Annotated in this window: 66 protein-coding genes and 3 tRNA genes (1 of these 69 only partly in view); 32 read left to right on the forward strand and 37 right to left on the reverse strand. The window is 62.4% G+C overall.

What is annotated here, in order from left to right:
- Positions 1-123 precede the first annotated feature (123 nt).
- The 4 genes from Mgrana_RS02515 to Mgrana_RS02530 are packed head-to-tail and all read left to right on the forward strand — an operon-like array spanning position 124 to position 3,501.
- A complete protein-coding gene (locus Mgrana_RS02515) occupies positions 124-810 on the forward strand; it encodes a hypothetical protein (protein ID WP_119356039.1) in 687 nt (228 codons plus the stop codon).
- A 28-nt stretch (positions 811-838) separates the two neighbouring features.
- Positions 839-1,591 carry a LamB/YcsF family protein gene (locus Mgrana_RS02520; RefSeq protein ID WP_119356040.1) on the forward strand — a complete coding sequence of 251 codons (753 nt, stop codon included), beginning with the start codon at positions 839-841 and terminating at the stop codon, positions 1,589-1,591.
- Positions 1,591-3,096, forward strand: a complete 1,506-nt coding sequence (locus tag Mgrana_RS02525; protein ID WP_119356041.1) for a 5-oxoprolinase subunit B/C family protein — start codon at positions 1,591-1,593, stop codon at positions 3,094-3,096. Before Mgrana_RS02520 ends, Mgrana_RS02525 begins: the two co-directional genes overlap by 1 nt.
- Before the next feature lie 27 nt (positions 3,097-3,123).
- Positions 3,124-3,501 carry a DUF4870 domain-containing protein gene (locus Mgrana_RS02530; protein ID WP_119356042.1) on the forward strand — a complete coding sequence of 126 codons (378 nt, stop codon included), beginning with the start codon at positions 3,124-3,126 and terminating at the stop codon, positions 3,499-3,501.
- Between the two features lie 143 nt (positions 3,502-3,644).
- On the opposite strand, the gene Mgrana_RS02535 is transcribed toward Mgrana_RS02530, so the two are convergent.
- From Mgrana_RS02535 to Mgrana_RS02545, 3 genes are all read right to left on the reverse strand, one after another.
- Positions 3,645-3,722 (reverse strand) — tRNA-Pro (locus Mgrana_RS02535).
- Positions 3,723-3,847: 125 nt separating this feature from the next.
- A tRNA-Ser gene (locus Mgrana_RS02540) sits at positions 3,848-3,937 on the reverse strand.
- A 119-nt stretch (positions 3,938-4,056) separates the two neighbouring features.
- Positions 4,057-5,271 carry an MFS transporter gene (locus Mgrana_RS02545; protein ID WP_119356043.1) on the reverse strand — a complete coding sequence of 405 codons (1,215 nt, stop codon included), beginning with the start codon at positions 5,269-5,271 and terminating at the stop codon, positions 4,057-4,059.
- Between the two features lie 106 nt (positions 5,272-5,377).
- Between Mgrana_RS02545 and Mgrana_RS02550 the strand changes: the two genes are divergently transcribed.
- Positions 5,378-5,454 (forward strand) — tRNA-Arg (locus Mgrana_RS02550).
- 149 nt (positions 5,455-5,603) lie between these two features.
- On the opposite strand, the gene Mgrana_RS02555 is transcribed toward Mgrana_RS02550, so the two are convergent.
- Positions 5,604-6,881, reverse strand: a complete 1,278-nt coding sequence (locus Mgrana_RS02555) for a tyrosine-type recombinase/integrase (protein WP_119356044.1) — start codon at positions 6,879-6,881, stop codon at positions 5,604-5,606.
- Positions 6,882-6,891: 10 nt separating this feature from the next.
- The gene (locus Mgrana_RS02560) at positions 6,892-7,479 is read right to left on the reverse strand and encodes a helix-turn-helix domain-containing protein (protein WP_119356045.1); all 588 of its coding nucleotides are present in this window, start codon (positions 7,477-7,479) and stop codon (positions 6,892-6,894) included.
- Positions 7,480-7,593: 114 nt separating this feature from the next.
- Between Mgrana_RS02560 and Mgrana_RS02565 the strand changes: the two genes are divergently transcribed.
- The 12 genes from Mgrana_RS02565 (at position 7,594) to Mgrana_RS02615 (ending at position 16,137) form a co-directional block, all read left to right on the forward strand.
- The gene (locus Mgrana_RS02565; RefSeq protein ID WP_119356046.1) at positions 7,594-7,827 is read left to right on the forward strand and encodes a helix-turn-helix domain-containing protein; all 234 of its coding nucleotides are present in this window, start codon (positions 7,594-7,596) and stop codon (positions 7,825-7,827) included.
- Between the two features lie 206 nt (positions 7,828-8,033).
- A complete protein-coding gene (locus tag Mgrana_RS02570) occupies positions 8,034-8,408 on the forward strand; it encodes a reverse transcriptase-like protein (RefSeq protein WP_119356047.1) in 375 nt (124 codons plus the stop codon).
- Positions 8,409-9,108: 700 nt separating this feature from the next.
- Positions 9,109-9,537, forward strand: coding sequence for a TlpA family protein disulfide reductase (locus tag Mgrana_RS17280; protein ID WP_308629381.1), 429 nt, complete (start codon positions 9,109-9,111; stop codon positions 9,535-9,537).
- A 95-nt stretch (positions 9,538-9,632) separates the two neighbouring features.
- Positions 9,633-9,812: a TlpA family protein disulfide reductase gene (locus Mgrana_RS17285; protein WP_308629382.1), complete on the forward strand. Its 180-nt coding sequence runs from the start codon at positions 9,633-9,635 to the stop codon at positions 9,810-9,812.
- Positions 9,813-10,554: 742 nt separating this feature from the next.
- Positions 10,555-11,223 carry a response regulator transcription factor gene (locus Mgrana_RS02580; protein ID WP_119356048.1) on the forward strand — a complete coding sequence of 223 codons (669 nt, stop codon included), beginning with the start codon at positions 10,555-10,557 and terminating at the stop codon, positions 11,221-11,223.
- Positions 11,220-12,311, forward strand: coding sequence for a sensor histidine kinase (locus Mgrana_RS02585; protein WP_119356049.1), 1,092 nt, complete (start codon positions 11,220-11,222; stop codon positions 12,309-12,311). The genes Mgrana_RS02580 and Mgrana_RS02585 overlap by 4 nt, the downstream gene beginning before the upstream one ends.
- Positions 12,312-12,337: 26 nt before the next feature.
- Positions 12,338-13,081: a WD40/YVTN/BNR-like repeat-containing protein gene (locus Mgrana_RS02590; RefSeq protein WP_119356050.1), complete on the forward strand. Its 744-nt coding sequence runs from the start codon at positions 12,338-12,340 to the stop codon at positions 13,079-13,081.
- 11 nt (positions 13,082-13,092) lie between these two features.
- Positions 13,093-13,719 (forward strand): DUF3105 domain-containing protein, encoded by a 627-nt coding sequence (locus tag Mgrana_RS02595; RefSeq protein WP_119356051.1) that lies wholly within the window; start codon positions 13,093-13,095, stop codon positions 13,717-13,719.
- Complete coding sequence (locus Mgrana_RS02600) at positions 13,716-14,540, forward strand: urease accessory protein UreH domain-containing protein (protein WP_119356052.1); 825 nt, start codon at positions 13,716-13,718, stop codon at positions 14,538-14,540. Before Mgrana_RS02595 ends, Mgrana_RS02600 begins: the two co-directional genes overlap by 4 nt.
- 6 nt (positions 14,541-14,546) lie before the next feature.
- Entirely contained in the window at positions 14,547-15,080 is a 534-nt protein-coding gene (locus Mgrana_RS02605) for a TlpA family protein disulfide reductase (protein ID WP_119356053.1), read from the forward strand.
- Positions 15,080-15,553 (forward strand): LysM peptidoglycan-binding domain-containing protein, encoded by a 474-nt coding sequence (locus tag Mgrana_RS02610; RefSeq protein ID WP_119356054.1) that lies wholly within the window; start codon positions 15,080-15,082, stop codon positions 15,551-15,553. The genes Mgrana_RS02605 and Mgrana_RS02610 overlap by 1 nt, the downstream gene beginning before the upstream one ends.
- Positions 15,554-15,555: 2 nt before the next feature.
- Positions 15,556-16,137, forward strand: coding sequence for a M23 family metallopeptidase (locus Mgrana_RS02615; protein ID WP_170146378.1), 582 nt, complete (start codon positions 15,556-15,558; stop codon positions 16,135-16,137).
- Between the two features lie 65 nt (positions 16,138-16,202).
- On the opposite strand, the gene Mgrana_RS17020 is transcribed toward Mgrana_RS02615, so the two are convergent.
- The 3 genes from Mgrana_RS17020 to Mgrana_RS02625 are packed head-to-tail and all read right to left on the reverse strand — an operon-like array spanning position 16,203 to position 17,937.
- Complete coding sequence (locus Mgrana_RS17020; protein WP_240631219.1) at positions 16,203-16,397, reverse strand: hypothetical protein; 195 nt, start codon at positions 16,395-16,397, stop codon at positions 16,203-16,205.
- A complete protein-coding gene (locus tag Mgrana_RS02620) occupies positions 16,373-17,251 on the reverse strand; it encodes a C39 family peptidase (RefSeq protein ID WP_240631220.1) in 879 nt (292 codons plus the stop codon). Before Mgrana_RS02620 ends, Mgrana_RS17020 begins: the two co-directional genes overlap by 25 nt.
- A gap of 8 nt (positions 17,252-17,259) precedes the next feature.
- The gene (locus tag Mgrana_RS02625; protein WP_119356134.1) at positions 17,260-17,937 is read right to left on the reverse strand and encodes a cytochrome c biogenesis CcdA family protein; all 678 of its coding nucleotides are present in this window, start codon (positions 17,935-17,937) and stop codon (positions 17,260-17,262) included.
- A 106-nt stretch (positions 17,938-18,043) separates the two neighbouring features.
- Here Mgrana_RS02625 and Mgrana_RS02630 point away from each other — a divergent pair, with 106 nt between their 5' ends.
- Positions 18,044-19,300: a type II restriction endonuclease gene (locus tag Mgrana_RS02630; protein WP_119356056.1), complete on the forward strand. Its 1,257-nt coding sequence runs from the start codon at positions 18,044-18,046 to the stop codon at positions 19,298-19,300.
- 306 nt (positions 19,301-19,606) lie between these two features.
- Here Mgrana_RS02630 and Mgrana_RS17025 read toward each other — a convergent pair whose 3' ends face one another.
- From Mgrana_RS17025 to Mgrana_RS17315, 4 genes are all read right to left on the reverse strand, one after another.
- Entirely contained in the window at positions 19,607-20,473 is an 867-nt protein-coding gene (locus Mgrana_RS17025) for an FAD-dependent oxidoreductase (protein ID WP_308629401.1), read from the reverse strand.
- A complete protein-coding gene (locus tag Mgrana_RS17030; RefSeq protein ID WP_240631221.1) occupies positions 20,356-20,670 on the reverse strand; it encodes a hypothetical protein in 315 nt (104 codons plus the stop codon). The genes Mgrana_RS17025 and Mgrana_RS17030 overlap by 118 nt, the downstream gene beginning before the upstream one ends.
- A 367-nt stretch (positions 20,671-21,037) precedes the next feature.
- Complete coding sequence (locus Mgrana_RS17310; RefSeq protein ID WP_119356057.1) at positions 21,038-21,268, reverse strand: heavy-metal-associated domain-containing protein; 231 nt, start codon at positions 21,266-21,268, stop codon at positions 21,038-21,040.
- Between the two features lie 42 nt (positions 21,269-21,310).
- Positions 21,311-21,775 (reverse strand): MerR family DNA-binding protein, encoded by a 465-nt coding sequence (locus tag Mgrana_RS17315; RefSeq protein WP_371862054.1) that lies wholly within the window; start codon positions 21,773-21,775, stop codon positions 21,311-21,313.
- Positions 21,776-21,797: 22 nt separating this feature from the next.
- On the opposite strand from Mgrana_RS17315, the gene Mgrana_RS17320 reads away from it, so the two are divergent.
- Positions 21,798-22,187 (forward strand): transposase, encoded by a 390-nt coding sequence (locus tag Mgrana_RS17320; RefSeq protein ID WP_371862055.1) that lies wholly within the window; start codon positions 21,798-21,800, stop codon positions 22,185-22,187.
- A gap of 236 nt (positions 22,188-22,423) precedes the next feature.
- Positions 22,424-22,801 carry an ArsR/SmtB family transcription factor gene (locus Mgrana_RS02655; RefSeq protein ID WP_119356059.1) on the forward strand — a complete coding sequence of 126 codons (378 nt, stop codon included), beginning with the start codon at positions 22,424-22,426 and terminating at the stop codon, positions 22,799-22,801.
- Between the two features lie 4 nt (positions 22,802-22,805).
- Here the strand turns inward: Mgrana_RS02655 and Mgrana_RS02660 are convergent, their stop codons facing one another.
- Both Mgrana_RS02660 and Mgrana_RS02665 read right to left on the reverse strand, forming a co-directional pair.
- Positions 22,806-24,398 carry an ABC transporter permease subunit gene (locus Mgrana_RS02660; protein WP_240631222.1) on the reverse strand — a complete coding sequence of 531 codons (1,593 nt, stop codon included), beginning with the start codon at positions 24,396-24,398 and terminating at the stop codon, positions 22,806-22,808.
- Positions 24,399-24,695: 297 nt separating this feature from the next.
- Entirely contained in the window at positions 24,696-26,051 is a 1,356-nt protein-coding gene (locus Mgrana_RS02665) for an HAD-IC family P-type ATPase (protein ID WP_170146379.1), read from the reverse strand.
- Between Mgrana_RS02665 and Mgrana_RS02670 the strand changes: the two genes are divergently transcribed.
- The 3 genes from Mgrana_RS02670 to Mgrana_RS02680 are packed head-to-tail and all read left to right on the forward strand — an operon-like array spanning position 26,032 to position 28,428.
- On the forward strand, positions 26,032-26,601 hold the full coding sequence (locus tag Mgrana_RS02670) for a ZIP family metal transporter (protein WP_147021100.1): 570 nt from the start codon (positions 26,032-26,034) through the stop codon (positions 26,599-26,601). The two genes, Mgrana_RS02665 and Mgrana_RS02670, sit on opposite strands and share 20 nt — an antisense overlap.
- A gap of 21 nt (positions 26,602-26,622) precedes the next feature.
- Complete coding sequence (locus Mgrana_RS02675) at positions 26,623-27,522, forward strand: cation diffusion facilitator family transporter (RefSeq protein ID WP_119356063.1); 900 nt, start codon at positions 26,623-26,625, stop codon at positions 27,520-27,522.
- 9 nt (positions 27,523-27,531) lie between these two features.
- On the forward strand, positions 27,532-28,428 hold the full coding sequence (locus Mgrana_RS02680) for a DUF1385 domain-containing protein (RefSeq protein ID WP_119356064.1): 897 nt from the start codon (positions 27,532-27,534) through the stop codon (positions 28,426-28,428).
- A 116-nt stretch (positions 28,429-28,544) separates the two neighbouring features.
- Here the strand turns inward: Mgrana_RS02680 and Mgrana_RS02685 are convergent, their stop codons facing one another.
- Both Mgrana_RS02685 and Mgrana_RS02690 read right to left on the reverse strand, forming a co-directional pair.
- Positions 28,545-28,769 (reverse strand): hypothetical protein, encoded by a 225-nt coding sequence (locus tag Mgrana_RS02685; RefSeq protein ID WP_119356065.1) that lies wholly within the window; start codon positions 28,767-28,769, stop codon positions 28,545-28,547.
- A complete protein-coding gene (locus Mgrana_RS02690; RefSeq protein WP_119356066.1) occupies positions 28,766-29,260 on the reverse strand; it encodes a hypothetical protein in 495 nt (164 codons plus the stop codon). The genes Mgrana_RS02685 and Mgrana_RS02690 overlap by 4 nt, the downstream gene beginning before the upstream one ends.
- A gap of 134 nt (positions 29,261-29,394) precedes the next feature.
- On the opposite strand from Mgrana_RS02690, the gene Mgrana_RS02695 reads away from it, so the two are divergent.
- From Mgrana_RS02695 to Mgrana_RS02715, 5 genes are read left to right on the forward strand one after another with little or no spacing between them, the layout of a single operon-like run.
- Positions 29,395-29,730: a hypothetical protein gene (locus Mgrana_RS02695; RefSeq protein ID WP_126218936.1), complete on the forward strand. Its 336-nt coding sequence runs from the start codon at positions 29,395-29,397 to the stop codon at positions 29,728-29,730.
- A 39-nt stretch (positions 29,731-29,769) separates the two neighbouring features.
- Positions 29,770-30,168 (forward strand): hypothetical protein, encoded by a 399-nt coding sequence (locus tag Mgrana_RS02700; protein WP_119356068.1) that lies wholly within the window; start codon positions 29,770-29,772, stop codon positions 30,166-30,168.
- A gap of 43 nt (positions 30,169-30,211) precedes the next feature.
- Positions 30,212-30,643, forward strand: coding sequence for a copper resistance CopC family protein (locus tag Mgrana_RS02705; RefSeq protein WP_119356069.1), 432 nt, complete (start codon positions 30,212-30,214; stop codon positions 30,641-30,643).
- Positions 30,644-30,657: 14 nt separating this feature from the next.
- Positions 30,658-31,092 (forward strand): copper chaperone PCu(A)C, encoded by a 435-nt coding sequence (locus Mgrana_RS02710; protein ID WP_119356070.1) that lies wholly within the window; start codon positions 30,658-30,660, stop codon positions 31,090-31,092.
- A 10-nt stretch (positions 31,093-31,102) separates the two neighbouring features.
- Positions 31,103-31,771 carry an SCO family protein gene (locus Mgrana_RS02715; protein ID WP_240631223.1) on the forward strand — a complete coding sequence of 223 codons (669 nt, stop codon included), beginning with the start codon at positions 31,103-31,105 and terminating at the stop codon, positions 31,769-31,771.
- Positions 31,772-31,802: 31 nt separating this feature from the next.
- On the opposite strand, the gene Mgrana_RS02720 is transcribed toward Mgrana_RS02715, so the two are convergent.
- A complete protein-coding gene (locus Mgrana_RS02720) occupies positions 31,803-32,222 on the reverse strand; it encodes a transposase (protein WP_170146380.1) in 420 nt (139 codons plus the stop codon).
- A gap of 2 nt (positions 32,223-32,224) precedes the next feature.
- Positions 32,225-32,602, reverse strand: coding sequence for a transposase (locus tag Mgrana_RS02725; RefSeq protein ID WP_119356072.1), 378 nt, complete (start codon positions 32,600-32,602; stop codon positions 32,225-32,227).
- A 226-nt stretch (positions 32,603-32,828) separates the two neighbouring features.
- Here Mgrana_RS02725 and Mgrana_RS02730 point away from each other — a divergent pair, with 226 nt between their 5' ends.
- Both Mgrana_RS02730 and Mgrana_RS02735 read left to right on the forward strand, forming a co-directional pair.
- Positions 32,829-33,197 (forward strand): ArsR/SmtB family transcription factor, encoded by a 369-nt coding sequence (locus tag Mgrana_RS02730; RefSeq protein WP_119356073.1) that lies wholly within the window; start codon positions 32,829-32,831, stop codon positions 33,195-33,197.
- Positions 33,197-34,417 carry an MFS transporter gene (locus Mgrana_RS02735; RefSeq protein WP_119356074.1) on the forward strand — a complete coding sequence of 407 codons (1,221 nt, stop codon included), beginning with the start codon at positions 33,197-33,199 and terminating at the stop codon, positions 34,415-34,417. The genes Mgrana_RS02730 and Mgrana_RS02735 overlap by 1 nt, the downstream gene beginning before the upstream one ends.
- Before the next feature lie 179 nt (positions 34,418-34,596).
- On the opposite strand, the gene opgC is transcribed toward Mgrana_RS02735, so the two are convergent.
- From opgC to Mgrana_RS02770, 7 genes are all read right to left on the reverse strand, one after another.
- Positions 34,597-35,691, reverse strand: a complete 1,095-nt coding sequence (gene opgC / locus Mgrana_RS02740; RefSeq protein WP_119356075.1) for an OpgC domain-containing protein — start codon at positions 35,689-35,691, stop codon at positions 34,597-34,599.
- Complete coding sequence (locus tag Mgrana_RS02745; protein WP_119356076.1) at positions 35,688-38,141, reverse strand: heavy metal translocating P-type ATPase; 2,454 nt, start codon at positions 38,139-38,141, stop codon at positions 35,688-35,690. The genes opgC and Mgrana_RS02745 overlap by 4 nt, the downstream gene beginning before the upstream one ends.
- Positions 38,142-38,219: 78 nt before the next feature.
- Entirely contained in the window at positions 38,220-38,711 is a 492-nt protein-coding gene (locus Mgrana_RS02750; RefSeq protein ID WP_119356077.1) for a DUF7318 family protein, read from the reverse strand.
- Positions 38,712-38,824: 113 nt separating this feature from the next.
- Positions 38,825-39,571 (reverse strand): amino acid ABC transporter ATP-binding protein, encoded by a 747-nt coding sequence (locus Mgrana_RS02755; protein ID WP_119356137.1) that lies wholly within the window; start codon positions 39,569-39,571, stop codon positions 38,825-38,827.
- 59 nt (positions 39,572-39,630) lie between these two features.
- A complete protein-coding gene (locus Mgrana_RS02760) occupies positions 39,631-40,281 on the reverse strand; it encodes an amino acid ABC transporter permease (RefSeq protein WP_119356078.1) in 651 nt (216 codons plus the stop codon).
- Positions 40,282-40,299: 18 nt separating this feature from the next.
- A complete protein-coding gene (locus tag Mgrana_RS02765; protein ID WP_119356079.1) occupies positions 40,300-41,127 on the reverse strand; it encodes a transporter substrate-binding domain-containing protein in 828 nt (275 codons plus the stop codon).
- A gap of 11 nt (positions 41,128-41,138) precedes the next feature.
- Complete coding sequence (locus tag Mgrana_RS02770; RefSeq protein ID WP_119356080.1) at positions 41,139-42,329, reverse strand: aminotransferase class V-fold PLP-dependent enzyme; 1,191 nt, start codon at positions 42,327-42,329, stop codon at positions 41,139-41,141.
- A 139-nt stretch (positions 42,330-42,468) separates the two neighbouring features.
- Between Mgrana_RS02770 and Mgrana_RS02775 the strand changes: the two genes are divergently transcribed.
- Positions 42,469-43,152: a GntR family transcriptional regulator gene (locus tag Mgrana_RS02775; RefSeq protein ID WP_119356081.1), complete on the forward strand. Its 684-nt coding sequence runs from the start codon at positions 42,469-42,471 to the stop codon at positions 43,150-43,152.
- Here the strand turns inward: Mgrana_RS02775 and Mgrana_RS02780 are convergent.
- Both Mgrana_RS02780 and Mgrana_RS16930 read right to left on the reverse strand, forming a co-directional pair.
- On the reverse strand, positions 43,149-44,174 hold the full coding sequence (locus Mgrana_RS02780) for a hypothetical protein (RefSeq protein ID WP_147021101.1): 1,026 nt from the start codon (positions 44,172-44,174) through the stop codon (positions 43,149-43,151). The genes Mgrana_RS02775 and Mgrana_RS02780 overlap by 4 nt on opposite strands.
- A 143-nt stretch (positions 44,175-44,317) precedes the next feature.
- Positions 44,318-44,467, reverse strand: a complete 150-nt coding sequence (locus tag Mgrana_RS16930) for an AraC family transcriptional regulator (RefSeq protein WP_240631228.1) — start codon at positions 44,465-44,467, stop codon at positions 44,318-44,320.
- 337 nt (positions 44,468-44,804) lie between these two features.
- Between Mgrana_RS16930 and Mgrana_RS16775 the strand changes: the two genes are divergently transcribed.
- Positions 44,805-44,984 carry a hypothetical protein gene (locus Mgrana_RS16775; RefSeq protein WP_170146377.1) on the forward strand — a complete coding sequence of 60 codons (180 nt, stop codon included), beginning with the start codon at positions 44,805-44,807 and terminating at the stop codon, positions 44,982-44,984.
- A 50-nt stretch (positions 44,985-45,034) separates the two neighbouring features.
- Here the strand turns inward: Mgrana_RS16775 and Mgrana_RS02790 are convergent, their stop codons facing one another.
- From Mgrana_RS02790 to Mgrana_RS02835, 10 genes are all read right to left on the reverse strand, one after another.
- Entirely contained in the window at positions 45,035-45,292 is a 258-nt protein-coding gene (locus Mgrana_RS02790) for a glutaredoxin family protein (RefSeq protein ID WP_119356083.1), read from the reverse strand.
- Positions 45,293-45,296: 4 nt separating this feature from the next.
- Positions 45,297-45,719: a hypothetical protein gene (locus Mgrana_RS02795; protein ID WP_170146382.1), complete on the reverse strand. Its 423-nt coding sequence runs from the start codon at positions 45,717-45,719 to the stop codon at positions 45,297-45,299.
- Entirely contained in the window at positions 45,710-45,907 is a 198-nt protein-coding gene (locus tag Mgrana_RS17210; protein WP_119356084.1) for a GDCCVxC domain-containing (seleno)protein, read from the reverse strand. The genes Mgrana_RS02795 and Mgrana_RS17210 overlap by 10 nt, the downstream gene beginning before the upstream one ends.
- A gap of 12 nt (positions 45,908-45,919) precedes the next feature.
- The gene (locus tag Mgrana_RS02805) at positions 45,920-48,436 is read right to left on the reverse strand and encodes a heavy metal translocating P-type ATPase (RefSeq protein ID WP_119356085.1); all 2,517 of its coding nucleotides are present in this window, start codon (positions 48,434-48,436) and stop codon (positions 45,920-45,922) included.
- A gap of 76 nt (positions 48,437-48,512) precedes the next feature.
- Positions 48,513-48,803, reverse strand: coding sequence for a metal-sensitive transcriptional regulator (locus Mgrana_RS02810; RefSeq protein ID WP_119356086.1), 291 nt, complete (start codon positions 48,801-48,803; stop codon positions 48,513-48,515).
- A 10-nt stretch (positions 48,804-48,813) separates the two neighbouring features.
- Positions 48,814-49,020, reverse strand: a complete 207-nt coding sequence (locus Mgrana_RS02815; RefSeq protein WP_119356087.1) for a CopZ family metallochaperone — start codon at positions 49,018-49,020, stop codon at positions 48,814-48,816.
- A gap of 100 nt (positions 49,021-49,120) precedes the next feature.
- Positions 49,121-49,609, reverse strand: a complete 489-nt coding sequence (locus tag Mgrana_RS02820) for a YbhB/YbcL family Raf kinase inhibitor-like protein (RefSeq protein ID WP_170146383.1) — start codon at positions 49,607-49,609, stop codon at positions 49,121-49,123.
- Positions 49,610-49,908: 299 nt separating this feature from the next.
- Entirely contained in the window at positions 49,909-51,555 is a 1,647-nt protein-coding gene (locus Mgrana_RS02825) for an FAD-dependent oxidoreductase (RefSeq protein WP_119356089.1), read from the reverse strand.
- Positions 51,552-52,742: a multicopper oxidase family protein gene (locus Mgrana_RS02830; protein ID WP_119356090.1), complete on the reverse strand. Its 1,191-nt coding sequence runs from the start codon at positions 52,740-52,742 to the stop codon at positions 51,552-51,554. The genes Mgrana_RS02825 and Mgrana_RS02830 overlap by 4 nt, the downstream gene beginning before the upstream one ends.
- Positions 52,742-53,043: the 3' end of a DUF4396 domain-containing protein gene (locus Mgrana_RS02835; RefSeq protein WP_119356091.1), read on the reverse strand. The gene runs 469 nt beyond the window's last position; only the last 302 of its 771 coding nucleotides appear in the window; its start codon lies off the right edge, out of view; its stop codon occupies positions 52,742-52,744. The genes Mgrana_RS02830 and Mgrana_RS02835 overlap by 1 nt, the downstream gene beginning before the upstream one ends.

Consider the following 53,043-nt stretch of genomic DNA (forward strand, 5'->3'; position numbering starts at 1 on the left):
CCCCCGGCCAATGCCCCCCATTCCAGCTTCAACGACTGGGCGGTGGTCAGCCCTGCGGATGCCGAGCGCATCCGGGGGGTTGGGCTGTCGTGCCAGATGATTTTCCTGACCGCGAGATAGCCTATGCTGCCCTCCCTTCTGCGCTGGACGGCCCTGCTTCTCTGGCTCACCCCGGCCCTGGCCTGGTCTCCGGCCCCCGATCTGGACCTGGCCCAACGGGTTGTGGACGGGGTGTATCGCCGGGGCCACCCGGTACCCACCTTCACCCAGCAAAGCCTGGCGGTTTCTGCGGGGGCCTTCCCTCCTGGAACCGAGGTGGGCCTGCGCTCCGGCCCACCCAGCTGCCTGAGCCACTGGCTGCAATCCCCCAACGACTATGCCCGGTTTGGAAGCCGCCCTACCCAGCTGATGCTGGCCGGGCAGGCCTATCAGATTGTCCTAGCCGCCCAAACCGCCCGCAACGCCTTCAAGCTCCTCTCCGCTCAGGACGCCCTGGCCACCGCTCAAGCCCGCTTGCCCAGCGGGCACCTACAGGTGTACCTCGAGATCCAAGGTCTGGCCCAGGAGGCCGGGCGTGAGGCCTACCGCTTGGAAATTCAGACCGAGAATGCGCTGCTGCCCCCCTACCAAAGGGCCTACCTCGAGGACTGGGAGCAGACCCCGGACGGACGCTGGAAGGGCACCCTGATCTACAGCTTTGACCTCACCAAAACCAACCTGAACCCTCCCGACAAGCTCACCCTGGTCCTACAAACCGAGGTGACGGGCTGCGTGTATACCCTGGGGGTCAGCCTCTCCGGGTTTTACTGAGGCCCCCTGCCCGGCGTAAGCTAAGTCCGTGACGGTAGACCTCAATGCCGACGCGGGGGAGTCCTTTGGGCCCTGGAAGCTAGGGCACGACGAGGAGCTGTTCGGGCTGCTGACCTCGGTAAACCTGGCCTGCGGGTTTCATGCGGGGGACCCCCTGACCCTGCGCCAGGCCATCCGCCTGGCCCAGTACCGGGGGGTGGCGGTTGGGGCCCACCCAGGCTATCCCGACCGAGTGGGGTTTGGAAGGCGTCATCTGGAGGCATCCCCCGAGGAGGTGTATGCCGATACCCTGTACCAGATCGGGGCTTTGGCGGCTTTCCTGCGGGTCGAGGGGCTGCCGCTGCACCACCTCAAGCCCCACGGTGCGCTGTACAACCGGGCCGCCAGGGACGCCGAGATCGCCCGAGCCATTGCCCAAGCGGTGCGCGACTACGACCCTACCACCCCCCTGGTGGGGATGGGGGGCAGCGCCCTCGAGACCGAGGGGCGGGCGCTGGGGTTACGGGTGGTCCTCGAGGCCTTCCCCGAGCGGGGATATACCGCCCAGGGCCTTCTGGCCCCGCGAGGAATGCCGGGGGCGGTCATCCAGGACCCCGCAGAGGCAGCCCGCCGGGCGGTGCAGATGGTGCTGGAGGGGTGGATAGAGACCGTGGACGGGCATGAAGTTGCCCTCCGGGCCGAGACCCTGTGCATTCACGGGGACCACCCCAACGCCCCGCAGATCGCGCGGCACATCCGGGCTGCGCTCGAGGCCGAGGGCATCACCTGCCAAACCTTCTAATGCTCCGGGGCTTCTACCTTCCCTTCGGGCAGCGGCTAGACCCCGCGGTCAGCGCCCGCATTCACGCGCTGCTGGAGTGCTTGCTGCAGCAGATCCTGCCCGGGGTGACCGACCTGGTTCCCGGCTACGCCAACCTCTATGTGGAGTTTGACCCCCTCCGGGTCTCTGGAGCCAAGGTCCGGCGCTGGGTCGCACAACACCTCAAGGCCCTCGAGGTCAGCCCACTGGAGCATCGGCCCATTCAGGAAATCCCCGTACGCTACGACGGCGAAGACCTCCCCTTGGCGGTGCAGCAAACCGGGCTGAGCCTCGAGGAGGTCATCCGCCGGCACTCCGGGCCGCTTTACCGGGTGTTTGCCCTGGGGTTTACCCCCGGCTTTGCCTACCTGGGCCCTGTGGATCCCGCCCTCCGTTTGCCCCGGCGGGCCGAGCCCCGCCGCCGGGTTGCGGCGCACACCGTGGCCATGGCAGGGGAGCAAACCGGGATCTATCCCCTGCCCTCACCGGGTGGCTGGAATCTGCTGGGTACGGCCCTCGAGGCGGTCTACGACCCTCACCGCCCCCAGCCCTTCCGGCTTCAGGCTGGGGACCGGGTGCGCTTCGTGCCGGCCAAGGGGCCTACCCCCCCGGAGCCAGAGCCCCTGGAGCTGCTGCCCGGCGGGCTCACCCAACCGGTGCTGCGCCTCGAGGAGCCGGGCTTGCTAGACCTCCTGGTGGATCAGGGCCGCTTCCGGGTGGGGCGCTATGGCCTGGCCCGTTCAGGGACCTTAGATGCGCTCTCAGCCCAGGCCGCCAATCGGCTTTTGGGAAACCCGGCGGAGGCTCCGGTGCTCGAGCTGGCGCTGCGCGGCCCCGTTCTCACCGCCCTTGCCCCGGTGGTTCTGGCTTTCGCTGGGTTCGGGTTGCGCCCGGTGGTCGGGGGCGGGCCCCTCGAGCCCTGGCAGAGCTTCCTCCTGCACCCAGGCCAAACCCTGCGCTTTCAGCCGGAGGGCCCTGGAGCCCGAGGCTATCTGGCGGTGGCTGGGGGGTTTGCCTCGAAGCGGTTTATGGGGAGCGCCTCCACCGACCTGCGGGGCCTGATCGGTCGGGCCTTGAGGGTGGGGGATGTGCTCGCGGCTAACCCCCGGGGGGCTCGAGCCGGGTTCCAAACCAATCCCTGGAGGCTCAACCCGGACTGGCCAATTCGGTTGCTCCCAGGGCCTCAAGCCGATCCCGAAGCCCTGCAGGCCCTGACCGGGGCGGCATTTAGGGTCAGCTCCGCCGACCGCATGGGGATCCGCCTGGAGGGCCCGCCCGTTCCTGGGGGGGAGATCCTGAGCGAGGCCACCCCGCTGGGGGCCGTCCAGGTTCCCCCTGGGGGCGCACCAATCCTCTTACTCAACGACCGAGGGACCCTGGGCGGCTACCGTAAACCCGCCCTGGTACACCCGCTGGACTGGCCTCGGGTGGCCCAGCTGCGCCCAGGAAGCTGGGTGCGGTTCAGGTGGTCTCCGGCCAACCCCTAACCCCCTCCTTTGCGCTACCATGAGGGCATGGAGTCCTTGCCCGCCCCCCTCGAGCACCCCCCGAAGGAAGACCGCAACTGGGCCGTCGCAGCCCACCTGGCCCCCATCGCCGGTTACCTTGTCGCCATCGGGCAAATTCTGGTTCCCCTATCCATCCTCCTCTTCGGCCCAGACCGCCCGTTTGTCAAGGAGCAAGCCAAGGAAGCCCTTAACGCCCAAATCAGCTTCACCCTCTACTGGATCGTGGTGGTCTTTCTTTACATCAGCATCATCGGTATCCCGCTGGCCGTTTTGCTGACCCTCTTCCTGGGCGTTTTCGTGCTCTGGACCATGATCGCGGCTGCGGTGGCGGTCTCGGATGGCCGGCCCTACCGCTACCCCCTGATCGTGCGATTGATTCGCTGAGCCAGAGCGCTCCTTACCTATAAAGCTTTGTTCTGGGCAGAACCGGGGACTGCCGATGCCCCATCCCCCATTCCAAGGTTTGGCCAATCCCAAAAAGCAAAAAACCGCTCAGGGAGCTTTTGAGTCCTGAGCGGCTTTCTGTTTGGTCGGGGCGAGAGGATTTGAACCTCCGACCACACCCACCCCAAGGGTGTGCGCTATCCAAGCTGCGCTACGCCCCGAACTGCACGCGAGTGGCCTTGGCCAACCACGCACAGACAAGTCTAGCGACGAACCGCAGTCCCGTCAACTTTTTGCCTGAGCGCGAGGGCGATCGCTGGAGCAGCCGGCCCCCCAAGTGGGGATTTGGCGGAGGGAGAGGGATTCGAACCCCCGGTGGACTCACGCCCACAACGGTTTTCAAGACCGCCGCCTTAAACCGCTCGGCCATCCCTCCCCGCCAAGCGATTTACCACTATGGGGCGAGAATTCGCCCTTGTCAAGGGAACATAGGGCATAAGTCCCAACGACGTCTCCTCCGGTAATTTTGGGTCTAGATCAAGGCTTCCCTACCGCTTACCTTGCCCCTCGCACCTGCCGGATCAAGATCGCCCCTAAGGCGAAACACACCGCGGTGACAAGGAAGATCAGGGTATAGCCCGAACCCCCACTCTGAGCCCCCACACTGCCCAGCCAGGCCCCCAAGCTGCCGGCGAGGAGCTGCGGGAGGATGCTCGAGATCTGCCAGACCCCCATATCGGTGGCGTGGGCCTGGGGATTCGGAAGCACATCGGAGATCAAGGCCCAATCTACCGATAAGTAGGCCCCAAACAAGGCTCCAAAGAGCAGCGCGCAAAACAGCAGCCAGGTGAAGTTGGGGATGAGGAACAACAGCATGAGCAGCGCTAAACCACCCCCCGCGACGTAGATCACCGGTTTACGGCCACGGTGGTCCGAGAGCCGCCCAGCAGGGAGCGCGGCCAGCACAGTTCCCAGGGCAATCAGCAGGCCCATCAGTCCGGTGGCTTGGGCCGGCTCGCTGGCATACAAGCTGCCTGCAACCGAAAACTTTTGCACCACATCGGCCAGATAGTACAGCAGGTATGTCAGCACCACATACTGGCCCAGCATCACCAAAAAGCGGGTCAGCCAGACCCAGCGAAAATCGTTGCTGTACCAAGGGGCCAGCAAACTGGACCCCAATCCCTCTGGGCGCCCCTTGAGCCCAGGAACCTCCCGCACGAAGGCCACCACCAAAAAAGCTCCCAGCAGATTAATCAGGGCAATGAGTAAGAATTGCCCCTCGAGACCAAGGGGGAGCAGAACCACGAGCCCAGCCACCACCGAGCCCACCACCTGAAGGATGCCCAGCCAGCCCGAAGCCACCCCCCGCCTCCGGCGGGCCACTAAATCTGGAACCAGCGAGGCATAGGGCCCGGTTATCGCGTCATCGGAGAGCTGTAGCAGGATATAGGCCACGGCCAGCTGGGCGTAGCTGGAAGCGAAGGCCATCCATACCAGTGACAGCGCAGTGATTACCGCCCCAAAAGCGATAAAGGGCATTCGCCGGCCCACTCGATCAGACCAGTAACCAAAAACCGGCGGGCCTAAAATCGCCAGAACCGCGCTCACGATGAATAAAAACCCCAGCCGCCCCGCCCGCTCGGGTTCCGGGCTAAGCTCGGCAATTCGGGTTGGGAGGAGCACCCAAAGCACCAAAAACCACTTGAAGCTGCTGGAAAACCAATAGGAAGAAAGTACGGCATACCAGGGGTTGCTCTGGGCGCGCATTTGGCTTCCAGTATACGAGGCGGCAGGGTTAAAGACGCATTGACAGCCTTTAGGCCCTGTGCTACCCTACAGAGCGCCTGCGGATCAAGCGCAGCCACAGCTTAAAGGGCGCGTAGCTCAGTTGGATAGAGCGACTGACTACGGATCAGTAGGTCGTGGGTTCGAATCCTGCCGCGCCCGCCAGATAAAACGAGTACAGCACGGTGAAACCCCCAATCACAACGATTAGGGGTTTCCTGGTTTTTGGTCGAAATGTAGCAACCGTGTAGCAACCCAGGTGGTGGCCTATGGGCAGCTATGGTACACGGTGTCATCTCAGCCTTGTCTCCACCCTAGGCCGCGTCGCGGTCGGGCAGACCGTGGGGCAGCAGGTCGGGGGACTCAGGCGCGGCAGGCGCTGCCGTGGCGCTGACCTCGAAGACGTTCTCGAACAGCTCGCCCTCGAGCAGATGCCGATACACATTGAGGGTAACGGTGGGGTTGGCGTGGCCCATCCGCTTGGACACCACCTCGAGCTTGACCCCATTGGCCAACAGCACAGAGCCGTAGGTGTGGCGCAGGTCGTGGGGGCGGATGTGCCGGAGCCCCTCCCGCTCGCAGATGCGGGTGAGGGCGTGGTTGGGGGCGTTGGGCTCGAAGGGGGTGTTGTGCAGGGGGGAGCCGAACAGGTAGAGGCCCTGAACGTCCTGGCCGAAGCTGGCCCGCACGTGCTCGCGGAGGGCGCGGAGCCTGGCGGCGGTGCCCGGCGGGATTGGCACCACCCGCTTGGAGGTTCTGCTCTTGGGCTTGGTCATGATCCCGCCCCTGACCCCCTTGAGGTTCGACCAGCTCTTGCCGACCGAGAGCCGGGGCGGGTGGGCCTCGAGGTCGAGGTCGGCCCAGGTCAGGGCCAGAGCCTCACCCTTACGCAGCCCGGTGTCGAGCATCAACCGGAACAGCATTCCCATCGGGTGGACATCCTTCTTGTCCAGCAGAGCATCGCAGGCTTTGAGCAGGGCTACCATCTCGGTGGTGTCCAACACCCGGCCCACGGGTTCGGAAGGTTCGACGCTGACCTTGACGGCCTCGCAAGGGTTGCGGTGGATCAGCTCGAGCCGCACCGCGTCCTGGAACACGCTGCGCATGCGCTGCAAGACCATTTTCTGGGTGCGGAGGGTGTAGGGCCTCGGCTCGGGCTGCACCCCCTCGCGCTCCTGGGCCTTGGTGGGCTTGGGTGTCCAGCCCTCCTCGGTCATGCTGTCCAGCATCCGCCGGATGTGCACCGGTTGAACGGACTGCACCCGCAGTTTGCCCAGGTGGCGCAGGGCGTGGGACAGCTCCCACTCGTAGGCCGAGCGGGTCTTCTGGGCCTTGCTCACCAGCTCGCGCTTCTTCCACGCCTCGGTGAACTCCTCCACCGTGACGGTGGCGGGGGTGGCCAGCAGGCCCTTGTTGAACTTGTCCAGGAGGTCGGCCAGCTTCTTGGCGGCCTCAGCCCGGGTAGCTCCGTAGACCGCCTTCCGCTTGGGGTTACCCTGGGCGTTGTGCCCGAGCGTGACCGCCCCGACCCACTTGCCGTCGGACTCCCGCTTGTACACCGTCCCCTCGTGATTGCCGCGCTTCTTGGGCATCCCTCCCCCTCTAGACGATGATCCGCAGCAGCGCCCGCCCGACCAGCCTGGCCCCCTGCTCCAGGGGCGCGATGGCCTCGTCCAGATCCTCCAGCAGGGGCCTGCCCTGCCTGGTGTACCCGGTCAGGCGGTACAGGTTCATCTGGCCCTTGGCCGACTCGACCCCCACCCACTCCCCAGGCACCGGCTCGTCCACCCTGGACACCGTGACCAGGATGCCCCTGTCCCAGAAGGTCAGCAGGTCGCGCGGCTTGTAGGTGGACAGTTCGGGCAGGCCCAGCACGACGCGCTCCTTGCTCCGGTGAACCTCGAGGTGCAGGCTGCGAACGTCGGGTTCATCCCCCTCGGCCTCGATGCCGGGGAACTCCAGCCCCGTAGCCCGCACGAACTCCTCAGGTGTCCAGCGTAAGGTAGAAAGCAGGGTGCGCAGCAGCAGGGCCGACAATTCTCTGGGGTCAATCTGGCCGCGCTCGAGCTTGCTCACCCAGGCCTGGGAGCGCTCGAGGCGCAGCCCCAGGTCGGCCTGCGAGAGTCCTAAACTCTCTCTGCGGTCCTTGAGGGCTTCGCCCACCTTTGCCATGTCCACCGTAGTCGCCATTCGGGCCTCCCGTTTGCCGTTGCAACAGTCAAATATTACTATGGTAATAGAAAAGTGTCAAGTTCATCACGGTGATATTGACAAGGGGGATAAACTCGTTCTACAGTAGATTTCGTGAAGGGAGTTGCCACCAACCTGCGCCGCTGCCGCCTAGCCCTAGGGATCACCCAGGAGGAGTTGGAAGCCCGCTCCGGGGTGGCCCAGGCCAACATCTCGCTGTACGAGAACGGGCGCATCAACCCCAACCTGCGCAACCTGCGGCGGCTGGCGCGGGCGCTCGAGGTTCCGGTGGACGCGCTGCTGACCGAGAGCAAGAAAGACCCAGACGAAATGCCCTACCCACGGTAGGTGTTGACCCCACCGGACGAGTACCCCTAGCGGGGCCGACCCAAGTACAGAGGAAGCCATGAGCCAAGCCAGCCGATAACCACTCGACCCCTACAGCGCATCTGCCTGGAGTGATTGGGGTCAGGCCGGGCCGACGTTGACTCGGCTCGAGGGTTCGTGCATTCACAGGTGTCCCAAAACGGGGGCGGCCTCTGCGGGAGGTGAGGATGGGAGCGGTTGCCATTTATGTGGAAGGGTTGGTAAAAGAAGGGCGAACGGGGTGGGCCTTTTTAGCTCCGGAGGTGGGGCACAGCGATCACGGTTGGATTGAGGGCGGGTGGGACTTGCTGGGGCAGTATCGGGGGGTACTCGAGGGACTGCGTTGGGCGGAGAAGGTAGGTTATACCAATGTTCTAATTCACAGCAGCGACCCCGTGTTCGTCGTGCAGATGCTGGACGGCCTGGGCGCGGAGCAGACTGAGCTTCAAGCACCCTGGTGGCAGGTGAAGGAGGTCGAGGCGTACTTCCAACGGGTGGTCTACTTCACCGTGCGGGCGGAGGAGAATCTTGCGGCGGGGGCGCTCGGGCGGCTGCTCAATTGAAGACAGTAGGGATGACTCTTGGAGCGCCAGCCTGGTTAAGCACAATCAAAATCGGCTTTAAGCGGACAGCAGGCCAACGAAAACATTCCGTTTTAGCGGGATGCAAAACATATTTCAGCGCGGCTCGAGTAGTGGCGAGGTACTCGCTGCGGTTATTTAGAAACCAGTTCCGACAACTGGACACACCAAAAGTCAATTGTTTATAAGGGCCGTTATAGACGGTCGAAAGTCCGTCAAGCGCCCCGCAGGACCGGTCGAGATTAGCGTCCGAGACTCCGGCGAGGGCCCCCCGCCGGAGGCGCTGCCCAGACCATTGCCCGTTTCTAGCGTATGCCTCGAGGTCGCGGAACACCCGGGAAAGTGGCCTGGGGCTGGCTATCGTCAAGGTGCTGGTCGAGCTGTACGACGCCGGGGTGGTGTTCGAGCTGACGGTGCCTACGATGGCTTGAATCAAAGCGGCTTATTTCGGCATACTTTGGGCTCGAGCGAATCGGTAAGCTTACAACCAGGGTCTTCGACTTCGAGGACAAACCGGGAGTGGGGCGCAAGGACGGACCGGCATCGCCTTACGGCGCTGGCGGGGGAAGCCAGGTGGGGAAGCTGCGGCCGGCCGGGATCGCGCCGCGGTGGGCCAGCTTGGCCGCCGCCCCCGTGGTGTCCACGACGCTCGGTGCGGCCGCGGGCGGGACTTGGGTGATGCTTGGGTTCGCAGGTACGCCCCGTCGTCGCCCTCAAGGCGGGCGACGGGGGTTTCCAGCTTGCACCGCTCGAGCGCCCTTCGCGGGGTCTCCGACGTCAGCCCAAGCACCTCGGGGTCGGCCGGGAAGCCGGGGAGCAGCAGGTCGGTGTACGGCAGCACCTCCGCCAACGCAGCTCGAGCCGCCTCGAGTCCACCGCGCTCGGCCCGCAGCCGGGGCCGGTAGTTGGGGTCGTAGGCGACCTGGACGCGGTGCGCTCGGGCGATCCTGACCACCACGAGCACCGCTGCCTGGGCCGTCGCCGAGATGGCCTGGCTGATGCCGCTGGGAAAAGCTATACCCTCGCCAGCTTCAAGGGCAAACCACTGGTCATCACCTTCTGGGCCAGTTGGTGCCCCATCTGCAAGGCCGAGTTTCCCAAGCTGCACTAACTCGCCAAGGAGTACCAACTGCCCTTCGTGGTGATCAGCTGTGAGCCCAAGGATAGCCCCCAGGTGGTCTTTGCCCAAAAGCCTACCCGGCCTTCTTGCCCCTGGTGGCCCTGAGCGGAGGCGATCCCCCGGTCACCACCGCCAACTGCTTCAGGGTGCTGGGACAACCCTGGACCTTTGTGCTGGATGGGGAGGGCAAGATCGTCAACCTCTATGCCGGCAGGGTCGAGGTAGAATCCCTAAAGGATGACCTGGCGGGCCATGATGGGCCTTGAGCCCCGTGGGTACCGGTATCCAGACTTCACCCTCAAGACGGCTTGGTCGGTCAACTCTGAACGATAGGGCCTGCCAGCCTTCACGCCTGGATTGGGCTGCCCCTAAGGATTTGGAGCCCAAATTAAGGATCCCAACATCCTCCCCAGCTAAATAGATGCCATAGCCAGCGACTCCCACCACTGGAAGCCAGCTCCACTCCAGCGCGTACACCTGGTTCACGTTGGCCTAGTGTTGCAGTTGGGCGAAGGGCCGGGTTTGGGATTGGCCTGGTTGTCTTTTCCCTTAATGGTTTCGGGGTTTCCTTCTTGGATTCACTGACCAGGTTGATTAGCTTGACGTAACCTAACCCATGCTGCCGTATAGAACCCAGGACGGCCGAAGCGGCCAGACGGTGCCGAGATCTCAGCAAGTAAGAACGAACTCCGGTAATTTTCGATCCAGCCTAAACACCACAGGACTGGTTCCCTTGGTCTCGGTTCAGCCTTTTCTCTGCCTTTACAGGAGCTTAACCTGGGGGGGTTAGGGTCATGGCGAGGTGGTGGGATGGGGAATGGCGGCTATGGGCTCGATGCACTGATTAGCTTGTTTTGGGCCGGACTGGCTTTGTTGGCGGTGGGGGGTTTGGTAATCTCGTTAAAGCCTGAACCCCGGTGGCAGGTGGAGGCTGACCGCAAACCTCACTCGCCGGGCTCGGGGGCCGATGGGTCAAGGGCCAGACCAGACCCCGGATGGGAATGAGCTATGGCAAAGGTGCTATTGGTGGATGATGACCCAGCGATCCGGGAGGTGCTGGGGGCCTACTTGCAACAGGCCGGACACTGGGTGCTCGAAGCCCAAGACGGCGAAGAGGGTTTGGGCCTGGCCCCCGGTGCCGACCTGGTCGTTCTGGACTTGATGCTTCCTAACTTGAGCGGCTGGGAGGTAGCCAAGGAACTGCGCAAGACCCACCCCGAACTCCCCGTGCTGATGCTCACGGCCCGGGGGGAGGAGGAGGAGCGGGTTCGGGGATTTGAACTGGGGGCCGACGATTACGTGACTAAACCTTTCAGCCCTCGGGAGGTGGTCGCCCGGGTGCAGGCCCTGTTGCGGCGCAGCGGCCTTAAGGAGGAACTGATCTTCGCCGATCTGTCCATTCGCCCCCGCGATCGGCTGGCCCTGTTGGGGGGAGAGGCCCTGCCCCTTTCTAAGTTGGAGTTTGACCTGCTCCTCACCCTAGCTCAGTACCCGGGTCTGGTCTGGAGCCGAGAGCGGCTGCTGGAGCGGGTGTGGGGCTCGGATTACCCTGGGGTGGACCGGGTGGTGGATGTGCACATGGTGTCGCTGCGCAAGAAACTGGGGGAGGATGCCGAGCGTCCCCGCTTCATCGAGACCGTTCGGGGGGTAGGGTACCGCTTTAGGGAAGAACTATGAATGTGTTTACCCGTCTGTTTGTCTCCCACATGGTTGCCATCGCGGTGGCGGTGTTCGCCTTGGTGCTGTTGGCCGAGTTCTTTGCTCCTCAGTTTTACCGCGAGCACATCAACCGGATGGTGGCTGCCATCGGTCCCGCCGGACAAGAACTGCACGGGGACCTCGAGCAGGGGCTTCGCTCGACCCTGACCACCGCCATGATCTCGGCACTGCCGCTGGCCCTCTTGTTCTCAGCCGGCACGGCCTATCTCACCGCCAAGCGAATTGGGCATACGGTCAGCCTGATGGCCGAGGGGAGCCGGGAAATTACCCAGGGGAACTACAGCAAACGCCTGAGCAGCACCAGCAAGGACGAGTTGGGAGCCATGGCTCAGTATTTCAACCAAATGGCCCAGGCCCTGGAGGGGGTGGAGCGAAGCCGAATCGAGCTGATTGGCACTGTGGCCCACGAGTTGCGAACGCCCCTGGCGGCCCTGCAAGGCTATGCTGAGGGGCTGATGGATGGGGTTCTGCCTGGCGAAAAGGCCGCCAGGGGTATCAACCGAGAGGTGCGGGCCATGAGCCGCCTGGTCGAAGACCTTTCGCTGGTCTCCAGGGTGGAGGCCGGGGCACTGGAGGTTCACCCGCAAGCGCTGGAGGTTCCCAGCGTGCTGGCCGAGCTACAGGAGCGCTTTGCCCTGGCCTTCGCGGAAAAAGGCGTAGGCCTAGAGGTCGCGGCCTCGGCTGGTTTGCCCCCCATCTGGGCCGACCCCGAGCGGCTGCAACAGGTGCTTTCCAACCTCTTGGTCAACGCACTACGGCATACCCCGGTCGGCAAACAGGTGACGGTTGGGGTCACAGCTGAGCAAAAAGCGATACGTTTTGCCGTGCGAGACCAGGGTCCTGGGATTGCGCTGGAGTACCGCCAGCGCATCTTCGAGCGGTTCTACCGGGTCGACCCTGCCCGAAGCCGCAAGGACGGCGGCACCGGGGTCGGCCTCACGGTGGCGAAGGGGCTGGTCGAAGCCATGAGGGGACAAATGGGGGTGGAGAGTGAGCTGGGGCAGGGCAGTACCTTCTGGTTCACCCTGCCCTTTACACAGACTTAACATCCCCTCAATACACTGCCTGGCGTATGCGATGGTTTTTAGCCCTGGCGGATCTAGGAGTGGCCCTGGCTCAGAGCCCGGTGGGCCAGGTTGCAACCCGGGATGTTCACAGCTTGCTCTGGTTGAGCGATGGACGCATCTTACTGGGGCACCATGACGGCCTTCAGGTTTCTAAAGACGGGGGGCGTACTTGGCAAGCCTTGCTGAGCCGCCAAGGTTGGGATGCGATGAACCTGGCCTGGGACGGCCAGCGCTTGATCGTGGCCGGTCACGACATCTACGCCGAGAGCACCGACCTCAAGGTCTTTAGGGATCTCAAACCCAAGGGGCTTTCGGGGAGCGACCTGCATGGATACTTGGTCTCGCCGGTCAACCCTGCCCTGCACTTTGCCCATGAAGCCTCGGGGGGTCTCTTTATGAGCCGCGACGGCGGACGGACGTGGAGCAAAACCCCGCGTTCGGCCTCACCCATCATGACCATGGATCACAGCGGCGTGTTCTACAGCGCAGTACCCGGTTTGGGGTTGTTGCAAAGCCGCGATAACGCCGCCAGCTTTGCAGCCGTACCGGGGCCGGAGACCACGCTGCTGACCCTGGCCGTTGCCTCCGACGGCGGCTTGTATGCCGCTGGTAAAAACGGTCTCTGGCTGCGCACCTCCACCGAATGGCGGCAAATTGCCAGTGGGATGGTGGTGGCCCTGGCAGTAAACCCTCGAAGGCCCGCCGAGGTGATCTGGGTGGACGGCACCGGTCGAATCTGGCGGCGTTAGGAGTACACCCTATGGCAAAGAATCCCACCAATCGGCAGGCCAGCCTCCAGACCCCCAGCAAAAAGACTTCCCGGTATGGCTCCAAACCCAGGGTGTTTCCATGGACGGCCCTGATCATAGTCGGTGTGGTCGTACTAGGGCTGGGCTGGGGGGGATGGTCATGGTGGCAAGGCCGGCAGGCCGGCAGCCAGTTTGATACCCTCAGTGGATTGGGCAAGGCGGCCCTGAAGCGGGTGGAGACCCAGACTGACTATGGCCGAGGCCACACCGAGGGCCAAGCCCTGAGCTATTCGAGCGATCCGCCCACCTCAGGGACTCACAGCGGAAGCTGGGTCAATCCCGGTTTTTATAGCCAGGCTCAGCCTAAAGAGCAGTTGGTTCACGCCCTCGAGCATGGCAATGTGGTGGTGTACTATGACCCCTCGGCTCAGGCTGCCCAGGATCAGCTGCGGGCCTGGGCGCAGCAGTTTAGCGGATCCTGGGACGGACTGGTGGTGGTGCCCAAACTGGGGCTCGGTCAGAGCGTCGAACTTACCGCCTGGAACAAGCTGTTGCGGCTGGAGTCCTGGGATGCGCCGGCCGCCGCCGCCTTTATCGATGCCTTCCGGGGCCGAGGCCCCGAGAACCCGGTGCGATGAGGGCTTACTTGGGCTGGGGGTTGTTAGTGGGGTTGGGGCTTTTCCTCCTGGCGTTTGGTACCCAACTGGCAGGACTGGCTCCCGGCCTCTATGCCCTCGCCAATAAGCCCTACACCTGGCTGGCCGAACCCATCAACACCTTACGGCTGGGATTGGGAATTCCCTTGCTGGGGGCGTTCCTGCTTGGCTTGCTGGGGGCCTTGGCGCCCTGCCAGCTCTCCACCAATGCCGCTGCCCTTTCCTGGTTTGCCCAGGATACACCTCAGAATTCAATCTGGAGGCGGGTGACTTGGTTTTTGCTGGGTAAGACCCTGGTTTACCTTGCCCTGGCGGGCATCGCGGTTTGGATCTTTGGGGGCAACTTCACCGCACCAGGGGCCTTCTTCACCGGGGTTCGCCGGGCGCTGGGGCCGTTGATGGTAGGGATGGGATTCTTGCTGCTGGGGCTCATCCGTGTGCCGGGGCTAACCGTTGGAACCGGTAGGCTCGGCGAGTGGGCTCAAGCCAGGGGCGGAAACCTGGGCGCTTTCGCTCTAGGCACCGCGTTTGGTTTGGCGTTCTGCCCCACCATGTTTCTGCTGTTCTTTGGTCTGATGCTACCTATGGCGGTAGCCTCAGGCGCGGGGCTCATATTCCCCGCGCTCTTTGCCTTAGGTACCGCCATGCCGGTCTTGCTGATCTTGGCCTTGCTCAACCGAGGCCAGTCCAAAGGCGGGGTACTCTCGGGGATACGCCGCAGCGGGCGCTGGCTCAATCTGGCGGGCGGGGTAGTCTTGCTGCTGGCCGGGCTCTACGACATCCTGGTGTACTGGTTCTTGTAGGTGAGTATGCGGCTCATGGTGGGTGTACTCTTGATCGCTCTGTTGGGGGGGCTATTCTGGTGGGGGATGCGCCGGGACGCCAGCGCACTGCCTTCACAGTTGGCGCAAGCGCAAGAACCAGCCCCCGACTTCGCCTTGCCCACCCTTAAACCCTACCAAGCCGAGTGGGGTGAAACCTTGACCCTCTCCGAACTCGTCGGCCCCAAGCCCATCGTGCTCAACTTCTGGGCCAGTTGGTGCCCCCCCTGCCGCCGCGAGTCGCCCATGCTTGAGGCTGCCTGGCGACGCTACCGGAACCGGGTACTGTTCCTGGGGATCAACTTTCAAGACGGGGATGAGGCGGCCCGGGCCTTCATCCGGGAGTTCGGCCTGACCTTCCCCAGTGGAGCCGACCCACGGGGGCGGGTGGGGGTGGACTACGGGGTCTACGGGCTGCCGGAGACCTTTTTTATCAACTCAGAGGGCCGGGTTCTGGCCCGGCATGTGGGCGAGCTTAGTGCATCGCAACTCGAGGGCTATCTGAGGCAGTTGCTGCGCTGATGCTGGCCTGGCTGGTGTACAAGGTGCGAAAAGGCGACACCCTGGCCTCGCTCGCCGCACGCTACGGGGTACCGCCCGCGGCCATCCGGGGCCGGAATGGGCGCGAGGCCAGGCGGCTCGCCCCAGGTCAGGAGCTTCGCATCGCCATTAAGGCCGACCATCCTGGCTCCGGACGCCTCCCCCCTGGAATCGAGGCCTACGCCATACGCTCCGGTGATACCCTGGGCGGCCGAGGCCGCCGATTTGGGGTCACCCTGCAGGAACTGGTTTTGGCCAACCCCAGGCTGCAAAGCCTGGATGGCCTGGGGTTGGGCAGCATCCTGTACATCCCCACGAGGGTCAAGGGGTTGCTGGTGGAACTGGGCCAGGGCCAGACCCTGCTGGACTTGAGCCAGCGCTTTGGCCTGCCGGTCAGCCAGCTGGCTCGGGCCAACCAGTACCAGAGCCCCTGCAGCCACGCCACGGCGACCTGATCGTGTTGCCGGGCCTGCAAGCTCGCCGCAGCTACGAGCGCCTGTTGGCGGTGCGCGAGGAACGCCTGGCCCGAGCCGCCCGGCCGCTGGCCCAGGAGCGTCGCAAGCCGGAAGCAGTCTGGCAGGTAACGCAAAATCGTACGGTCAACTGGGCGCGAGTCCGAAGGCCCATCCTGCGCCGGGCTAGCTATGCCCCCAGGGGGTTTCAGTGGCCGCTTTTGGGTTCGGGGGAGCCTTTGGTCACCACCTACTATGGTGGGCGTACTCCCTTCGAGCGCTTCCATGCCGGCCTAGATGTGGCCGCACCCTTAGGCACCCCCATCTACGCGGCCAGAGCCGGACAGGTGGAGGTGGCTGGCTGGTCCAACTACGGCTTCGGCCTCTATATTGTGCTGGATAACGGCGCAGATATTGCCACCCAGTACGGCCATCTGTCGCGCTTGGCGGTACAGGCCGGGGATCGAGTGGCCCAGGGAGAACTCATTGGCTATGTGGGTTCCACCGGTAACTCCACCGGCCCTCACCTGGACTTCCGGATTCGCCTGGGGGGACAATCGGTAGACCCCCTGGATTATCTGCCTTAGGAGGAGCGCTTTAGCAGGGGCTCGGGGGCATGGCAGCGGCGTGGTTTCCTGGTACGCCGTGGGCGCTAGCGCGAAGCCCGGGCCTGAAGGGCCTGTAGCGCCTGCGCTGCCTCGCGGTAGCTGGGCTTGAGCCGGAGCGCGGTCTGGAAGTCGGCCCTGGCTGCTCTGGTCTGCCCCAGCGCGGCGCTGGCCTTGCCGCGCCAGTAGTAGGATTCCTCGAGATCCTTGGCTCGGCTCAGGGCGTTGTCGACGAGGGCCAACACCTCGCGGTAACGGCCGTTGCGAAGTACGCCTGATAGGGGCCAAACTGATACCACAGGGTGCGCCAGGGCCAGTTTCCCAGGGTGTTCTGGGGCCGGCCAGGGTCGTAGCGGGTGTAGAGCGGCAGGCTCCAGGCGCGGTCATAGGCGGCGGCCGCCCCCTGGGGGTCGCCCAGCCACAGCAAGGAAGTGCCCAGGTTGAACCAGGCGAAGTCGTCGGTGGGGTGGCTCTGACTCTCCTTCCGGGCGATCTCAGCGGCCTTGCGGTACTCCCAGTCGAGGCCGGTACGCTGGCCGAGGAGTTGGCTGACCGGGATCTGGCGGCGGCTGGGATAGACCACCAGATAGGTGCGGTTGTAGACCCGCCACAAGCGATCAAACTCGCGGTACTCCGGGCGGATATTGGGGCCGTTGTAGGAGTCATAGGTCCAGAAGAAACCAGCGGCATCGTCGTAGCCGCTAATCAGGCGGTAATGGCCCATGCCGCCCTGATCGCTCACAAACCAGGTCTGAGCGATCACCGGATACCCAGCCGCCACCAAGCGCTTGAGCAGCGCCAGATCGCCCGTGATCCCCTGCTTCACGGCGAACCCCTGGCTCCGGGCGTAGGCCGCCATTTCGTCAGGGGAAACATTTTTGTCGGCGCGGTTGGGTTTCAAGACCGGCGCAGTTTGATACTGGGTGAGGGTGCTGCCCCAGTAGCTCATGGCCATGCCGATGATCACCGGGCCACAGTTGTTGAGCCGCTGGTGCTCGTGGCGGATGCCCTGCAGTTGAACTGAACTGGGTTGGGCCAAGCTGCCCAGAAGCAGGATTGGCAGCAGGGCCATCGCGGCTTTGAGCCAATCGTTCATGTCCACTTCTATAGATGTTTCAGCAGCCACTCAGGGGTGAGCTTGAGGAAGTAACCGTTCATGAGGGCAAACTGACCCGTTACCATCAGCACACCCACCAGCACCAGGATGGCTCCCCCGGCGATCTGGAGCCCTGAGGTCAAGCGGGAGGCCCGCCGGAGCCATCCCTGCACCCGGTCGGTAAAGAGGGCCACCAGCAGGAAGGGTACGGCCAGGCCCAGGATATAGCTGAACAGAAACTGCACCCCGGCCCCGGTGGCGGTGAGGGTCAGGATGGCCCCGAGAATTGGGCCGATGCAGGGCGTCCAGCCGATACCCAGTACCACCCCCAAAGCAAAAGCCCCCCAGGGGCGGCTGGTATCGCCCTCATAGCGCAGATTGATGCGGCTCAGCAGAAACTTGGGTTTGAGCCCCAGCATAAAGAGGCCAAACAGCATCATGGCGACCCCGCCCACCAAGGTGAGGGGTTTACGGTACTCAAACAGCAGGTTGCCCAGCAGGGTAAAGGGTAAGCCCAGCAGCAAGAAAATGGCCGAGAACCCGGCTACGAACAAGATTGCGTTGAATATCGGGCGACCGTGCTCGGCCCCCAGGTAGAGCAGATAGGTGGGTACCAAGGGCAGCACGCAGGGGGATAAAAACGACAGCAGCCCCGCCAGAAAAGCCCCGGTCAGACTCAAGGCCATATCTGTTGAGGTTACCGGGTTCATGTAAAGTCTGTATTAAGCCCTAACCAGCAAAGGCATCTAAACCGGGCTTTCAGGTCTCCCGAGGCTAAACTGGAGCATGGCTATGTCTGAGCGTGTCCGCGAGTTGATTCAGCGTTGGAAGGAAGACCCCGGCAGCACCTATAGCACTTGGTTTTTGTGGGAGGAGCGGCTCAAAAACTTCCGCTCCATCCGCCGGGGGTTGCAGCAGGTGGTACAGGAAATCGAGGCCAATACCTTCGGCAACCAGTACCGGGGCTCGAGCCTGGAAACGGTGGTGCATTCGATCGCCGAGCAGCGCCAGATCTTCAAGGGAGCCGACCACGCCTTCTTGTGGAAGCCCAAGCTGCGCATCCCCGACATCTACGAGAGCCCGGAGAATCAACGGGCCTTTGGACGCTTCCTGGACACCTGCGCCTGTTGCCATACCGAAGCCGAGCTGATCGAGGCCATAAGGGTGCTCGATGCCCGGCAGATCAAAGGGCTCGGCCCCGCTGCCGCCAACCTGATGTACTTCCTCCACCCCACCCACATGCCCCCCTTCAACACCGCCATCGTGGCAGGCTACAACGCCCTTATGGGCAGCAGGGTCAAGCTGGGGCGCTGGGACGAGTACCTGGCGATGCGCTCGGGGCTGCTGCGCCTCAATCAGGAATACCGTTCTCTGCTATCCAACGACCTGGGGGCGGTGGCCGGTCTGCTGTTTGACCTCGGCAGTGGCCGCTATACCGCTCCTCCCAGGGAAACAGACCCCACCGCCGTGCAAGCTTGGGAGGCCGACCTCCTCAAGGTGCGCCAGGAGGCGGCCAGTGCCAGCAAAGCCCACGAGGGGGATCGTACCCATACCGAGGTGCAGGGCTGGCTGCGCGATTTGGGTCATGCCCTGGGTTTCGCGGTGTGGGTCGCTGCCAATGACCGGAGCCGGGAGTACGCGGGGGGTAAGCTGGGGGACGGCTGCTTGAGTACCTTACCGCTTTCTATTGCCGCCAGCCCAGGAGCCGACGCGGTGCGGCTGATCGATGTGCTTTGGCTGACGGAGAGCGGAGGAGTGGTGGCGGCCTTTGAGGTCGAGCACAGCACCTCGATCTACTCGGGCATTGTACGGATGCTGGATCTGGCCCTGGGTGTGCCGGGTCAGGCGGTGCAGGGGCTGTTCCTGGTGGCCCCCGATAACCGCGAGGAGGAAGTGCGGGGGCAACTCTCGCGCCCGGCCTTCCGAAGTGTAGCTGAACTCCATGTGCGCTATCTGCCTTACGGCGAACTCGAGCGCCACCGCCAGGCCATGATGCGCTTTGGCGCGGGGCTTAAGGCGGTGGAGGCCATTGCCCGCGTCCTGACCTAGCGGCCCCAGATAGGGAGCGACCTAAATGGTAGTAACTGGCGGAGCGCTCCAGGTCGTGCGGCTGTGGCAACCCCACCAGTTCCACCGGACCCTCCACAACCAGGCTGGGTACGGCCTGGCCTGCACCCCATACTGCTCGACCAGGGCACAGCAGCTTCCATCCCGGCACTCCCCAGCGAGGTGGATAACCCAATCCACCTGGGGAAATGCTGCTTGAGTATCACCTCAGTCCGTTGACATAGCTTACAGTCAGCACTAAAGAGTTCCACCTTCATGGCTCCTCCTTCATCCCGGTTCCTCACTTTCTCACGCACAGCAGGAAAGCATCCCCACCTCGGTGTCCAGCGCCTGAGCCACCAGCCGGACTCCCTCAGCTAGGGTCAAGTAGGGGTGGAAGGTTTCGATCAGGTCATGATAGTTCAAACCAAACTTGACCGCCAGCACGGCCTCTTGCAAAGCATCCCCGGCCTCGGAGGCTAGGATCGACAGCCCCAGCACGGTGCCCTCCGCGTCCACCACCAGCTTGAACATTCCCCGTTGGTCGTGCTGCACCAAAGCCTTGGGGAGTTGTCCCAGGGGCAGCCGGGAGACCCGAATACCTGAACCGTATTGCTTACGGGCCTCCTCGCTGAGCCCTACTGTCGCCACGGCGGGGTCGGTGAAGGTCACCCGGGGCATAGCCTTGAGATCGAGTTTTTCCTGCCTCCCAAGGGCATTGCGAGCAGCGATCCGACCCGATTGGGCGGCCACGTAGACGTACTGGGGCAAGCCCGCCCCATCCCCGGCGGCGTAGATACGGGGGTTGCGGGTCTGGAGGTATTCATTGACCCCTATCTCCCCCTTGGCCCCTAGCCCCGCACCGGCGGCCTCCAGCAGCTGTTCGGCGCAGTACACCCCGCTATCGGTGTGCGCCTGAAACCCGCCATTGCGTACCACCTTTTGCACCTTACGGCCGATATGGAACTGCACCCTCTCCGCCTCTAAATAGCCCCGCAGCAGGGTGGACAGCTCGGGGTCTTCGGCGGGAAGCAGGTAGGGCGTGGCCTCCAGCACCCTCACCTTTGTGCCCAGTCGGGCATAGGCTTGGGCGATCTCCAGGCCGAAGGCTCCCCCGCCGATGACCAGCAGGGTCTGGGCTGAGTATCCGGGGAAAGCGCTTCGAAATAGGTCCAGGGTCGGCTCTCGATCAGACCGGGAATGGGGGGCAAGGTTGGAGTGGCACCGGTGACCAGCACATACCGCTCAGCCCGGTGGGGTTGACCCTCCACCTCCAGGGTTTCCCCGTCCACAAAGCGAACCTGCCCATGAACCACCGGGACACCCGCGGCTTCCAGCACCTCAGCGTATTTCTCCTGACGCAGGTGGCTCACCAGCGTGTCTTTTTGCTGGATAACCTTGGCTAGGTTGACACCGCTGGCCTGGGTCTGGAGGCCCTGAAAGGATGGTGTCCGGCCTTATGGAAGGCTTCAGCGGTGCGTAGCAAAGCCTTGGAAGGCACGCACCCCACATTGACACAGGTTCCCCCAGGGTTGCGCCCTCGATGACCGTAGCTTTGGCCCCCTGGCAGCAGCTTCCAGTGCCGCAGCCACCCCCGCCGCGCCGCTACCCACAATTAGCAGGTCGTGGCTCATTGCCCCCCTCCGGGTATGGGTTGGGCAGGATAGCCCACGGCTTGCAGTTCGCCTAGCAGGGCTTCTAAGTTGCGCCACAGTAAATTTGCAAAGCGGTCTAGGTAGGCTAGCCTAAGGAGGTTGCTGGTGGCGCAATTCCCTGAGTGCCCAGGCGGGTTTTGCAAATAGAGACACTTAGAGGAGCTTCGCTGACCACGGTGGCCTCCTTACGCAGGTAATCCACCCGTACCCGCTGTGTACCGGGTATGCGCCTGAGGGCGGCCTCTGCCATGCGGATACACCCGGCACAGTGCATCCCTGGAACCTTGAGTTTGTTCTGATGGCTGACGTTCTCCATGCCGCTACCCTAAACCCTGGAGCGGGCTCTAAGGTCAAGGGGTCAGGCTGGGGTGGAGTCCAGATACACGCAGTGGTCTTGTCCGTCGCAGGCGGGGTCAGGATGGGTTTCAGCCCAGGATAGGCGCTGGGGCAGTGCATCCCGGAGGGCAGTGAGTTCGGCGATGCGCTGATCGAGTAACGCTACTTTTTGCTGCAACAATCCGTGCACATTGTCACAAGGAGGTTGACCCTCCTGTATAACCTCCAGTAGCGAGCGGATGTCCTCGAGGGAAAGCCCTAAGGGAGAGTGCAAAGAATTTTGTGTGCGACCCCTGAAGGATAAATAGGGAAGGAGCCACAAGATGAGAAAAGCGAGTACAGGTGGGGTCGAGCTAGACTCCAGGGGGTTGGATGAGTTGTTGAAGGAGTCAAGAATCCAGAGGATTTCAATACCATGCTGCGCGGATTGAGTAAGCGGTTGATTGAACGGGCCTTGGAAACCGAGCTGACGGTGCATTTGGGGCATCAACCCGGCGGAGTGGCGGGAAATCCAGCAGCTAAGGAACAGCAAAAGCAGAAAGACCGTACAAGCTGAGTTCGGCGTGGTTGAGTTGGAGATGCCAAGGGATCGGCACAGTAGCTTTGAACCACCCTTGATGGCTAGGGGACAACTGTGCACCGAGGTGTTGGATAAGGCCATTCTGAGCCTATATGCCCGGGGAATGAGCACCCGGGATATCGAAACCCAGCTCAAGGAGTTGTATGACGTGGATGTCAGAGCGGTTCCCACGAATACCCGAGTGCTTGCACCAGCAATGGTTTGTATTGTACGGGGTAAATTACTCCGCACCAGTGCCCACGTTGCGCAGGTTAGCCACATTGCGGCTATGGCCCACGGCCACTCCCTTCAGGTTACCGGCATCGCCGGTATGCGCTAGGCGCACCCCCTGGGGTCGCAGGAGCGACTTGACTCCGCGTGTGGAGTTGTGGGAATCGCGATCAGTCCCACACTTGTTTCTAGTGTCACCGATGCGATTTTAGAGGAGGTCAACACCTGGCAGCCAGCGAGTTGGGAAAGTCGGGGGCGGGCCGCTTTGCCGCTGCCTCGAGCCGTCCCTGCTTGACCCACCATGTTCGCCCTCGAGTGCCTCACCTGTGCTAATTTGATATTGATATGCCCGTATCACCACCATTGGATACCGAGGTTTGCGAGACCAATATCCTTCACCCTGCGGCGGTTGCGATGGCCAGGGGCGCGATGCCCCCAGCAGAGCTGATTGGCGGCGCATCCGAACTCCTCAAGGCCGTGGCCGACCCCACGCGGATGCGCATCCTGGTGGCCCTTCAAGCGGCGGGTGAACTCTGCGTCTGTGACCTCTCGGCGGTGCTGGGCATGAGCAGCTCGGCGGTGTCCCACCAGTTGCGGGTACTGCGCGAGGCCAACCTGGTGGCCTCGCGCAAGGAGAGCCGCCAGGTCTTCTACCGCCTGGCCGCTGCCCACGTGGGCGCGATGCTGCGGGGTGCCCTCGAGCACGCGCTGGAGCAGCTCTAGCTGCTCAAAACTTGACCAAAAAGGCCGTCAAGTACATCACCCCGATCCCCGCCGTCAGCCCCGCGAGGTTGACCCAGTTAACCAGCGGCTGACCCAGGGCCGCACTGTCCTTGGCGACCAGCCTGCCCACTTCCCAGATGACCTGCAAAATCGCTCCTATGCCTACCGCTAGGAACACCGTCGCCAGCACTGGGTTGAAGGCAAAGCCGCCCAGCCAGACGCCCAGAATCGCGGGGCCGCCCGCCAGCAGCGCCAGCCAGCCGAAGTGCCTAAGGCCGGGGTTGTTTCGCACGACGGGGGCCACGATGCCCACCCCCTCGGTGATGTTGTGCAGGGTGAAGCCCAGCACCAAGAAGGTGCCTAAGGCGGCCTCGCCCAGCGCGAAGGCCGCCCCGATGGCCAGACCCTCACCCAGGTTGTGCAGCCCGATGCCCAGCGCGATGCGGTAGGAGAGCGCAAGCGGGTCGGGCTCCTTTCTCACACCCCTGGTCCCCAGCGCCCCAAAACGCCTGGCTAAATCCACGGAGAACCCGCTGTTGAGGTTGGGGTTGGGCCGCAAAACTTTCCCGCTGGCCAAACCCAAACCAGGGCCAAATAAAAAAGTCAGCAAGTAACCCAGCGAGGCTACCATCACCACGGCGATAAGGGTGTCGCCGACCCAATCCAACCAGCGCTGTTGCTTGGCCTGGCTGCTGGCCTCGCGCACCCGGCCCGGACGGCTGCCCAGCGCGGTCTTGAGCCATAGCCACTCCCACAGCGGCAGCGGCAGCCGAGCCACCCGACCAGCAAAACGGGCGCGTTGCAAGGCGCTGAGCACCCAGGACTGCGGAGTGTCCTGGCCCTCGGAAAGCTCGAGCTTGAACTTCTCACTCCAAGCCACCAGTGGTCTAAAGAACAATTGGTCATAGAGCAACACCAACAACAACACCGTGAGGCCCGCGTAGACCATGGCCCGTACATCAGCCTGCTGGATCGCCAGGGCCACATACGAGCCCACTCCAGGCAAAAACTGGCTCTTGTCGCGCCCGACCACGCTGATAACCTCCGAGGCCACCACAAAGAACCAGCCGCCCGCGACCGACATCATGGTGTTCCAGATCAGCCCTGGCACGGCGTGTGGCACGTCCAGCTTCCAGAAGCGCTGCCAAGGCGACAGCCGCAGCATTAGGGCGGCTTCCTGGAGTTCTTTGGGCTGGGTGGTAAGCGAGGCGTAAAAGCTAAAGGTCATATTCCAGACCTGGCTGGTAAAGATAGCAAAAACGGCGGTAGCTTCCAGACCCAGTAGGCTCCCGCGAAACAACCCCAAAAACGTCGCAGTGGTGGCGGTGAGAAAACCTAAAATAGGCAGCGATTGCAGAAAGTCGAGGATTGGGATCATCACCCGCTCGGCCCCGCGCACCCGTGCGGCTCCTGTGGCATAGATCAGGGTGAAGCTAAAGGAAAACAGCAGCGCTACCGCCATGCGCAAGAGGGTCCGCAGGCCGTAGTAGGGCAGGTTGGCAGGGTTGAGCGAGACACTCAGGTCGGGGGTACTGGGGCCATAGGGCTGACTGGCCCCTTTGAGGCCCACCTCGAGCAGCACAAACAGCGCAATCACCCCAGGAATCACCAGTAAATCCCAACGTGAAAACGGCCGGCGTGGACCTACCGACTCTTGGCTAGGGAAGACCCGGTTCAGCGGAATCCTCCAGGGCAGAATAGGATTTGGGAGAGGGAAAAAAACACGACAGCCTCCTTGGTTAGAGCCTTATTCTGGAAATCGAAATCCTGTTTGGGTTTTGTGACTTCAGATAATCCCACCATCTCAAATACTCGTGATGCTCAGGGGCCTAGATGAAGCTGAAGTGAAGATATAGAGGCCTTATAATTACTAGAGCATGACCGTGGAGTAGCCCTAGCGCAGGTTCAGCCGACGGAACAACCACACCTTAACCCCATCCAGCAAGAACATATAGGCAAGCACTGCTACCAATAAGCCCAGAATCATATTTAGTGGGATAGGGGTCATTAACCAGCCAAGCCCGGCCAACGCCACTACCAGCCCAAGGTCGAAGAGGCTTCCAACCAACAGCCAGGAACTTGGCCTTGAGCGCCAAAAAAAGCTGCGCTCCCGCACTATATAGACCGTGGCTTGGGAGTCGAATACCAGCAACAGAAACACCAGGGTCTGAAGCTGGGGCAAGTTCAGGTGTAAAACCTCACGCCCCACCCAAAAGGCACTGAACGAGAATACCAGCCAACCGACAGCCAAAACCAGAGCAGCACCCATCAGTTTGCGGATATCCCAGCGATCGGGCTCCTTGGAAAAACCCACCCGATCCGAGGCCAGTGACATAGTCACCAGGTCGTTGGTAAAAAACAACAACAGCACCAGTTTGGGAGTGGTGACGAAGACCCCGAAGACCAGTAGACCCAGTCCCAGAAACAGGCCGATCTCGAGCGTCTTGACGATTTTGTTAAGAGTGTAACTGAGCATCCGCTGGTAGATGCGCCGCCCCTCTTCTACCGCCGCCACAATGCCCGAAAGGCCGGGTGTGGTGAGCACCAAGCTGGCTGCCGCCTTGGCCACATCGGTGGCGCTTTCCACCGCGATACCCACCTGGGCCTGCTTGAGTGCGGGGGCATCGTTGACCCCGTCGCCGGTCATGCCTACCACATGGCCCGCGCCTTGCAGGGTCTGCACCAGACGGAACTTGTCCTCAGGGTAGAGCCCCGCGAAGGCATCCCGTTGCATAAGCGCTTCGGCGGATTCCAGCGCCTCCCTCGAGCCCACCCGTTCACCCAGTCCCAGTTGACGGGCCACCGCTTGGGCGGTGGGGGCGCTGTCCCCAGTGACCATCAGGATGCGTACCCCCAACTGCTGCAAGCGCTCGATAAGGCTTGGGGAGTCTGGGCGGGGTGGGTCGGCCAGCCCAAGCAAACCCACCAACTTCAACTCGTCCCCGAAACCCTTGGCCACCGCCAGCACCCGCATCCCTTGGCCCGCGAGCTGCTCGGCATCCTCAACTGCGCGGGTGTTTCCAGTCAATTCGGCCAGCACCGGCACTGCGCCCTTCAGCACTCGGGCCACTTGATCCCCTTGAACAAAGCGGGCCTCGGAGCGCTTGCTGGCGGGGTCGAAGGGGATAAACTCGAGGCGTTGGCCCGCTTGCAGCCCCCGATTACGCAGCCCCTCCAACACCGCTAGATCGAGCGGGTCTTGGGTGGCCTCGTCGGCGGTGGCGGGCGAGGTGCTGCCCGAGATAGACAAACTCCACGACTCGCTGGGCATCGTGTTGGGGTTCGGGCTGGGGGTGGTCCTGCTGCTGGGCCTCGAGGGTTTTTTGAGGGGTTACGAGGCGGCGGAGTCCACCCCGGCCCGTGGCTTCCCCACCGCACTGGTGACCATCGTGACGGTGGACGTGTTTGTTGACGGGCTGCTGATGGGTAGCAGCTTCGGAGCGGGGGAGCGGGTGGGGCTGCTGGTCACAGCGGCTCTCACCGTGGAGCTGTTGTTCTTGGGCCTCAGCATGGCGGCGGCGATGGTGGGGGGAGGCGCGGCCCCCCGAACGGTGGTCGCGGCTACTGGGCTGATCGCCGCCGCGCTGGCCCTGGGGGGGCTGATCGGCGGGGCCTTCCTGGCCGGTCTGACTGGTTTCTGGCTCGAGTTGGTCTTGTCGTTCGGGGCCGCCGCGCTGCTGTACCTGGTAGTGGAGGAACTGCTCACCGAGGCCCACCGCGTCGCCGAGACCCCGCTGCTCACCGCCTCCTTCTTCGTGGGTTTTCTGGCCTTCTACCTGTTCGAGTTGTTCGCGGCTTGAATGCCCTAACCTAAAGACCTTATGAGCGCTTCCCACGACCATTCTGACCGCCGAACCCTACCCGAGTCGCGGCTGATCTGGGCGCTGATCCTCACGGGTGGCTACCTGGTGGCCCAGGTGGTGGGGGGCATCGTGTTTGGCAGTTTGGCCCTGCTCTCCGACGCGGCCCACATGTTCACCGACGTGATGGGGCTGGTGATCGCGCTGGCGGCGATCCGACTGGGCAAGCGCCGGGCCAGCCCGCGCCGCACCTTCGGCTACCGCCGCTTCGAGATCCTGGCCGCCGCGCTCAACGCCGCGATTCTGTTCATCGTGGCTTTTTACATCCTGTTTGAAGCCTACAAACGACTCAACCAACCCGCCGAGGTGCAAAGCCTGCCGATGCTGCTGGTGGCGCTGGGCGGTCTGGTGGTCAACCTGATCGCGGCCCGCCTGCTGATGGGCGGGAGCAGGGAGAGCCTGAACGTGCGGGGGGCCTACCTCGAGGTGCTCTCCGACCTGTTGGGTTCGGTGGCGGTGATCGCGGGGGCGCTGCTGATCTTCTTCACCGGCTGGGACTGGGTTGACCCGGTGCTGGCGGCCCTGATCGGGCTGTGGGTGCTGCCGCGCACCTGGGTGCTACTCTCGCAGAGCGTGAACATTTTGCTCGAGGGCACCCCCGAGGGCATAGACCTGCTCAAGCTGCAAGGCGAACTGGCGGCTCTGCCCGGTGTGAGCGCCGTCCACGACCTGCACGTGTGGGCCGTGACCAGCGGGGAGAACAGCCTCTCGGTTCACCTGGTCATGGAGCAGCCCGACCCCGGCCTGATCCCCCAGGTGCGGGCCGTCGCCGAGGGCTACGAGATCGAGCACGTGACGGTGCAGCTCGAGACCCCCGCCATGCGCGAGGCCGAGGTCCACGGGCACGACACATGGAGGTAAGACCCTATTATGATTACGACCCGCACTTCGTCCTTGTTCCGCGCTTTTCTGCTCAACGCCCCCGCCGCCTTGGGAGGCAGCGCCGCGCTCGAGGGGGTGATGATGAAAGCCCCCGAGCGCTGGGCCTTAGCGGTGCGACTGCCGGACGGGGCCATCCACCTCGAGGTTCACGACGACCCCGCCCTCTCCAAGCGCTTCGCCTGGGCGCGGTGGCCACTGGTGCGGGGGGTGGTGGCCCTCTACGACGCGCTACGGGTCTCGAGCCGCGCCCTCTCGCGCAGCGCCGAGCTGGCCGGGGAGGAGCAGCCCACCTCCAAGACCGCCCTCTACGCCACCACCGCCCTCTCGCTGCTGCTGGGGCTGTTCATTGTGCTGCCGGGTTTTCTGGCCGGGCTGCTGGTCAGCGCCGCCGCCCAGCCGCTGCTCTACAACCTGCTGGCCGGGCTGATCAAGGCCGCCATCCTGGTGGGCTACTTACTGTCTATCGGGCGCGTCCCCGAGATCGGGCGCTTTTTCATGTACCACGGGGCCGAGCACAAGGCCATCGCGGCCTACGAGCGGGGGCTCCCACTGACGGTGGAGAACGTGCAACGCCAGTCGGCCTACCACCCCCGCTGCGGCACCACCTTCATCGCCTTCGTGATCCTGACCGGGGTGCTGGTCTACAGCCTGATGCCCGCGCCCGAGGTGCTGTGGTGGCGCTTGCTGGGGCGGGTGCTGCTGCTGCCGCTGGTGGCGGGGCTGGCCTTCGAGGTGCTGCGCTACAGCGCCGCCCACACCGACCCCCTCTCTAGCCTGCTCAAGGCCCTGGGCTTCCGCTTCCAGATGCTCACCGTGCGCCAGCCCACTGAGGATATAGTGGAGGTCGCCATCCAGAGCACCCAGACCGCAACTCGTCCCGCCTAGAATGCCTCACGGCGCTCCCCTGCTGCCCTGTCGCTGGAGCCGGTTCCACGCCCAGCCCAGCCTCACCCGCTCCGACTTGAACCAGCGGTGCGCCTGGTTGCCCCGCGCTCGCTGCATCAGCCAAAAGACCGCCTCGAGCAGCAGATATACCCCCCCGCCACCAGCAGCGCACTCTGCCACAGCGCCAAGGCCCTGGGATTGCCCGCCGCCGAGCCCGCCAGCAGGGTGGCCTTGAGGATCAGAAAGGGAATCTCGATGACGATTTGCAGGGCCAGCAGCTTGCCGCCCAGCCGCGCCTCGGGGCGCTGCCAAAGGGAATTGAGGCAGGCTAGGGGGTTCATGCGGCGGTCGGGGGGTTAGGAGGCAGGCCACGCCCCATCTGGCGCAGCAGCAGCCCGCCCGCCAGGCTCAGGCCCACCAGCAGCAGCGACAGCAGGTCGAGGTCGGCCCGCTCGAACACCAGACCCTGGGTGGCGGGGGCCGGAATCCCGGTGGTGCGGGTCAGCACAAACAGCACCGCAATGAGCGCCGCCAGCCCGAACCCCAGGCCGAACAACCCCCTCGCACTCTCGGGGGGCATCTCGAGCAGGCCCACCAGCAACAAGATAGCCCCGTAGGCCAGTTGCAAGCCCAGCAGAATCATGAACCCCATCGCGTACCAGAACAGCGGGCTCTGGAAGCCCAGCGGGTTGTTGCGCCCGAACAAATCGCCGCACAGCCCCGCACCCAAAAAGTCAGCCCCGAAGCCCAGCAGTTGCAGGAAAAAGGGGGCCATCAGCAGGGCCGCCGCCCAGCGCACGCGGGGGTCAGAGAAGGGCTTGAACTCATTCATGCTGGGTTTATAATAGCTGAGTTGTTGTTCAAGTATTAGTGAATCTGGTTCCGTTCTGGCCTCGTCTTTGTTCCCCGCTTATGCCCTTCCGCCTCGGCATGTCCGCTCCTCAACGCCAGCAGGATTGCCTGCTTATGGCTCTGCTGCTGCTCTTGGCGCTGCAACTGGGGTTCCGCAGCCTGGTGATGTCGCCTGGAAACGTTCAGGCGGTGGCTTCGCTCGAGCAACTCGCCGCCTTCAACCAGTCACAGCTCTGCCGCCTGGGCGACACAGGCACGCCCCACGCCGCCCACGACGAGCGGCAGGGCCACTGCCTGATCTGCTTTGTCCATCTGATTGCCGGAAGACCTGTGACCGTCGAGATGCGTGCACAACGTGTCGTCGCAGCTCCGCCGCTCGGCGAAGTATGGGCCGTCGTCGCGGCTGCGGTGCGGCTCGCTGACCCCCGCGCGCCGCCCGGCCTGACCTGACCGCCTCGGCCCTCGCAACCCTGAATCCGGGGGTATCCTATGAACCGTCTGCTCTTCATGCTCATATTGTTCGGCATCGCCCTGGCCCACCCCTTCAACGACGGGGGGCTGGTGCAGGGGGACGTGAAGTTCGAGCCCAACGACCAGCCCAAGGTCGGGGTCTCCACCGTGGCCTGGGTACAGTTCATCAGCATCGCCGGGCAACCGGTCAACCCCCAGGACTGCTTCTGCACCCTGCTCTTCTACCAGGGGCAGGTGAGCGCCACCACCAAGCCCGATACCAGCGTGCGGCTGGCCCTGAACCCCGCCACGGGGCGGATGGAGGGCAGGGTGGTGTTTCCCAAGAGCGGCCCCTACTTCCTGGTGCTGCTGGGCCGCCCGATGCCCGGAAAGACCGTTCCGCCCTTCATCATGAACGCCATCTTTTTCGTCAACTAGCCAGCCAAAACCTGTGACCATCAAGCGACAAGGAGCATCCCCAATGATTTCGCGGTACTCGCTCATGTTGGCGACTGCCTTAGTTAGCAGCGCCTTAGCCCATGCCGGACTCCAGAGCAGCACCCCCGCAGCCAACTCGGTGCTGCAAAGCGCCCCCACCCAAGTCGTGCTAAACATGGAAGAGTCGGTGGAGATGCGGCTCTCGACCTTCAAGGTCTACCCACTCGAGGCCACCCCCCAAGACCTCCAGAGCTTCCGGCGCTTGAACGCGCTGGCTGAGCCCCTGTTTGAGCGGGTACTGCGGCTAAAGAACGACCAGCCTCAACGCGCCGATAGCGGCCTCAAAACCACTTCCCGCACCGGCAAACAGGTGGTGGTGGGGCTGAAAGCGGGAGCCTATGTGGTGATGTGGCAGGTGCTCAGCACCGATAGTCACCGCACCTCCGACTACTACGTCTTCGTTGTCCGCCCGTGAACAAGGTGATCGCGATGAAACAGATGTTGACCCTACTGGGTGCACTGCTGCTTTGCGCCGCAGCGGCCCAGACCAACAACGTACGCCTGATCGAAGGCTGGGTACGCCTGCCCCCGCCCGTGCTCAAGAGCACCGTGGCCTATATGGTGCTTGAGAACCCCAGCGCCCGCCCGCTGCGCCTGACGGGCGGCTCCGCCGAGGTCGCGGGCACGGTGATGCCGATGAGTGACTACGTGGAGACCCACAACGGGGTGGAGGTCAAAGGGATGCGCGAGGTGCGCTTCCTGGAGATCCCTGCCGGGGGGCGGCTCGAGCTAAAACCCGGCGGCAAACACCTTATGCTGATCGGCTTGCAGCGGCCCCTGCGTGAGGGCGAAAGGATCATGCTCAACCTGCGCTTCGAGGGCGGCGGCACGGCTCGAGTGGTGCTGAGCGTGCAGAACAAATAGGAGCAGCTCCATGCAGACCTCCCCCAACTCTCCCAACCCCGACATTTCCCGCCTGGTCAAATGGCTACGCGTCCTGATGACGGTGACGCTGGCAATTGTCGTCGCCTCGGCGGCAGCCTTTCTCTACTTGAGCAGCCCCAACCAGCGCATCACTCCCTACGGAACCCGCCTGGTTAAAGAGCGGGCCGCTTTCGACTTCACCCTAGTAGACCAAAATAACCAGACCCGCCGCCTGAGCGAGTTCCGGGGCAAGGCGGTGTACCTGTTCTTTGGCTTTGTCAACTGCCCCGATGTGTGCCCCACCACCCTGACCGAACTCAAAAAGGTCTACCAAACTCTCACCCCCGCCGAGCAATCCAAGGTGCGGGTGCTGCTAATTACCACCGACCCCGAGCGCGACACCCCCGAGGTGCTGGGAAGGTACGTGGCCTTCTTCGACCCCAGTTTCTTGGGCCTGACGGGCACCCCCCAGCAGATCGCCGAGGCCGCCAAGGGCTACGGGGTCTTCTATATCAAGAGCAACATCAAGTCAGCCACCGAATACAACGTGGATCACACCGCCACCACCTTCCTTGTTGACCCCCAAGGCAGGCTGCGGCTGCTGTACGCCAACGGACGACCCGCGAATACCGAACGGATGCTCGAGGACTTGCGCTGGGTGTTGCGCTCGAGGGGCTAGCCCACTTTCAGCAACCAGTCCAAGAATAGGTTCACCAGTGCAGCAGCACCCGAATGCAGATGAGGAGTGCGGCGAAGACCAGCAATCCTCGATAGTTTTCGGCTTTGCGCTCATAGCGCATGACCAGGGCGCGGTAGTTGTCCATCCAGGCGTGTAAACGTTCCACCTGATAGCGCTGTGTGCTGGCGGGGTGCAGCTTGGGGCCGCGTCTGCGCCGATGCTGGTATTGGCGCTCGGGGACGGAAGCACGGATGCCTCTGGCCCTGAGTCTGCGGCGCAGAGGGGTGGAGTCAAAGGCTTTATCCATGGCTAACACTCGGATACGCTTTCGCGGCTTACGCCCAGGTTGAGGGATGCGAATGCAACTCAGAACGGCTTCGATCACCTGGCTCTCGTGGGTGCTCGCCGGGTATACCGCTAAAGAGATGGGAATGCCCTGCGCTTCGGTCACGGCTACCGCGGTACAGCCTTTGCCCTTGTGCCCCCAGTCTCTCGCATCGCCCCCCTTTTGACCTGGACCTGACTGCCCTCCAAGCTGCCCTGACTCAAGTCCAGCTTCCCTGCCGCCCACAGCCTCCCCAGGATCTGTTGCCACATCCCGTCCCACAGCCCTTGCCTGACCCAGCGGTCATGCCAGTAATGACACCTGCTCCCTGGGGCATAGCCTTCGACCTTGGGAATGTCCCGCCACCTACACCCCGTTTTCAGGCGGTACATGATCCCGCTCAGCACCTCACGGTCTTGGCTTCGCTTACGGCCTTTGGCGGGTTGGGGCGGCAGCAGTGGCGCGATCACCGCCCACTGCGCGTCGTTCAGCCGGGTGTCCTCCATCCCTTCAACTTAGCGCATTACTGCATTCTTGGACTACTTGACCAAAGCAAGATCATGCAGACTGGGCAGGTGCTGCGGAACGTACGCCAAGCGTTGTGCCAGTTGTGCCATAGCTAAAGGGGAGATATGGTTGGCCGTTGTAAAAACTTAGGCCTGACTCGAAAGATCCCAAGTATGATGCCACAAGTTACATTCATCTATTCGGATAAGCAAATATATTGTGGCAATGAAACACCATGCCTTATCCAACACCCCCCATCCAGACGATCTGAAATTAGTCGTTGAAGCCTTCAAAGCCCTCTCCGATGCCACCCGAGCCCGATTGGTATTGTTGCTAACCCAGCACGAGCATTCGGTGGGCGAACTGGTAGCGGTTTTGCAGCAACCCCAGAGCACGGTCTCCAGACACCTTGGCATCCTCCGTGGTGCGGATTTGGTGGCGACCCAGCGCAGAGGAACCTCGGTCTATTACCGGCTCAGCGATACCCATCTGGGTGAGTTGGTACGCCAAGCCTTCGCCCACGCTCAACACAAGCGGATGGGGCTGGCGGATCACCCCGATATCGACGGGGCGATGAATTTGGGGAGGCCTTAGTGCGAGCCCTGTCGGTATTCGGAAGCTTGCGCAACCCGGTTTTTGCCCAGCTTTATGCTGCTCAGACCATCAGCCTGTTGGGCGACGCCTTTACCTGGGTGGCCCTGGCGCTCTTGGCCTTCGAGCTGGCCGGGGAGAAGTCGGGCGTGGTGCTGGGGACGGCCCTCACCTTGCGGGTGACGGCGTTTGTGCTGTTTTCTTCCTTGGGTGGGGTGCTGGCCGACCGGGTCAACCGCAAGGCGCTGATGGTGGGAGCCGACCTCGCACGGGTAGTGATTATCGGACTCATTCCCCTGACCACCGAGGTCTGGCAGGTCTATGGCCTGATGTTTTTGCTCAATGCCTTTACGGCCGTGTTTACCCCCACCTTTCAGGCCACCGTGCCGCTGGTGGCGAAACAGGACTACCCCCAGGCAATTGCTCTTTCCAGCGCCACCAACGAATTGTTGGGGGTGCTGGGGCCGGGCCTCGCCGGGGGTCTGGCGGCCCTGCTGGGTGGACGCAGCCTGTTCTGGTTGGACGGGGCAACCTTTGCCCTCTCGGCCTTGCTGATCCTGGCCTTGAGGACCAACCTACAGGTGAAAACGGATCTGGCTTCCGAGGTCTTCCGGTGGTCGGACTTGCGCGAGGGGACTCGGCGGTTGTGGGTGGACCCTCGGTTGCGCTATGCCTTGCTGCTCGAACTGGTGGCGGCCATCTCGGGGGCCTGGGTTCTGGTGAACACGGTGGGCTATGTGAAAGGCAACCTGGGCCTGGGGGATGGGCAGTATGGCTGGGTGATGGCCGCGTTTGGGGTGGGGGCAACCCTGGCCGCCCTGGCCGCCGGAGCCCTGGACAAGCGCCTTGCCCGCACCACCTTTGTCTTGCTGGGAGCTACGCTGACCACGCTGGCGATTCTCCCCACCGCGATGGCCTCGCTGGTTCCCCTGATGCTCTTGTGGTTTTTGGCGGGAGTCGGACAGAACTGGGTCAATCTACCCACCAACACCCTAATTGCCGACCACACCCCTGAGGCGCTGCAAGGCCGGGTGTACGGGGCCCACTTTGCCTGGAGTCACCTGTGGTGGATGTTCAGTTACCCCCTGGCCGGATGGTTGGGGAATGCCTTGGGCAGCGGCTCATTCTTGCTGGGGGGGCTGCTTGGGTTGGGTCTGCTGGCCGTCGTGCAGGTATTGGCTTCTCCAAAAAGACAGGGGGATATCGCCGGTCAGGTTAAGTAGCCCCAGACGCTCGATGTAGGCCATTTATCCGGGATGAACGAGAGAGCCTCCTTGAGTCACAGGAGTCCGTACTGCCACGCCTATTGTGGCTTGGGGTTGCCACTTCAGGTCGGGTCGGAATACGCCCTCAAGGCGGTTTCCGCTTCCTTTATCCCTGCCAAGCGGCCTCACTTCAAGGCTTAACCCTGTGGGGCAATCCGCCGCCTCAGCCAGCGATAGCCCTGTATGAAACCCCAGATGGTCAGGACACCCAGGGCCTGCCAGAACGTACCCTGCCAGGGCTCATCCTGGCGGTAAAAAGCGGGGATATTGTAAAGCAGCACGATCACTATAAGCTGCCAGGTAAAGGTCCACAGCGAGGCTGAACCCAGCGGGATGAGCAGCCAACCCGAAAGGGTATTCAAGGGTTTCCAAAACCAAGTGGCCATGATGTAAAAAGTCAGCAGATACAGCGCCACCAAGGACAACCGCAGCGGCCCCATGGCAATCTTGTTTTCCTGGCCCAAGACCAACCGAGGCAGTTCGGGCCAAAGGTAGTTTCCGCGGATATGCATGTAGGTGAAGGCCACCGCTACCAACAGCACCACCGCCGCCGCTCCATCGCGTAACCAAGGCTTTCTGGCCAATGCCCGGCTCAACTCAGCCCGGTGGAACCCGATCACCAGACCGACGAAAAAGAAGATCTGCCAGGTAGCATGATACCGATCCACCGGCCAACCGCTGGCTCCGCCATACGCCTGGGCAAAGGCGTACAGACCCACCGAGACCGCCAGTACCAGCCAAGACCTTTGACTGAACATCTGGTAAAGCGCCAACGGGGCCAGGATCATATACACCACATAAGCCAGCAGAATATCTGAGCCGTGGTAGCTTTTTTGCAGGGTCAGGACAAAAAAGATGAATTCCAGAAAGTTCTGGTCTTTGGGGAAGGGGTCATTCCACACCGTCAAACCGGTGTACAGGCTAAAGGCGGCAAAACCGATAGCGATGAGCACGGTGGTGCGGTATACCACCACCGCGCGGGCCAGCAGGCGTTTGACGGCTTCGCCAAAGGTGTCGCGGGCAAATACGATGCCCAGGGTCAGGCCGGAGATAAAGTAAAAGCCCTCGGCGGCGCTGATGTAAAAGTTGTTGTTGCCGGTGATGGAGTAAAAGTAGGAGTAGCCCCCGATGTGATTGATGGTCATCACAAATAGAGCGAAGCCCCGCAGCCAATCCAGCCGCAGATCACGGCCGGTTGAGCCCCGGTAGACCCAGGGTTGCATTAGGTTCATACCGCAGGGGTACTAAAGCGTACCCGGTTGAGCAACAAGGCATTGAAGGTCACTGAAACCGTGGAAGCGCTCATGGCGAAAGCGGCCCACTCCGGGGTGAGCAAGAGCCCGGTGCTGGGATAGAGCACCCCGGCCGCGATGGGAATCGCGATGACGTTGTAGATCGCTGCCCAGAAGAGGTTTTGCTTGATCTTGCCGCGCACCTTACGGGCTAGAAAAATGCTCCGGGCAACATCGGCGGGGTTGTTTTTGACCAGCACCACCCCGGCCGTCTCCACCGCCACATCGGTGCCGGCGCCAATGGCGATGCCCACCTCGGCTTGGGCCAGCGCAGGGGCATCGTTGACTCCATCCCCGACCATCGCTACCTTGCGGCCCTGGGCCTGGAGTTGTTGTACCTTAGCGGCCTTATCCTCCGGCAACACCTCGGCAATCACGCTGTCAATGCCCAACTGGCCGGCAACCGCCTCAGCCGTGCGGCGGTTGTCCCCCGTGAGCATCACCGTTTGCACCCCCATGCCATGCAGGGCCCGCACCGCCTCCAGTGCACTCTTGCGTACGGTATCCGCTACCGCGACGATGCCCGCCAGTTTGCCGTCCACGGCAATGTACATGGCGGTCTTGCCCTCGGCGGCCAGCGCGGCCACTCGGCTTTCAAAATCCACCGCTACCGGATTGCCTGCTACTTCCACCTTTTCCCGCTCCATCAGCTTCTTGTTGCCGATCAGCACCCGCTGTCCATGCAGGGTCGCCACCACCCCGTGACCAGGAATGGAATCAAAGGTATCGGGGGGCTGTACCTCGATGCCCCGCTCCTTGGCTCCGCGCACGATGGCCTCGGCCAGGGGGTGCTGCGAGGGCTGGTCGGCCGAGGCCGCCAGGTGGAGCAAATCCTCGGGCTTGAGGCCGGGGGCGGCCTCGAGATCGGTCAGGGCCGGCTTACCCTCGGTGAGGGTGCCGGTCTTGTCGAAAATTACCGTATCTATCCCGGCAGTGGCCTCTAGCACGGTGGCGTTCTTGAAGAGTACCCCGTCCCGGGCAGCCTTGCCTACCCCTACGGTGATGGATGTGGGGGTCGCCAGGGCCAGCGCGTCCGGGCAGGAGATCACGATGGTGGAGACCGCCACGGTGAGGGCGAACACAAAGCCCTCGACCCCCCAGAACAGCCAGAAGGTGAAGGCCAGGGCTCCAGCCGTGAGGGCCACATAGACCAGGTATTTGCCGGCCAAATCAGCCAGGCGCTGGGCGGGAGCCTTGGAGGCCTGAGCGTTTTGCACCATCTGCACGATCCGCGCGAGTGCGGTATCGGCCCCCACCGCGGTGGCTTTGAAGTTAAAGGCCCCGGTCTGATTGACGGTTCCGCCGATGACTTTGGCTCCGGCTTCCTTTGCCACTGGTATGGGTTCGCCGGTGATCATGCTCTCGTCCACATACGACGACCCCGAGACCACCTCCCCGTCCACCGGAATCCGGTCACCCGGCTTGACCACGATCACATCGCCCACCACCACCTGCTCCAGGGGCAACTCGACCTCTTGCCCGCCGCGCAACACCCGCGCGGTAGCCGGCGCCAGCTTCAAGAGGGCCTCCACCGCCTTGCCGGTGGAGTAGCGGGCCCGCATCTCCAGCCAGTGCCCTAACAGGCTCAAGGTGGTGAGGATGGCTGCCGCCTCATAGAAGACCTCGCCCTCGAAGAGAAAGGTGGCCGCCACCGAATAGGTATAGGAGACCAGTATCCCCAGAGCGATCAGGGTCATCATGTTGGCCTCGCGGCGCTTGAGGGCACGCCAAGCCGAGTCAATAAACACCCAGCCACCCCACCAGACCACCGGGGTGCCCAGCACGAAGCCCCATAGCCCCATCGAAATGCCAAAGGGGGGCATCTCCGGAAACCCCACCACCGCCCCGATGGGCGAGAAGATCAAGATGGGTAGGGTCAGGAGGGCCGAGACGATCAACCGGCGCAGCATGTCGTTGACCATGTGCGCCCCATGTCCAGCGTGCTCATCGTCGGCGGCATGGGTGTGGGTTGGGGCAGCCTTGGCGTGCCCCATCGCGGCGTGGTTTACCGGCTTCTCCAGCCCCACTATAGCTTGAGGAGAAGCTGCGGGATCGTGAGAATGAGCGGAATGGACGGGGGGGTGACCGTGTCGGTGCGAGACTTGGTCGCTCTCCCCTACCGCCGGATGGCCTGGCTGGCAGCAGGAGTCCTCGCAATCCTGGTGGGTGCAAGGATAGCCTTCCTGCTCGAGCTGGCGCCGTAGAACCTCGGGGTTGGTCTGGGCCGGATCGTAGCTGAGGTGGGCCACGCTGCGGGTTCGGTCCAGATGCACCGCGGTCACCCCCGGCAGGCGGGCCAGGTACTGCTCCAGACCCGCCTGTTCGGAGGCGTCATAGCAGTCCTTGAGCGCAATCTCCACTACCTTTGGGTCATCTCCGATGGATCGCATTCCTCTCCTTGGAATCAATATCAATTGGGACACGCCCCACTACAGTCTGGGATCTGGAAACGGGCAATCCCGACCAGACTACCAAGGGAAATCACTCTTTTCACTCTCAGCGAGCACTTCTTCCTTTATGAAGAACTTCTTGTAGATAGCAAGCAACAACGCAATGATCAGCATCATCGCTGCAAAAAGACCTCCTTGCAAGGCGGTCGGGTTGTTGCCGGTGCTGTTGCTATAGATCAGAACCCGGACGAAAAATCCCGAGAGCACCACCAGCAAGATGGAAAGAATGACCCCGGCTACCGTGGGGGCGGTGCTGGGCTCAGGGTCATGAACTCCAGGGCGAAGCTCGCTCCCCTCCAGCCACCGCGAAAGCAACCCGATAAAACCGTAGATAAACAGCACCATGCCAAAGGCCAAGAGGCCAATGGTGCCCACCGACATGGCATGGGGGGCTCCAGCGATCACCGGTGGTTCATTTACCCGGTTGGTTGTGTTGAGATAGGCCATCAAGAACAGGGCTGCCGAGAAGACCAGGGCAAAATACGGAACCACGGCATCATTACGGTACATACTTCCACCTCCACCCACCATCACAAACCCGCTGGGTTGAGGTTAGGCGATTCGTGTTAAGGGATTATAAAGCCGCAAGGGTGGCAGCTTAGGCGGAGTCCGAGGAGCGTAGGTCAATGATCCACCAACCGCAAGAAGCTGCGGGTACGGGGATGCTGAGGGTTGACCAGTATTTCTTGAGGGAGTCCCTCTTCCACCACCACCCCATCGGCCATGAACACCACCCGATCCGCAACCTCATGGGCAAACTTGACCTCGTGGGTCACAACGATCATGGTCATGCCATCCCCGGCGAGCTGGCGCATGGTCTGTAACACCTCCTCATGCAGCTCGGGGTCAAGCGCGCTGGTGGGCTCGTCGAAGAGCACCACCTCCGGGTTCATGGCTAGGGCGCGGGCAATTGCCACCCGCTGCTTTTGACCACCCGAAAGGCGGGAGGGGTGCTCATCGCGCTTGTCTGCTAAACCAACTTTAGCCAGAAGCTGTTCACCCGACTTGACTGCCTCATCGCGCCTCATCCCCAGCACCTGGATCGGCCCCTCGATCACGTTGCCCAGCGCGGTCATGTGGGGGTAGAGATTGAAGGACTGGAAGACCATGGCCGCCTTGACCCGTAGTTGGCGAATCTTGCTGCTGCGTTCGCGACTAGCGACCCTGAGGCCACAGGCCACATCCAGGTTACACACCATCACCTGACCTTGGTCGGGCTCCTCCAGAAAGTTGAGGCAGCGGATGAAGGTGGTCTTGCCCGAACCCGAGGGCCCCATGATCACCACCACCTCACCCTTGTTGACGGTGAGCGAAACCCCCTTGAGCACCTCTAAATTGCCAAAGCGCTTGTGGATGTTCTCGGCACGGATTTGGCAGACCCCAGCCGGGTGGGTGTGGGGAACTCCGGCGAGGTTCGAGTTTTGAGAATTCACCGGTAGGCCCTCCGCATCCGCTCTTCCAGTTTGGCCTGGCCCAGCGACAACAACGAGTTGATGACCCAGTAGATTACCGCCACGATCACAAACATCTGCATGTAGCGGAAGCTGGCCGAGCCGATCTGTTCGGCCACCCGGGTCAGCTCCACCACCGTCACCACCGAGGCCAACGAGGTATCCTTCATCATAGTGATGAAGCGGTTGCCCAGGGATGGGGTGATGACCCGCACCGCCTGGGGGGCGACGATGCGCCGCAAGACCTGGGCGAAGGTCATCCCGCTGGAGTAGCCGGCTTCCCACTGGCCCTTGTCAACCGACTGGATGCCACCCCGGATGTCCTCGCTGGTGTAGGCTCCTGCGTGCAGCGCCAAGGTAAGAATGACCGCAGGTATGGCCTCGATGGTAAACCCCAACTGCGGTAGCCCGTAGTACACCAGCAGGATTTGGGTGAGCAAGGGGGTACCCCGGATGAGCGAAACGAAGGCAATCGCCGGGAATCTAAGCGGCCAGGGGCCATACATCCGGGCCACTGCTACCACAAACCCCACCATGAGGCTCAAGATGAAGGAGACCAGCCCCAGCCAGACCGTCATCCAGAGGGCCTGAAGCAGAAAGGGGGCTGCGCGTTGGAGTAGCTCGAGCATTCGGTCTCCCTCCAGAGCTTACTTCACGTACTTGACCAGCGCAGCGACCATGTCCTGCCCGCCCAGCCATTTCTTAGAGATGGCGCTAAAGCTACCATCGGCGATCATCTCGGCCAAGGCTTTGTCCACCGCTGCCTTGAAGGCGGTCTCGCCTTTGCGGAAGCTCATGGCGTTGAGTTCCACCCCAAGGTCAAAGGCCGGAGCTACCAGCAGGCCGTTGCGCTGGGCTAAATAAGAACCCACAAAGCGGTTAAAGAGCCCCGCGTCGGCCCGGCCGAAGGCCACATCCAAGAGGGCCAGGGTGCCGTTTTCATAGGTCTTGGGGGTAGCTCCAGGAATCTGCTCACGCACGAACTTTTCCTGGGTCGAACCGGCAGTCACCGCCACCCGCTTGCCATTCAGGTCATTGATGCTCTTGAACTGCCCGGTACGGCTGGGACGGGTGAACACCGAAACGCTGATGGCCTGATAGGGATTGGAGAAGTCCACTGCCTTCTTGCGCTCCTCGGTGATGGTCTGCCCGGCGATCACGATGTCGTATTTGCCGGCCTCGATGCCTGCGACAAAGTCTGCAAAGCGCCCTGCAACGAATTCCACCTTGGCAATGCCCAGCCGCCGGGCCAGTTCGTTGGCCACGTCCACATCAAAGCCCACCAATTGCTTGTTGTCATCAATCATGCTCCAGGGCGGGCTGGCCTGGGTGTTGGCGACCCGCAGCACCCCGGCGGCCTTGACCCGCGCCAGCAGATCCTGCCCCTGAGCCCGGGTCCCCTGCACCAGCGCCCCGGTCACCAGCAGCATAGCCGTCACCGCACCCACCCATATCGCTTTCCCAATGTTTTTCATACCTTCCTCCCCTAGAGCACTCTGGCCGAACCGGATAGTTTGAACAGGCTCTGCAAAAGCCGCTCGATCTCTTCTTCGCTGTTGTAGTAGTGCAGCGAGGCCCGTACCAAATCGCTGATGCTCCGCCGGGTCATGTCCAGCAGAGTCGAGGGGGCTCGCGATACATTGACGTTGATTCGCTGCTGGAGCAATTCGTCACGCACCGAATCGGAGGAGTGCCCCTCCAGTCTGAACGAGACAATCCCGCAGGGCTCGACCCCAAGGTCACAGAGCTCAACCCCCGATAGCTCAGCCAACCCTTGCCGCAACTGCCTGGATAGCCCTTTGATTCGCGCCCAAATGTCCTCCAGGCCCCACCCGAGGGCATAATCCACGGCTACCCCTAAGCCCAGCTTGGCCGCAATATTGCTCTCCCAGTTCTCAAAGCGCTTGGCGGTAGGGTCAAGCGCATAGCGGTCAGGGGCTACCCAAGTGGCGGCGTGCAGGTCGAGGAAAGGGGGTTCCAGTGCTTCAAGCACCGCTTGCCGCACATACAAGAAACCCATGCCGCGCGGCCCGCGCAGGTACTTACGGCTGGTGGCCGATAACATATCGCAGCCAATCTCCTGCACATTGATGGGCATTTGTCCCACTGATTGGCAAGCATCGAGCAGATAGAGCACCCCCTCTTTGCGGGTTAGCCAGCCAATTTCACTGGCCGGATTGACCAGGCCGCCGTTGGTGGGCACATGGGTAATGGCAACCAACCGAGTGGGCTGCCGGAGCATCCGCTCCAGCGCCTCTACATCCACCTGCCCGTGTTCGTCGTTGGGGATGACCTCGACCACTGCCCCATAGCGCTTTGCTGCCTGCAAATAAGCGATGTAGTTGCTGGCATATTCGGCCTGGCTGGTCAGGATGCGGTCTCCGGCACTGAAGGGAATGCTGTAGAAAGCCATGTCCCAGGCACGGGTGGCGTTTTCCACCACCGCAATCTCGGCAGGGGTGCAGCCCAGCAATTGGGCTAGCGAAGCATAGACCGCAGCCAGTTCAACCCTGCGTAACCGTGCCGCTTCGTAACCACCCGCGTAAGCCTCCAAGTCGAGGTGCGCCTTGATCGTATCCAGCACCACACCGGGCATTAAGGCCGCCCCGGCGTTATTGAAGTGCGCCACCTGACTAACCCCAGGGGTCTCAAGACGGGCTTTGTGGAGGTCGATCACGGGCTGCTCCTTCAGGTATGGTTATCTTCAATCTTCCGCGCTTAAAGCGCGGCAAGGGAGATGTTCTTGTTACAGCAATATATTACACATTGCACACTGGGTGTCAAGGGTTGTAGTATCTTGAAAGCCGAGGACACCGATGCCAATCCCCCACCAAGTCAAAAAACTCAAGCGCTCCCTTGCCCGCGAGGAAGTCTATGAGCAAGTGCGGGGCTGGATCGTCGAGGGGATTCTAAAGCCCGGTGAGATGGTTCGAGACATGGAGTTGGCTGAATCACTAGGGGTAAGCCGCACCCCGGTGCGGGAAGCGCTGCGCCGCTTGGAAGACGAGGGGCTAATCGAAACCGCCAAGCATAAATGGACCCGGGTGGCCTTGCTCGATCCCCAGCAAGCCGACGAGTTGTATGGGATCGTCCAACGACTGGAGGCTTATGCCCTGGAACTGGCCCAGCCCAAGCTGACCCAAGCAGATTTCACCATTCTGGAGGCGATCAACGCCAAGCTAAGTGAGGCCATCGAGCGCCACGATGCCAAGGCCGCCCTTGAGGCCGACAACGCCTTCCATCAAATTTGGATTGACCGTTCGGGCAACCAAGAGCTGGCGCAGATACTGGCCGATTTGAAGGTGAAGTTGCGCCGCCTGGAACTGGCCCATTTTGACTCTAAAGACGCGGTGGAATCGGTGAAGGAGCATTCGTTCATCATCCAATCGCTACGGGCCGGCAATAGTAGCAAAGCCCTCAGGGCCATACAGAGCAACTGGGAAGGAGCCACTGACCGCTTTGCCCAACGGGTGCGCCGTCAGGAGGCGACACGAGCCTAGGATGCGGTGCTTTTACCCGACTCCAGCGGAAGCAGGCTCAACAGCCAGCTGGCCATCCCGGCCATCAGGGTGGCCTCGGCCCATAGGTGGACACGCCACCAGAGGCCACCATCCAGTTGCAGAGTCAGGAAATACAGTACGTAGAACAGCACAGGCAGCAAAAAGGCAAATCCTTGCAGGCTAAGGAGATGTCCTGGGGCAGGCCCTAGCCAGGCGTAAAAGGCATCGCCCAGGAAGCCCGTCAGCAGCACGGCGGGGAGCAGAAACCAGTCCTGGTGGGCGGCGATGGTGAGCAGCGAGGAGAGCCCCAACAGCAGCGTGATGGATCCCAAGGGCAATCGCCACCGCCGCACGGCGAAGAGCACCACCCCCATCAGGGTGAGGGTCTGCAGCAGCATAGCCGCCACTCCCTTGCCCTCCAGCAACGAGGCGGTTTGCTCGCTAAGGAGACGGTTTCCTGCGGCCAACTGCCCGTCGCTGATGGGGCTGGCATAGGCGCTAAAGAAGGTCAAGAGCGAGAGCAGAAAGGCCAACGAGATCAGCGCCGGCCATAGGGTAGCCTGCCCTTGTACCCCTGCCGCACGAACCGGCCCTGTGACCATCAGGCTACCCCCGAGGGCCAGCAGTAGGTGGGTGGGGCTCAAGCGCGCCTCCACGTTGACCTCGATACCAAACGCCAGGTGCCAGAGCATGTCTCCGACCCCACCCAGCATAAACAGGGCCACCCCCAGCAGCGAGAGCTCATAGCCCTTGGGGGTGGCCTGCCGCCAGGTTAGGCCAGTGCGCACTCCCGCCAGGGTGCGGCCCACCAGCAGCGCCGCCAGGGCCAAAAACCCCGAGTACAGCACCCCGTGCCAGGGGGTGAAGAAGGTCTCCAAGGTCTCGGCAATGCGGTGGTGCGCCCAAGCATCAAGGTGAATCCCGCCCACCATCCAGCCCGAGAACGCCACCACCATCCAATTGAAGCGGGGTGCGATATAACCTGTAACTTGACCCGATGGATTCAAACTTTTACTGCTCACACATCCCTCCCTAGTGCTCTGGTAAGTTAATTTCTGGATATTTTTGATGTCCATCAAATCTGCAGGTTTGCGATGAGCGGCTCGTTTCGGAGATTTCATCAAATACTGATAATTACCTAACCTAACCACTAGCCCTGAAGGTATCAGACCGAGTGCAGCTTGACTTGAACCAAACGGCTATTGCCAAAAACCGGCGAGGGTTTGAGGCCGAAGGTGGCGCGGTAGACCCTCGAGAGGTGCGCCGAGTCGGCAAAACCTGCGGTATGGGCAGCCTCGGTGAGCGAGACCCCCATCACGCTCAGCCATCAAGCGCTGCCAAACCCGATAGCGCTTGAGCGATACTCCCACCTGGGTCTGAAACAAATGCCGCAAACGGCTGGGTGAGAGCTCGACCAGCGAAGCAATCCTAGAGGTTGGGGGTAGCAGGAGGTGTCCAAGGGTCTGCAATACAAGACGATCAAGTTCGTAACCCGGCAGGTCTTGCCCCAGGTAATCCGTCAGCCCTTTGGAAAAGGTGTCGGCGGTGTTGGCGTTGAGCGTGTGTAGACCTGGCCTATCGCGTAGCACCCCGCTCACGCTCAGTGACTCGGTCCAGATAAATACCGAAGACACCCCTGCGGCGTTTACGGTGTGAGCGATACTTGGAGCGACCACAAACCCCGCACAGGCTTGGCCGGATTGATCATCGGCTACCTAAAGCTTGCCCTCAAGCGCCACCCCCATCTGAACCGCCAGGTGGCGGTGGCGGCTGGAGTCATAGCCAACCCCGACAAAAACCGCCCGGCCCGGCCACAGGTGAAGTTGATCTGAAGGCACCGGGGCGGGCAGGGGCAGAAAGGTTTTGGGCAACTGGGCCTCGTTTACACTCGAGCCTGGAGTCCAACCTCCCCTAGCCACCGCTTGAGCTTCACGATGGAGAACTGGCTGAGGGAGGTAGCTTTATCCCCGTAAACCAGGGTAGGCACGCTGCGCCGCCCACCGTTGAGGGTGAGTACGCGTTGTTCGGCTTGGGGTTGCTGGTCAATGTCGATCTCTTGAAAGGGCAGGTTCAGATGGGTTAGCGCCTGTTTGAGGGCTTTGCAGTCTCCGCACCACGAGGTCGAGAAGATGGTCAGCATCGGCTTACTCCGCTGGCTTTAGAGCCTCGGCGATGGCGCTAATCAGTTCTTCTTTGCGCTCGTAGGAAGGACGCAGGTAGACGTGGGTCTCGTGGAGCCAGTCGTGTACGGCGGCGATTTCGGTTTCGTCGGGCAGCTTGAGGTGCGGGTATGCCCCGTATTCCATATACATACCAAAGCGTTCAGCCACAGCTTCTAAAGCCAGCACCTTTTCGGTTGTCCAGCGGATCTGGAAGGGCAGTAGAAAGGCGGGCTTGCCGCACGAACCGCCCAACCCCAGCATCTGATACCCACCCACCGTTGGCGCGTTGTACTTGGCCTGAGAGCGGGCCACAAAGGCTTCGCGGTCTTTAACCTTATCCTTACTGGTCTTGAGACTGGCCACATAGAGGCCAAGGGACTTGTCCTTTTCTTGAATTACTTCCATGCTTCCTCCTGTTGGGGTGGACACTTCACGTCCGCATAGGAACAGAACACACAGCAGTCGCCGGGTCTGGGACGTAGAATGGTCTTACAGCCGGGGCACTCGAAGAATCGTTGACAAGCATCGGTGGGCATGATGGCCCGGGTGGTCATGCCACAAATCGGACAGGTCAGGCTGGCCTGGAGGATCATCCCGGTTCATCCCTAGGCCGGCACCGCCACCGACGGAGGGGTATTCCTGACCTCTGCTGCGCGTAAGGGCGGGCGGAAGCGCCGCAGGCGCAGGGCGTTGGAGAGCACAAACACCGAGGAGAGCCCCATCGCGGCCCCAGCCAGCACCGGGGAGAGCATCCAACCATTGAGCGGGTAGAGCACCCCTGCCGCCACCGGAATCAGAATCACGTTGTAGGCAAAGGCCCAGAACAGGTTGAACTTGATGTTGGAAAGGGTCGTTCGGGACAGGGCAATGGCGTTGGGCACCCCGCGCAAGTCCCCCGACATCAAGATCACGTCGGCGGTCTCGATGGCAATGTCGGTTCCGGTGCCAATCGCCAGACCCACGTCGGCCTGCGCCAGCGCTGGCGCGTCGTTGATGCCATCCCCCACAAAGGCCACCTGGTAGCCCTTGGCCTGAAGCTGGGTGACAGCATCGGCTTTGCCACCGGGCAGCACCTCGGCCAGCACCTCGTCTATGCCCAGTTGACGGGCAATGGCCTGAGCCGTGCGGGCATTGTCCCCAGTAATCATGGCCACATTCAAGCCCTGTAGGTGCAGGGCTTGAATGGCCTCGGCACTGCCTTCCTTGATAGGATCGGCCACCGCGATCATGGCCGCGAGCCTGCCGTTGATGGCGGCATAGAGCGGCGACTTGCCTTCATCGCCCAACTTGGCCGCTTGGGGTGCAAAGGCTTCGACTGGAATACCCAGTTTGCTCATGTACCGGTCGGCCCCCACCTGAACCTGATAGATGCCCACCTGGGCATAGAGGCCAAAACCCGGCACGGCCTCAAAGTCCACCACCTCCGGCAGTTCGATGCCCTTTTGCTTTGCAGATTTCACGATGGCCTGGGCCACCGGGTGTTCAGACTGGGTTTCGGCCGCGGCTACCAAGCGCAAGACCTCATCCGGCTCAAAGCCTTGGTTCACCACAAAATCGGTCATCTCGGGTCGGCCTTTGGTCAGTGTACCGGTCTTGTCTATGGCAACCACCTGGGTTTCTTGTAGGCTCTGCAAGGCCTCACCCCTGCGGAACAAGATCCCCATTTCGGCGGCCTTGCCGGTGCCTACCATGATGCTGGTGGGGGTTGCCAATCCCATCGCACAGGGACAAGCGATGATCAACACGGCAACCGTGTTGACCAGGGCAAAGCCAATCGCCGATTCACCCCCGAAAATCAGCCAGATCACTGCCGTGAGCGCAGCAATGCCCAACACGATGGGCGTGAACACCGCCACCACCCTATCGGCCAGACCCTGGATGGCCGGCTTGGAAGCCTGCGCGGTCTCCACCAACTTGATGATTTGCGAGAGTACCGTATCCGCCCCTACCGCCGTGGCCCTAAAGGTCAACACCCCATTCTGATTGACGGTTCCGCCCACCACCTGGGCTCCCTCGGCTTTAGCCACCGGGATGGGTTCGCCGGTGATCATGCTCTCATCCACGAAGCTCGAACCAGAGAGAACCAGGCCGTCCACCGGGATCTTCTCGCCGGGGCGTACCGAAACCGCGTCACCGGGCAGCACCTCGTCCACCGGGATTTCCAGTTCATTCCCTTCCCGCACCACCCGGGCGGTCTTGGCCTGCAGTCCCAGGAGCTTCTTCATGGCTTCGCTGGTACGCCCCTTGGCGATGGCCTCCAGGTACTTGCCCAGCAGGATCAGGGTGATCACCACCCCTGCCGCCTCGAAGTACACATGTTGAGCCTTTTCAGGTAGCAGGTTTGGGGCAAGGCTCATCAATGCGGTGATCACGCTGCTGTACCAGAAGGCCGCGCTGGTACCGATGGTGACCAGGCTGTTCATGTCGGGTGAAAACGAACGCAAGGCCTTCCAGCCGGTCTTGTGGAAGCGCATACCGGCGATGAAGTACACCGGTATGGTGAGGGCCAACATCACCCAGTTCCAGACCTCTATGGGGGCTATGGAGAGCAAGAACATATGGGCTGGCATCCACAGCATCGGCACCATGGCGATGAGGGTCAGGGGGATGGAAAAGACCGCCGCCAGCTTGACCGAGTTCCCCAGGCTCCTAATCTCCTGTTCACGGGCCTCCCGCTCGATATCGGCGCGATCCTTACCGGCTTGCACTTCCAGAATGCCATAGCCCGCGTCGCGAATGGCGGCCTTGAGCTGCGGCAACGCTACACTACTGGGCAGATACTTGACGCTGGCCCGTTCGGTAGCCAGATTGACGTTGGCTTCCAGCACACCGGGTACTTTTTTCAAGGCCCGCTCAACCCGGCTCACGCAAGCCGCACAGGTCATGCCGGTCACGCCCAGTTCGGTCTCGGCCAACACTGGGGTATAGCCTACCTCTTTGACTTTTTCCAGAAGCTGAGCAGGGCTGGTCTTCTCCGGGTCATAGGCAACGGTAGCCCTCTCGGTGGCTAGATTGACGTTGGCAGCTTCAACGCCTTCGACCTTCTTGAGGCCCCGTTCGACCCGGCTTACACAGGCTGCACAGGTCATGCCTTGAACACCTATCTGGAGTTCTTTGGTCATCTGTCCTCCCTATCCTCCCCACCAGGGGAGGGACCAGATTGGCTGAGGTTGGTCGAAGGCTTCAACCCCACCAGCCTCAGCGGTACTTGAGCACTTCCATCAGCTCATCTACCAATTTGTCCGTATCCCCGCGCTGGGCAGCGCTGGCTACGTGGTGCTCAAGGTGGCTCCTGAGTACAATGTCGCCCACCTTGGATAGAGCCCCCTGAACCGCACTGATCTGTTTGAGCACATCCACACAGTAGGGCTCGCCCTCGAGCATTTTCAAGATGCTCTCCAGGTGTCCCTTGGCGCTCAGGAGACGGTTTTGAGCATCCTTGCGAACTTTAGCATCCAGATGAAGGGTGTGTTCAGCGACGGCATTCATACCCGATTCCTTACCGTCTTAGCGAAGCGCTGTAGCCCTCTTCCTGTACCGCTTCGATCAGCTTGTCAACAGGAGCTTTGCCCTCTACGATGGCCCGGCCATCTTGCAGGAAAACCTCAACCTTCTCCACCCCGGATACACTCTTTAGGGCTTTCTCTACGCTGATTTTGCAGTGACCACAGCTCATACCCTGGACGTTGAGTTCGATATTGTTCATGATTGCCTCCTATCTATCCACCCCACTGGGGGTGGGGTATCTACTTTAGATTACGCTCCCTGGGCATCTTTGTCAACCCCACCCTGGGAGGGCAGTGGGGTCAGTAAACGGTCGGCGGGCCTTCGCCCGAGTATCCCACCAACTCAAATTTCTGCAACACGTGACCCTGCATCTTCTGGAACACCTCGCGGTAACTGGCCCCTGGGGTCAGACCCATGCCTGGGACATCCAGCGCATAGAGCACAAAGGTGTAGCGCAGGCCAGCGCAGGGTGGGCTATAGCCCAGGCGATCCAGGCCGTTGCGGCCCTGAAAAAACAGACCGGGTTCGACCCCCAACGGCACATTTTCCCACAGCCCTGGTGCTTCTGGTGGCAGATCGTAGAGCACCCACTGGGCCTGGGGTGGCTTCCCAGCCCAGGCGATGAGCACCAGGCCCTGGGTTGCAGCGGGCAGATGACCAAATCGCAGGGGCGGGCTGACGGCTGCTCCTAGGCAGGTGTAGTGGCTGGGGATGGTCTTGCCGTTGACAAAGGCAGGGCTGGTTAGGCCAGCGGGGTGGGCTGAGGCCATACCTGTGGCGAGGGCCATCACCCATGACAAGAAACGGCGGCCCATGGGTATCTGGAATTACCCTAAAACCAGTGGCTGAAGCCAGGATGAAACCCCATTTTCAAGCCCGATACGGGGCATGGTTCTTGCGACTTCGCACGGGAACCTTATGCATCGGGCGGTGATCCTGGGGCGGCTGCAACGCTTGCGGAGGGTATCGTCAGCACAGCCTTAGCCTCTCACTGGCCGATGCCTCAGCTTAAGCCAAAAACTGGATTGACAACCTGTACCCGAACCTTCAGCTCTGCAAGCGCCCGAATTCGGGTCTTCTCCCGGGACTAGATCAGCAGGCTCACCAGATCAAAAGATTCGGCCTCAAACGCCGAAAATGGGGGCGCCCTCCGAGTGCGTAGCAGTTCCTCCAGGGCCGCCATCTCGCGGTCGCGCCAGAGGCCACAAGCCGCCAGCAACCGCCCCTCTTGCCCGTAAAAAGCCAGGAAATCGCCAGTTTCCGGCTCCCCCCAGTAGGCTTCCTGGTTCCATCCCGCGGCGTGCCCCACATAGACCAGGCTGTGGTCATACTGCTCGCTCCAGAAGAAGGGTACCCCCTGGTAGCGGGCCTCCAGCCCCAGCATGGCACGGGCCGCTACCCGCCCGTGCTGTTGGGACAGCCGCCAGTGTTCGACCCGGACTGGCCGACCCGACTGGGGATCGGGAAAGCGGGCGATGTCCCCTGCCGCCCACAGGCCCCGAGCGGCCTGCAGGCTGGCATCCACGGGCACACTGCCGTCCTCCGCCAACTCTAGCCCCTGCACGAAGGCGGTAGCAGGCCGCACCCCAATCCCCACCAGCACCAGATCGGCAGGCAGGATTTCACCGTCCTCAAGCCGCACCCACCTGACCCGCCCCGAACCTTCGATAGCTGCCAGCTTGCTTCCCAGCCGGAAGCGCACCCCCTGGGCTTCGTGCAGCGCCTGCAGGGTTCGTCCGACCCGCTCACCCAGAACTCTTTTGAGGGGAATCGGGTCAGGAGCCACTATGGTTACCTCGAGACCTCCCTTCCGCAGGCTGGCCGCCACCTCCATGCCGATAAACCCGGCTCCCACCAGGATCACCTGCTTGGCTTCTTTGGCGCTCGTCACCAGCCGCCGGGCATCCCCCAACGAGCGCAGGCTGAAGACCCCCTCAAGGTCAGCTCCGGGAATCTCGAGCCGCCGCGCTAGACCCCCTGTCGCGAGCAGCGCCGCGTCGTAGCTGAGCACCTCACCCCCCGCCAACTCGACTCGCCGGGTTTGCACATCCAGCCGGGTGATGGGCCGCCCCAACCTTAGCTCGATGTCCATGGCCCGGTAGAACCCTTCGCCGCGCAGGGCCAGCGCGGGGTGGGAGTGCATATGGCTACCTTCCTCCTGGGCGGGGGGTTCTTGCTGTTCGGGCTTCCCGCCCTGGCTGTGGGCATGAGCCTCGGTGGCCGCGAGCCCGTGCACCAGATAGTCCTTGCTCAGGTGGGGTCGGTCATAGGGCAGTTCGGGCTCGGCCGAAATCAGCACCAGTCTTCCACCAAAGCCCTGACGGCGCAACTCCTCCACCGCCGACTGGCCCGCCGCGCCGCCGCCCAAAATCACCAGGGTACGCCGGGCGCTGCCTAGGGGCCGGGAAGGGGGGGGTGGAACCCGCTCCGCGGGTTCCACCCATATGGTCTGGCCCTGCTGACGCACCCCAAAGCAGGTTAGCGCATCGAGGGCCGGAGGTTCGAGCAGCTTCCCGTCCCTCACATCAAAACAAGCGTGGTGCCAGGGGCAGACCAGCCGGGTGCCGCTCAGGACGCCCTCGACCAGCGGAGCCCCGTGGTGGGGACAGTATGCTTGCAGGGCGTAGACTTGTCCCTGCCCCCGCACCAACAAGACCTCTTGCTCGCCTACCAGCACAGTTTTCATGCCCCCCTCGGGTAGCTCGCTGGATCCCAGGATGGCCACCGGGTTCATGGGCTCACTTCGATCAACATGGTCAACCCCCCAGCGCCCTGCTCCTCCACGTTGTTGTTCTTGATGTGGTGGGGAATGTGGCAGTGGAGGAGCCACCTGCCGGGTTTGCGGGCCGTCCAGACCATGTCGTAACGTTGCCCTGGCCCCACATTGATGGTGTCGGCCAGGAAGCGGGCGCTCTCCTTGAGGGTCTCTCCGTCTCTCGCCACCACCTCGAAGGGGCCGCCGTGGACGTGCATGGGGTGAACAAAGTTGTTGTTGGTGCCGATGAAGCGTAGCAGCACGCGTTGGCCCACCTTCATGCGGATGGTGTCGGTTTGAGGATAGGCTTTGCCGTTGATGGTGAAGTAGTTGGGCAGAGCCCCTTCCATGATCATGGCGGGGTAGGTAAGGCCCTCGCGCTTGAGCCATTCTTGCAGTTGGATGGTGTACTCAAGATCGTAGCTGGGTTTGGCGGGCGGAGTTTTGGGGTCTATGATCAGGGCTCCGTAAAGCCCTACCCCCTGCTGGCGATCGGAGTCCTGGTGCGAGTGGTAGAAGTAGGTTCCGGTCTGCTGGGTGGTGAACTCGTAGGTAAAGCGCTGCCCCGGCTCAATGGGAGCCTGAGTTATGTAGGCCGGGCCATCCATGTTGTTGGGCAGGATCATGCCATGCCAGTGGATGCTGGTGGACTCAGGCAGGCGGTTGGTCACGTTGAAGCGCACCCGGTCACCCACCGTGACTCGAATCGTCGGCCCCGGAACTTGGCGGTTGATGGCGTAGGCCTCCACCCGCTGGTACCTAAGGATGTTCCAGCCGATCTGCGAGGCCTCGAGGTCGAAGACCTTGACCCCGTTTTCCAGCCGGGGCTGCATGACCTGGGCTCCCCTGGCCTCCACCGGGGCGATATAGCCGGTGCGGCGGGGGTCAATTGCGGCCATGTCGCGCATGGCCTCGCCGGGGGTGTCGCGGGTCATAATCATACCGGGGGGCATGATGGCTCCGCCCACGTCGCGAGCGCCCAGCCCCAGGTTGAGCTTGAAGGCCGGAACCACCACCCCTATCGTCAGTGCCAGCAGGGTCAGCAGGGTCACCGCCGCGATCTCTGGGCCAGTGACCTTGGGCTTCATCTCCATACCCTCCATCTTCATGCCTTCCATGCCGCCCTGGCCTTGCCCCTTGGGGTCTTGGTGCATGCTGTGATCCATCACATCCCCTCCATTTGACTAGTGGGTTGAGGTAGGGGTTGAGGGCCGGGGCTACGCTCCCGTTTTTTCTCGGCCTCGAGGCTGTGCCCCCCGTGGCCTAGGGCGCGCACCGTGCCCATGCCATGCTTGAGGTTGACCGCTACCAACCAGACATTGAGTGGGTAGGCCACGAAAAAACCCACTATTACCGCCAGCGACATCACCGCCCAGAAAAGCGGCTGCTCGGGCTGCATGGCCCGCATGTCGCGGCCCATCATGAAGACCATCATGGTGGGGAACATCCCGGCCATCATCACGTTCA

The sequence above is a fragment of the Meiothermus granaticius NBRC 107808 genome, from assembly GCF_003574355.1.
Taxonomy (GTDB): domain Bacteria; phylum Deinococcota; class Deinococci; order Deinococcales; family Thermaceae; genus Meiothermus; species Meiothermus granaticius.

Coding starts and splice junctions, on each gene's coding strand:
- Mgrana_RS02515 (WP_119356039.1), top strand. CDS start 124: ATGCTGCCCTCCCTTCTGCGCTGGACGGCCCTGCTTCTCTGGCTCACC.
- Mgrana_RS02525 (WP_119356041.1), top strand. CDS start 1,591: ATGCTCCGGGGCTTCTACCTTCCCTTCGGGCAGCGGCTAGACCCCGCG.
- Mgrana_RS02530 (WP_119356042.1), top strand. CDS start 3,124: ATGGAGTCCTTGCCCGCCCCCCTCGAGCACCCCCCGAAGGAAGACCGC.
- Mgrana_RS02545 (WP_119356043.1), bottom strand. CDS start 5,271: ATGCGCGCCCAGAGCAACCCCTGGTATGCCGTACTTTCTTCCTATTGG.
- Mgrana_RS02555 (WP_119356044.1), bottom strand. CDS start 6,881: ATGCCCAAGAAGCGCGGCAATCACGAGGGGACGGTGTACAAGCGGGAG.
- Mgrana_RS02560 (WP_119356045.1), bottom strand. CDS start 7,479: ATGGCGACTACGGTGGACATGGCAAAGGTGGGCGAAGCCCTCAAGGAC.
- Mgrana_RS02570 (WP_119356047.1), top strand. CDS start 8,034: ATGGGAGCGGTTGCCATTTATGTGGAAGGGTTGGTAAAAGAAGGGCGA.
- Mgrana_RS02580 (WP_119356048.1), top strand. CDS start 10,555: ATGGCAAAGGTGCTATTGGTGGATGATGACCCAGCGATCCGGGAGGTG.
- Mgrana_RS02585 (WP_119356049.1), top strand. CDS start 11,220: ATGAATGTGTTTACCCGTCTGTTTGTCTCCCACATGGTTGCCATCGCG.
- Mgrana_RS02590 (WP_119356050.1), top strand. CDS start 12,338: ATGCGATGGTTTTTAGCCCTGGCGGATCTAGGAGTGGCCCTGGCTCAG.
- Mgrana_RS02595 (WP_119356051.1), top strand. CDS start 13,093: ATGGCAAAGAATCCCACCAATCGGCAGGCCAGCCTCCAGACCCCCAGC.
- Mgrana_RS02600 (WP_119356052.1), top strand. CDS start 13,716: ATGAGGGCTTACTTGGGCTGGGGGTTGTTAGTGGGGTTGGGGCTTTTC.
- Mgrana_RS02605 (WP_119356053.1), top strand. CDS start 14,547: ATGCGGCTCATGGTGGGTGTACTCTTGATCGCTCTGTTGGGGGGGCTA.
- Mgrana_RS02610 (WP_119356054.1), top strand. CDS start 15,080: ATGCTGGCCTGGCTGGTGTACAAGGTGCGAAAAGGCGACACCCTGGCC.
- Mgrana_RS02620 (WP_240631220.1), bottom strand. CDS start 17,251: ATGAACGATTGGCTCAAAGCCGCGATGGCCCTGCTGCCAATCCTGCTT.
- Mgrana_RS02625 (WP_119356134.1), bottom strand. CDS start 17,937: ATGGCCTTGAGTCTGACCGGGGCTTTTCTGGCGGGGCTGCTGTCGTTT.
- Mgrana_RS02630 (WP_119356056.1), top strand. CDS start 18,044: ATGTCTGAGCGTGTCCGCGAGTTGATTCAGCGTTGGAAGGAAGACCCC.
- Mgrana_RS17310 (WP_119356057.1), bottom strand. CDS start 21,268: ATGGAGAACGTCAGCCATCAGAACAAACTCAAGGTTCCAGGGATGCAC.
- Mgrana_RS17315 (WP_371862054.1), bottom strand. CDS start 21,775: ATGCCCCAAATGCACCGTCAGCTCGGTTTCCAAGGCCCGTTCAATCAA.
- Mgrana_RS02655 (WP_119356059.1), top strand. CDS start 22,424: ATGCCCGTATCACCACCATTGGATACCGAGGTTTGCGAGACCAATATC.
- Mgrana_RS02675 (WP_119356063.1), top strand. CDS start 26,623: ATGAGCGCTTCCCACGACCATTCTGACCGCCGAACCCTACCCGAGTCG.
- Mgrana_RS02680 (WP_119356064.1), top strand. CDS start 27,532: ATGATTACGACCCGCACTTCGTCCTTGTTCCGCGCTTTTCTGCTCAAC.
- Mgrana_RS02685 (WP_119356065.1), bottom strand. CDS start 28,769: ATGAACCCCCTAGCCTGCCTCAATTCCCTTTGGCAGCGCCCCGAGGCG.
- Mgrana_RS02690 (WP_119356066.1), bottom strand. CDS start 29,260: ATGAATGAGTTCAAGCCCTTCTCTGACCCCCGCGTGCGCTGGGCGGCG.
- Mgrana_RS02695 (WP_126218936.1), top strand. CDS start 29,395: ATGGCTCTGCTGCTGCTCTTGGCGCTGCAACTGGGGTTCCGCAGCCTG.
- Mgrana_RS02700 (WP_119356068.1), top strand. CDS start 29,770: ATGAACCGTCTGCTCTTCATGCTCATATTGTTCGGCATCGCCCTGGCC.
- Mgrana_RS02705 (WP_119356069.1), top strand. CDS start 30,212: ATGATTTCGCGGTACTCGCTCATGTTGGCGACTGCCTTAGTTAGCAGC.
- Mgrana_RS02710 (WP_119356070.1), top strand. CDS start 30,658: ATGAAACAGATGTTGACCCTACTGGGTGCACTGCTGCTTTGCGCCGCA.
- Mgrana_RS02715 (WP_240631223.1), top strand. CDS start 31,103: ATGCAGACCTCCCCCAACTCTCCCAACCCCGACATTTCCCGCCTGGTC.
- Mgrana_RS02725 (WP_119356072.1), bottom strand. CDS start 32,602: ATGGAGGACACCCGGCTGAACGACGCGCAGTGGGCGGTGATCGCGCCA.
- Mgrana_RS02730 (WP_119356073.1), top strand. CDS start 32,829: ATGAAACACCATGCCTTATCCAACACCCCCCATCCAGACGATCTGAAA.
- opgC (WP_119356075.1), bottom strand. CDS start 35,691: ATGAACCTAATGCAACCCTGGGTCTACCGGGGCTCAACCGGCCGTGAT.
- Mgrana_RS02745 (WP_119356076.1), bottom strand. CDS start 38,141: ATGCGATCCATCGGAGATGACCCAAAGGTAGTGGAGATTGCGCTCAAG.
- Mgrana_RS02750 (WP_119356077.1), bottom strand. CDS start 38,711: ATGTACCGTAATGATGCCGTGGTTCCGTATTTTGCCCTGGTCTTCTCG.
- Mgrana_RS02760 (WP_119356078.1), bottom strand. CDS start 40,281: ATGCTCGAGCTACTCCAACGCGCAGCCCCCTTTCTGCTTCAGGCCCTC.
- Mgrana_RS02765 (WP_119356079.1), bottom strand. CDS start 41,127: ATGAAAAACATTGGGAAAGCGATATGGGTGGGTGCGGTGACGGCTATG.
- Mgrana_RS02775 (WP_119356081.1), top strand. CDS start 42,469: ATGCCAATCCCCCACCAAGTCAAAAAACTCAAGCGCTCCCTTGCCCGC.
- Mgrana_RS16930 (WP_240631228.1), bottom strand. CDS start 44,467: ATGGGGGTCTCGCTCACCGAGGCTGCCCATACCGCAGGTTTTGCCGAC.
- Mgrana_RS02790 (WP_119356083.1), bottom strand. CDS start 45,292: ATGCTGACCATCTTCTCGACCTCGTGGTGCGGAGACTGCAAAGCCCTC.
- Mgrana_RS02795 (WP_170146382.1), bottom strand. CDS start 45,719: ATGGAAGTAATTCAAGAAAAGGACAAGTCCCTTGGCCTCTATGTGGCC.
- Mgrana_RS17210 (WP_119356084.1), bottom strand. CDS start 45,907: ATGATCCTCCAGGCCAGCCTGACCTGTCCGATTTGTGGCATGACCACC.
- Mgrana_RS02805 (WP_119356085.1), bottom strand. CDS start 48,436: ATGACCAAAGAACTCCAGATAGGTGTTCAAGGCATGACCTGTGCAGCC.
- Mgrana_RS02810 (WP_119356086.1), bottom strand. CDS start 48,803: ATGAATGCCGTCGCTGAACACACCCTTCATCTGGATGCTAAAGTTCGC.
- Mgrana_RS02815 (WP_119356087.1), bottom strand. CDS start 49,020: ATGAACAATATCGAACTCAACGTCCAGGGTATGAGCTGTGGTCACTGC.
- Mgrana_RS02820 (WP_170146383.1), bottom strand. CDS start 49,609: ATGGCCCTCGCCACAGGTATGGCCTCAGCCCACCCCGCTGGCCTAACC.
- Mgrana_RS02825 (WP_119356089.1), bottom strand. CDS start 51,555: ATGAACCCGGTGGCCATCCTGGGATCCAGCGAGCTACCCGAGGGGGGC.
- Mgrana_RS02830 (WP_119356090.1), bottom strand. CDS start 52,742: ATGGATCACAGCATGCACCAAGACCCCAAGGGGCAAGGCCAGGGCGGC.